The following is a 54,294-nucleotide window of genomic DNA, read 5'->3' as shown; positions in this document are numbered from 1 at the left end:
CCTCACCGACCAGAGCCTCGCGGTGCGGCTCGACGCCGCGGGAGACACCGCCGCGGCGGCGCAGGAGGTCGCGCCGGGTGCGTCGGTCACCGTGCGGGTGCCCGACGGGCTCCGGGTCCCCGCGGGCGGCGCCACGTGGACGGTCGCGACGACCCTCGGCGGCCAGACGTACCGGACCAGCGTGCCCGCCGGGACGCACGGTTCCGCGGAGTGCTACGACCCGAGCTGGGCCGTCTCGAAGACCGCCGAGACCGTGAACGTCGACGGCCGCCTGCAGGTGCGCGGCACGCTCACCAACACCAGCGACGAGGCGATGCGGGTCGCGATGACCGCCGCCGGGGTCAGCACCGAGCCGAAGCGGCTCGCGCCGGGCGAGAGCGCGACCTTCGTCGCCGCCACGGACCGCACGTCGCTCTCCGCGGGCGCCGCCGAGTTCCAGCTGTACCGCTGGGTGGCCGACCGCGACAACGACGAGCCCGCGCAGGGCGTGGTGCCCGCCGTCGCCCCGACGGCGTCGTACGACGCCGCGACGCTCGCGCCCGCCGTCGGCGGGCCGGTGACGCTCACCGCGGCCGAGTGCCGGTTCGACGCCTCCGCCGACAGGTCGTGGCGCACCGTCACCGTCCCCGTGGACAACGGCGGCTCCACGCACGCGGTGCGCTTCGCGGCGTCGGACGGTGCCGGGAACGGGGATGCCGCGACGGTCGCCGCCGGCGCCACCGGCACCCTCACGGTGTCCGTGCCGTGGGGCACCCGCAGCCTGGCGGTCACCGCCGACGGGCGCGACCTCGCCACCGTGGACGTGCCGGCCTTCGAGAGCTGCGCCACGGTGACCTGGCCCGGATCGGTGGACGTGTCCACCGTGACCCGGTGCGTCGACGACCGGGCGCGGGTGGAGGTCGACGTGCGCAACCGTGGCGACGTCGCGTGGACGGCGGCCCTCGGCGACGGGGACGGGACGTCGGTCGAGCCGGGCTCCACCGCCACGCTCCGCACCTCCCCGGGCGGGCTGACGGCGGACGCCGGCCACGTCACGGTGCGGCTCTCCCGCGAGATCGAGAAGCGCACGCGGTCGGTCGAGCGGACGTTCGACCACGACGCCGTGTCGTGCGTCGTCGTCGACCCGCAGGCGCGGCTGGACCCGGGCGCCGTGCAGGTGGAGAAGGGGCGGTGGCGCTCGACGTCCACCCGGGCGGTGTCCGTGGTGCTCGACAACACCGGGTCGTCGGTGCCGCAGGACTTCGCGGTGCGCGGCTCGAACGGCGCGTCCGTCGACGTGACCGTGCCCGCCCGCCAGAGCCTGACCGCCGACGGCGGCACCGTGCGGGGCCGCGACGGCGCCAGGTACACCGTGCGCGCCGGCGACTGGTCCGCCGACCTCGCCGTCGACCCCTTCACGGGCACGACCGGCTGGTGCGCCGACCGGGTCCGCTGGAGCGGTGGGTACGAGGTGGGCGACGTCGCGTCGTGGCGCGGCGCGAACTACCGCTACGTCGGCCGTAGCGAGGACGGCCCGGACAGCGCGCAGAAGCGTCAGGACGGGGACCACGCCCGGGGTCACGGCTGGGGCCGCACCTGGGAGCGCATCGGGGACTGCGAGTACCGGTGAGCCCTCCCGGGCCCGGACCGGTCAGACGATGCCGTACAGCCGGTCCCCGGCGTCGCCCAGGCCGGGCACGATGTACTTCTGGTCGTTGAGCCGCTCGTCGACGGCGGCCACGACGATCTGCACGTCGACGCGCGAGCCGATCGCGTCGTCGAGCACCTTCAGCCCCTCGGGGGTGGCGAGCAGGCACACGGCGGTGACGTCGCGGGCGCCGCGCTCCAGCACGTAGTCGATGGCCGCGACCAGCGTGCCGCCGGTGGCGAGCATCGGGTCGAGGAGGAACACCTGCCGGTCGGTGAGGTCGTCGGGCAGGCGGTTCGCGTACGTGACGGCCTCGTACGTGGACTCGTCGCGCTGCAGTCCGAGGAAGCCGACCTCCGCCGTCGGGATCATCCGCGTCATGCCCTCGAGCATTCCCAGCCCGGCCCGGAGGATCGGCACCACGATGGGGCTCGGGTCGCTGAGGCGCACGCCCGTGGTCGTGGTGACCGGGGTGCGGATCTCCTTCGGCTCCGTGCGCACGTGCCGCGTCGCCTCGTAGGCGAGCAGGGTCACGAGCTCGTCGACGAGGAGACGGAACGTCGCCGACGGGGTGTTCTCGTCGCGGAGGACGGTGAGCTTGTGGTCCACCAGCGGGTGGTCGGCGACGTGCAGGCGCATGGACCCACGGTACCGGCGGGAAGGGTCCGGGCACCTCTCCGCGGCTAGCCTGGTCCTGTGACGTCCGACGCCGCGCCCGGTCCCGTGCGCCCCGGCCTCGCGCTGCCCTGGGCGGACGGCGAGTTCCCGCCGGACACGGTCAGCCAGCGGCGCGCGGTGTGGGACGCGCTCATGGGGCTGGCGCTGCACGAGGCGTCGCACGCTCTCGCGTCCGACGACGTCCCCGTGGGCGCGCTCGTCGTCGACGCGGACGGCCGGCTCGTCGGGCTCGGTCGCAACCGCCGCGAGGAGACCGGGGACCCGACGGCGCACGCCGAGGTGCTCGCGCTGCGGCAGGCCGCCACCACGCGCGGCGAGTGGCGGCTCGAGGGCTGCACGCTCGTCGTCACGCTCGAGCCGTGCGTGATGTGCGCGGGTGCGCTCGTCGCGGCGCGCGTGCGGCGGCTCGTCCTCGGCGCCTGGGACCCCAAGGCCGGCGCCACGGGTTCCGTGTGGGACCTCGTGCGCGACCAGCGCGCCAACCACGCCGTCGAGGTGGTCGGCGGCGTGCGCGAGGACGAGTGCGGCGGAATCCTGCGAGACTTCTTCGAGTCCCGCCGCTGACGACGACGTCCGTGCGGGCCGATGAGTCCCCACGACGACGGAGGTCAGCACGGCATGGACACGACGGCACGCCCGGCGGCACCCACCCTGGCCGACTACGCCCGGCACAGCGCGTTCTCCGACCCCGGCGCGCACGCCGAGCTGCTCCGGGAGGTCGCCCCCGACCCGGCGTCGGTCGGCGCCGCGGCGTGCGCGACGATCGTGCACTACCGCGCCGGCGGGGTGCCGCTGCGGGACGAGCAGCGCGCGGACGTCGACCGCCGGTGGCTGGCGTCGCTGCTCGACGCCGCCGTCGAGCGCCGCCCCGGGCCGCTCGCCGCGGACCGCGAGCCCGCCCAGCTGGTCGCCGGGTGCTGCCGCGACCACACGCTGTTCTCCCTCGGGGTGCTGCGCCAGCACGGCGTGCCCGCCCGGTCGCGGATCGGGTTCGCCGGGTACTTCGAGCCGACGTTCTTCCACGACCACGTCGTCGTCGAGCACTGGGCGGACGACGGCGCGGGCGGGGGACGCTGGGTGCGCTGGGACCCCGAGCTGCCCGACGACGGCTCGTGGGGGTTCGACGTGCGCGACATGCCCACCGGGCCGGCGTCGCCGTTCCCCACCGCCGCCGAGGTGTGGCGCGCGATCCGCGCCGGGGAGGTGGACCCGGCGTCCTACGGCGTCGCGCCGGACCTGCCCGAGCTGGGGGGCAAGGACTTCGTGCGCGGCTACGTGCTGCTCGAGCTGGCGCACCGGATGCGCGACGAGGTGCTGCTGTGGGACGTGTGGGGCGCCCTGCCTCCCCACCGGGGCCTGGCGGCGCTCGCCGCCGCATCGCCGCCCGGGTACGTGCCCGCGGTGCCGCTGTCGGACGACGCGTGGGACGCCGTCACCGACGCCCTCGCCGCGCTGCTCGTGGCCGCCGACGCCGGCGACATCGACGCGGAGGCCACACTCGCGGAGCGCTACCGGTCGGGGCTGGGGCCGCAGGCGCGCGTGGCGACGCTCTCGCCGACGGGGCGCGTCGGCGTCACCGACCTGCGCGAGCGCACCACGAGCTGGGCCGCCGCCCCGGCCTGACCGGCTGTGGGCTAGAGCGCCGCGACGCGCACGCCGAAGACGTCGCGCAGCGCGCGCCGGGCGGCGTGCCACCCGCCCATGCCGTGCACGCCGGGGCCGGGCGGGGTCGACGCCGAGCAGAGGTAGACGCCCCCGGCCACGCGGTAGGGGTTCGCGCGCAGGGTCGGGCGGGAGACCATCTGCCACATCGTCGCGGCGCCGGCGGAGATGTCCCCGCCGACGTAGTTCTGGTTGTGCTCCGCCATGGCGGCGGCGGGGATCGCCCGGCTGGCCACGACGACGTCGCGGAACCTCGGCGCGAATCGCTCGACCTGCGCGGTGACGGTCTCCGTGACGTCCACGTCGGAGCCCGCGGGCACGTGCGTGTACGCCCACAGGGGCCGCAGCTCGCCCGTCCCGGAGACGACCCGGCGGGACGGGTCCGTGACCGTGGGATCGCTGACCAGGCACACGGGACGCTCGGCGTGCCGGCCCGCGGCGACCTCGTTCTCCGCCGCGGCCATCTCCGCCCGGGTGCCGCCCACGTGCACCGTGCCGGCGCGGCCCACCTCCGGGTCCGCCCACGGCACCGGGCCGGACAGCACGTAGTCCACCTTGGCGGCCGCGTTCCCGTGGCGGAACGCCCCCAGGGCGCGGCGCAGGCCCGGCGGGACGGCGGGGCCCAGCACGTCGAGCAGCGTGCGGGGCGTCGTGTCGAACAGGACGGCGCGCGCGGCGGGCAGGTCCGCCGGGGTGCGCACCCGGTGGCCCGTCACGACCGTGCCGCCGTGCGCCTCCAGGTCCGCGACGAGCGCCGCCACGATCGCCCCGGACCCGCCGCGGGGCACCGGCCAGCCGCCGTCGAACCCGCGAGGTCGAGGCGAGCGCCCGAGGTCGAGGTCGGGGGCATCGACCTCGAGCGCCCCGCCTCGACCTCGGCGCGCTGGGGTGGCGTGGGCGAGTGCGCCGAGCAGCAGCGAGGTGCCGGCGCCGGACAGCGACGGCAGCCGGGTGATGGTGTGCGCCGCCACGCCGGTGAGCAGCGCGGGTGCCGCCTCGCCGGAGAACCGGCCGTCCCAGGCCGCCGTGCCCTGCTCCGCGAGGCCGAGGCCGAACCGGGCGGCGGCGAGCGTCGCGCGCACGGGGTCGGCGCCGTCGAGCACCCCGGGCGGCACCGACCGGCGGTCGCCCAGCGCGACCGCGACCACGGCCTCCCACCGCGCTGCCAGCGGGCCGAGCAGGGAGCGCCACGCCGCGCCGTCGGGCCCGAGGCGCTCGGCCGTGCGCTCCAGGTCGCGGTACGCGACGGCGGCCCGCCCGCCGGGCAGCGGCTGCGCGTAGGAGACCTCGGGGGTGAGGAGCTCGACGCCGTGCGCCCGCAGGTCGAACGCGCGGAAGAACGGCGACGCCCACGCCATCGGGTGCACCGCCGAGCACAGGTCGTGCACGACGCCGGCGGGCAGGCCCGCGGACAGGTCGCCGTCGTCGCCGGGAGCGAGCGTCCGGGCGCCGCCGCCGACGGTCTCGTTCGCCTCCAGGACCGTCACCGACAGCCCTGCGCGGGCGAGCGTCACCGCGGCCGCGAGCCCGTTGGGCCCCGAGCCGACCACGACGGCGTCCAGCATGCTGCCTCCCCCGGCCGCCGCGGGCGCCCTCGGGATGGGATCTCCCTACCGTGACGACGTGGGTGCGCGCACTGTCCGGCCGATACGACGCAGCCTAGTCTCGGCGTCATGACCAGCACGGACGCCGGCCCGCCTCGTCGTCGGGATGCTCGCCGTGGCCCGGGGCACGATGTTCCTCGTGGCCCGCTGTTCCTCGTGGACCGTGCCGTCGCGAGCACGACGACGCAGCACGAGTCGTACGCGGCGGTCGGCACCGTCGAGCTGGTCGCGGACGGCGACGTCGTCGCGTCCGGCGTCACCGGGGAGCGGAGCTGCGGTCGAGCAACGGCGACGTCGCGTACCTGATGCGCTGATGCGGGGCCGGGGCTCCGCCGCGCGGCGGATATCGTCGTCTGCCATGGGGATCTTCTCGCGCCGGACGCCGGCCTCACCTGGCCCCGTGGAGCCGTTCGAGCTGCTGGTCGACACCGTCTTCGCCGTCCCGACGCGGGGCCACGTGCTCACCGGCACCGTGACGTCCGGGCGGGTGCGCACCGGTCAGCCCGCGGTGCTGCACCTGCCGACGGGTGAGCACGCCGTGACCGTCACCCGGATCGACGTGCGGCGCCGCAAGGCCGACGACGCCGAGGCCGGCACCGAGGCCGCCGTCTACCTCGGTGGGCTGGGGCGCGGCGCGCTGCCCGTCGTCCCCGGCGGTGACGGGAGCCTGATCGACGCCGAGAGCGTCCGGGGCTGCCGCCTCGTCTCGACGCCGTAGCCGCGCCCGACCCGTCAGAGCCGGTCGGCCAGCGCGACGAGGGTCTCGGTGACGCCGTCGTCCACCTTGAGCGTGGCGAGCGGGTCCCCGCGCGTCTCGCCGCGGTTGACGATGACCACCGGCTTGTCGGCCTTGGCCGCGTGCCGCACGAACCGCAGGCCGCTCATCACGGTGAGCGACGTGCCGGCCACGAGCAGGGCGTCGGCGTCGTCCACCAGGGCGTACGCGCGCTGCACCCGCTCGCGCGGCACGTTCTCGCCGAAGTACACGATCTCGGGCTTGAGCACGCCGCCGCAGAACTCGCAGGCCGCGGGCACGAAGTGGCTGGTCTGCTCGATGACGGCGTCCGCGTCGGGTGCGGTCTCGATGTCCGCGACCGTGGCGCCGTCGTCGAGGACCGACTCCACGAAGCCCGGGTTGAGCGCGTCGAGCCGCTCCGCGAGGTGCGCGCGGCTGATGACGCGCCCGCAGCTCAGGCAGATGACGCGGTCGTAGCGGCCGTGCAGGTCGATGACGTGGCGCGAGCCCGCGTCCTCGTGCAGCAGGTCCACGTTCTGCGTGATGACGCCGCGCACCAGCCCGCGCTCCTCCAGCCGCGCGAGCGCCCGGTGCCCCGCGTTCGGCTCCGTGCGGTGCACCACCTGCCAGCCCACGTGGTTGCGCGCCCAGTAGTGGCGGCGGAACGCCTCGTCGGCCACGAACTGCTGGTACGTCATCGGCGCGCGCTTCGGCGAGTCCGGGCTGCGGTAGTCCGGGATGCCCGAGTCCGTGGACACGCCCGCGCCCGTGAGCGCGGTGACCGTGCGGCCCTGGAGCAGGCGGACCGCGTCGTCGATCGTGCCGTGGTGCACGACGGCGTCGGGCGGGAGCTCCCACCGCCGGTCCTGGTACGTCGGGGCGAGCGGACGGGGCACGGGTTGCACGCCTTCGAGCGTACGTCGCGACGGCCGGCGCCACCGATCCCCGCGAGGTAGTACCCACCTCCGCGAGGTAGTACGCACCACCGCGAGGTAGTACGCACCACCGCGAGGTAGTACGAATCTCCGCGAGGTAGTACGAATCTCCGCGAGGTAGTACTACCTCGGCGAATCTTGTACTACCTCGCGGCAGCTCGTACTACCTCGGCGAGATGCGTACCACCTCGCGGTCAGCTGGTGGTGGTCGACGACGACTGGTCGGTCACGGTGTCCTGGTCGCCCTGGGTGCCGGTCGAGCCGTCCTGGTCCTGGCCCGGTCCGCCCTGGCCACCGGCGGGTCCGCCGCCCATGCCGCCCGCGGGGGCCTCGCCCGCGGTGGCGGTGCCGACCTCCGTGCCGTCGGCGGTGAGCGTGTACGTGTCGCCGTCCGTGATCTCCGGGCCGGTGTAGACGACCGACTGCGCCGTCTTCGACAGCGTGATCGCCGCGACCTCGGTCCCGTCGGCGTCCACGACCGCCACCTCGGTGCCGGCCTCGAGCGTGGCGTCGGCGGTCAGCGCCACCCAGCCCTGCGTCGAGCCCTCGTCGAAGGCCTCGGCCATGCCCGACGACCCGACCGCCAGCACCGTGCCGCCCGAGACCGTGCTGCCGCCCGCGGAGTCGAGCGCGCCGTTGCCGCCGTTCGTCGGACCCTCGACGACGACGTCGCCGCCGCTGACCACGGTGACGCCGTTGGAGTCCAGGCCGTCGCCCTCGGCGTCCACGTGCAGCGTGCCGCCCGTGATCGTCAGCGACGCACCGTCCTGGACCTCTCCCATGCCGCCGCCCCCGCCGCCCTGGGGCATCCCGCCGTCGGCGGGCGGCTCGCCGGTCGGCATCTCGCCGTCCGCCGGGGGCTCCGGCTGCGCCTGCTGGTCGTCCGTCGTCGTGCCGTCCGTCGTGCCGTCCGTGGTGTCGTCGGCCGAGGTGTCACCGGTGGTCGTGTCGTCCTCCGCCTCCTTGACGGTCGCGTTGAGCCCGTCGTCGGTGGACGTGATGTCGGTGTCGCCGCCGGAGACGGCGACGGTCGCGGCCTCGATGCCCTCCTCGGAGCCGGTCACGGTGAGCGTGCCGTCGGTGATCGCGACGTCGGTGAAGCCCTGCACGCCGTCGGACCCGGCCTGGACGGTGACGTCGCCGCCGGTGAGCGCGACGTACCCGGCGGTGGCGTCGTCGTCGGCGTCGGACTTCAGCCCGTCGCCGCCGGCGGTGACGTCGACCGTGCCGCCGGAGACGACGAGGTAGTCCTTGCCGCGGATCGCGTCGTCGGAGGCCTGGACGCTGATGTCGCCGGACGCGATCACGAGCCCGTCCTTGCCGGTGATGCCGTCGTTCGCGTTCCCGACGACGTCCAGCGCGCCGCCGCCGGAGATCGCCAGGTCCGCGGTGGAGTACAGCGCGGCGTTGGCCGCGTTGTCCGACGTCGTGTCGGCGTACTCCGCGGCGTCCTCGAGACGGTTCGTGGAGCCGTCGGCGAGGACGACCGACACCTGACCGGCGTCCTGCACGTCGATCGCCGCGCCGGTGGAGCTGGTGACGTCCGCGCCGTCGAGCACGAGGCGCACGACGCCGTCGGCCGACGAGTCGACCACGACCTGGCCGTCGTCGAGCGTGCCGGAGACGCGGTACGTGCCCGGCTCGGTGATGGTCACCGTCGACCCGTCGACGGTGACGCCGTCGCCGGAGGCCGACGCCGACACCGAGGCAGAGTCCCCGTCGAGCGTGACGGCGACCTCGTCGTCCGTGTCCCACGTCGCGTCGGCGAGGGTGGCGGTCTCCTCGGACGACAGGTTCTCCGCGAGGACGTCCTGAGCGGACCGGCCGGAGTTGTCCGTCGCGGAGACCTGGGCGGCGGTGGTGCCGGAGCCGTCCGACGCGGCGGACGTCGAGCCGGCGCTGCACGCGGCGAGCGCGCCGACGGTCAGCGTGCCGGCGGCGGCGAGCGCCACCGCTCGGGTCGAGAGAGCACGGTTCCACAGGGTCTTCTTCGGGCGGGGGAGATGCATGGTTCGGGTCCTCTTCGCTGGTGGGGAGCTGGGGGAGGCGGTGGGCGGAGCGGGGGCGGGGTCAGGCGACGCCGAGCCGCTCGCGCCGCAGGCGGCGCCAGGGGTGGTCGGGGAGGTCGGGCCGCAGAGTCGCGAGCCCGGTCGCGTACTTGGAGATGCGGTCAGGGCGGTGGCCGCCGCGCCAGAGGGCGCGGTCGGCGGACGACGGCGCGGTGCCGGCCTTGGTCTCGACGACGACGAGGTCTCCGACGTCGGCGGTGCCGCCTCGGTCGGCCCCGTCGGGCCCGGCGAGCCGCCATCGCAGGCCGGTGTCGAGGGTGACGCGGGCGTCGGGGAGCAGCACGGTGGTGCGCCGGTAGGCGGACCGCAGCACGGGGGCGAGCTGCGCCGACAGGGGCGCGGTGAGACGGGCGGCGGCGAGCCGGTCGTCGACGAAGTCGAGGCCCTCTCCGGCCAGCGGGGTCGCGGGCTCCCACGGGCGGCGCTCCTTCACCGTGACGCCGCGGGCCGCGCGCGTCTTGACCTCGAGGAACGTGGCGTTCCCCGTGTCGACGTAGGTGCGGGTGCGGACCTTGAACCGCCGGCGACGGCGGCGCGCGGCCAGCCGGAAGGTCAGCAGGTCGGCCGTGTCGTAGTACGTCGAGGCGTACGTGAACGACCGGTCGCCGTCGATCTCGAGCACGCGCGGGCCGTGCGCGGCCAGCGTGGAGAGCAGCGCCGCGACCTCGTCGGCGGTGAGCACGTACTTGCGGTCGACGCGGGTCTGGAGGGCGGCGGTGGCGTCGAGCTCCTCGAGGGTGACGGGCGCGGCGCCGGCCAGTCCGCGGGCGACGACGGTCTCGGCGGTCACCGGGTCACCTCCAGCGCGTCGTCCCGGACGGCGACCGAGCGGGCGGGCCGGCCGCCGTCGCGCGGCAGGTCGTACCGCACCTCCACGCGCGTCGTGTCGTCGGCGAGGTCGATCTCCTGCACGGACACGGACCGCACGCGGGCACCCAGCAGGGTCTCGAGGTGGGCGGTGAGCTCGGCGCGGTCGACCACGGCGCGGTCGAGGACGATCGTCTGCGAGCCGTGCCGCGCCAGGAGCCGCGGGTGGTCCGCGACGGCCATGACGACGAGGATCAGCGCGGACCCGGCGACGCCGAGCCAGCCGGCCGACGTGCCCAGCCCGCCCAGCAGGCCCAGCGCGAGCGCGGCGAAGTAGTACGCCACCTCGCGCTGCGACAGCTCGTCGGACCGCAGCCGGATGATCGACAGCACGCCGAACAGCCCGAGCCCGAGGCCCGCGGCGACCGAGGTCGACGCGAGCACGGCCGACACCGCGAGCACGCCGACGTTGACGCCGAGGTAGGCGACCACGAGGTCGCGGCGGCGGTGCCGGGGGAAGTAGAGGGCGAACGTCAGGATCGACACGGCGACGAGGTCGACGGCGTACAGGGCTGCGGGAGGCATGCGGGCTCCGGGAGGTCGGGGACCGGTCGTGGTCCGTCGGTGGGAAGGACACCCAGTGGACACCTCGCGCTCAGGTGGGCACTGAGGGCGTCCTGGGAACCCGCTGCGAGGGATGGACGGTCGCTGGGAACGCCGCTGAGCAGCCCCGACATGCGGGCATTCGCCCGGCGTGCTGATCATCAGGGCGTGACGCAGCAGACAGGACGACGCCGGCTCACGGCCGCCGGCCTCGCGCTCGTCGTCACGCTCGTGGCCCTGCTGGCCGGGACGGGGTGCGTCGCCAGCCGGCAGGAGCCCGGCCAGGCGACGGCGGCGGTGGCGGACGCGCTCGCGGAGGCCGGTTCCGCGGGGGAGACGGCGCGGATCGCCGTCGGCCTGCTCGACGAGGGCCGGGTCACCGGACCCGTCGCCGACACGGTGCTGCTGGACCAGCTGCGCGTGCTGGACGACGCCGAGTCGGCGCTCACGACCCTGGTGCCGCCCGACGCGGCGACGGCGGCGCGCCGGTCCACCGGGCTGGACGCCGTGGGCGACGTCTCGGACGCCGTCGTCGCGGCGCGCTCCTGGGTGGCCGTACGGTCCGGCGGAGGCCTCACCGGCGCCGACGGCGTCCCCTCGTCGTCCGACGACCTCCTCGTCGAGCTCGCGACCGCCCTCGACGCGACCGACGCCGCCCTGGCCGAGGCGGGCGGGCCGTGAAGAAGCTGCTCGCCGCCGCGCTCGGCATCCTCACCGCCATCGGCGGGTTCGTCGACATCGGGGACCTGGTGACCAACGCCGTCGTCGGGTCCCGGTTCGGCATGTCGCTCGCGTGGGTGGTGGTGCTCGGCGTGGTCGGCATCGTGCTGTTCGCGAGCATGTCCGGGCGGGTCGCGGCGGTGAGCGGTCGCGCCACTTTCGAGATCATCCGCGAGCGGCTCGGCCCGAGGGCCGCGGGCGCGAACCTCCTCGCGTCGTTCGCCATCAACCTGCTCACGCTCACCGCGGAGGTCGGGGGCATCGCGCTCGCCCTGCACCTGGCGAGCAGCGTGGAGCCGCGCCTGTGGATCCCGGTCGCGGCGCTCGCGGTGTGGCTCGTGCTGTGGCGCGTGAAGTTCCAGGTCATGGAGAACGTCGCCGGCCTCATGGGGCTGCTGCTCGTGGGGTTCGCGATCGCGCTGTTCCAGCTGGGTCCGGACTGGGGCGAGCTGCTGCGCCAGGCCGTGCCGCCATCGCCGCCGGGCATCGAGCACCCGGCGTCGTACTGGTACTACGCGGTCGCGCTGTTCGGCGCGGCGATGACGCCGTACGAGGTGTTCTTCTTCTCGTCCGGCGCCGTCGAGGAGCGGTGGACCGCCAAGGACCTCGGCACCAACCGGCTCAACGTGCTGCTGGGCTTCCCCCTGGGCGGCCTGCTGTCGCTCGCCATCGCGGCGTGCGCCGCCGTCGTGCTGCTGCCCGAGGGCATCGAGGTCTCGTCGCTGTCGCAGATCGTGCTGCCGGTCGCGCAGGCGGGCGGGGTGCTGCTGCTCGCCGTCGTCGTCCTGGGGATCGTGGCCGCCACGTTCGGCGCCGCCTTGGAGACTGCGTTGTCCAGCGGGTACACGCTGGCCCAGTACCTGGGCTGGTCGTGGGGCAAGTTCCGCCGGCCGGCACGGGCGGCGCGCTTCCACCTCACGATGATCGTGGCGCTGCTGCTCGCCGCCGGGATCCTCATGACGAGCGTGGACCCGGTGGCGGTGACCGAGATGTCGGTGGTGTTCTCCGCCGTCGCGCTGCCGCTCACGTACGTGCCGATCCTCGTCGTGGCCAACGACCCGGGGTACATGGGCGAGCACGTCAACGGCCGGGTGGTCAACGCGCTGGGCACGGTGTACCTGGTGATAGTGGTCGTCGCGGCGGTCGCGGCGATCCCCCTGATGATCGCGACGGGAGCGGGCTCATGACCGGCGACGCGCGGGAACGGATCGTCGACGCCCGCCTGCACCTGCTCGGCCGGCAGGTGCTGGACGCGGACGGCGAGCCCGTGGGGGCGGTGGACGACCTGGCCCTGGCGGGGCCGGACGGTGCCGGGGCCGAGGCCGGCCGGGAGGCGCACATCGACGCGATCCTCGTGGGCCCGGTGCTGGCGACACGGCTCTTCGGCGGCCGGGTACCCGACAGCCGGCTGCCGCGCATCGCGTGGGACGACGTCGGGCACGTCGGGACGGCGGTCGAGCTCACCGTGCCCTCGGACCGGCTCGACGCCGTCTGGGTGGAGCGCTGGGTCCGCGACCGGCTGATCGCGCGCATCCCCGGCGGCCGGCACGACCCGGAGGCCGAGGAATGAACGTCGGCGACCTCCTCGACGCGCGCGTGCTGGGGCCGGACGGCGCGGCCCTGGGCGTGGTCGTCGACGTCCGCCTGGCGCTCGAGGTCGTGGACGAGCCCGAGGGCGGACCGGGGGCGGGGGAGGACCGCGAGGAGGCCGGGCACGACGCCCCGCTGAGCGCGCACGCGCGTCGCGACGCCGTGGGCGGCGCCCGCCTGGTCGGGCTGCTGGTCGGGCTGCGCGGGGCCGGGTCGTTCCACGGGTACGAGCGCACGGACGTGCGGTCGCCGTGGCCGATCCCGCAGCTCGTGCGCCGCCGCCACCGCGGCACCTTCCTCGTGCGGTGGGAGGACGTCGCGGCCGTGGACGGCGGGGCGCCGGACGACGACGCGTGGCGCGTGCGCCTCGCGCAGGGTTACGCCGAGCTTCCGGCGGAGCTCCCGTCGGAGAGCCGATGACCGCAGGCGCGGTGCCGTGGTGGCGCGGTGCGCCCGCCGCCGTGCACCGCACCTGGGTGCGGCATCCCCGCTGGTCGCTGGCGGTCCGGGGAACGGTCGCCGCCGCGCTCGCCTGGTTGGTGGGGGTGGCCGCGCCTGCCCCCCTGTCCGAGTATCCGTACTACGCCCCGCTCGGTGCCGTCATCGCCACGACGAGCACGGTCGCCCGGTCGGTCCGGGAGTCGGCGCAGAGCGTGGGGGCGTTGCTGCTGGGGGCCGCGATCGCGATCACCGTCGACACCGTGCTCGCGCCGGGGGTGCTGTCGGTGGCCCTGGTCGTGGGGGTGGCGCTGTTGTGCGCCGGCTGGCGGGCGTTCGGGGGACAGGGGGCGTGGGTCGCGAACTCGGCCATCTTCGTGCTCGTCCTGGGGCGCGGGGAGGACGCGGAGTACGTGGGCGCGTTCGCGGGCCTGGTCCTGGTGGGGGCGGCCATCGGGACGGCGGTCAACCTCCTGCTGCCCTCGTTGCTGCTCACCCCGTCGGGGCTCGCGCTGGTCGGCCTGCGCGACGCCCTCGTGGAGCAGCTCGACGACCTGGCGGGCTGGCTCGACGAGCAGGGGCCGCTCGACCCGGAGGAGTGGGAGCGGCGTCGTCACGCGCTGTCCCCCATGATCGAGGGCGCACGGGCCGCGGTCGCGCACTCGCAGGAGGCGTCGCGCGGCAACCCGCGCGCTAGGCGGCACGCCGAGCGCGCCCGGTCGCAGGCCCGGGAGGCACACCTGCTCGGGACGACCGCGGAGGTGGTCGACCAGGTGGTGCGGCTCCTGGTCGGCTGGGAGGCGGCCGGGCGGGACGACGTCGCGTTCGGGCCCCGGCTGCGCCCTGAGCTCGCGGCGGCGTTGCGCGCCCTCGCCGACGTCCTGCGTCCGCCGGCGGAAGACGCGGCTCCCGACACCGCCGCGTCGGCAGCGGACGACCCCGGCACGAGGTTCGTCCGGGCGGTGGACCGCCTGCAGGTCGCGGTGCGGGAGTCACGACAGGGTTCCGACGACGACCACCTCGTCGCCGGCGCGCTCGTCGTCGTGCTGCGCCGCGCCGCCGACGTGCTCGCGGCCTGAGCGCTCACCTGCCACGACGCCGCTCGCCTGCGGGCACGGGCTGCCGGTGCCACGGTGTGCGGCATGCGGGTCGTCGTGGTGGGTCAGACCGGGAACGTCGGGACGGCGCTGCTGCGCGCCCTGGCGGACGAGCCGGAGGTGACGTCCCTGCTGGGCGTGGCGCGTCGGCTGCCGGACCGCACGGCCGAGCCGTACCGGCACGCGGAGTGGGCGGCCATGGACCTCGCGGGCGACGACGACGCGGTCGTCGCGCAGCTCACGGGGCTGTTCCGCGGCGCCGACGCCGTCGTGCACCTCGCCTGGCTGATCCAGCCGAACCGCGACCGGGACCTGCTGCGCACCGTCAATGTGGGGGGCACCCGCCGGGTGGCGCGCGCCGTCGTCGCCGCCGGCGTGCCGCACCTGGTCGTCGCGTCGTCCGTCGGCGTGTACTCGCCCGTGGACGACGACGAGCCGCGCTCCGAGGACTGGCCCGCCGACGGCGTCCCGACCTCGCACTACAGCGTCGACAAGGCCGCGCAGGAGGACGTGCTGGACGAGCTCGAGCGCGCGCACCCGGAGGTCACCGTCGCGCGGCTGCGCACCGCGCTCGTCTTCCAGGGCGACGCGGGCGCGGAGGTGACCCGGCTGTTCGTCGGGAGGGTCCTGCCCGTGGGCCTACTGCGCCTCGGCCGGCCGCCGCTGCTGCCGCTGCCCGCCGGGCTGCGGCTCCAGGCCGTGCACGGCGACGACGCCGCGGACGCCTACCGGCGCGTGCTGCTGCGTCGTGCGGGCGGCGCGTTCAACGTGGCCGCCGACGACCTGCTGCGCGGCGCCGACGTCGCGCGGCTCGTGGACCACGGGCGCCTGGTCGAGGTGCCGCCCGCTGCGGTGCGCGCGGCGGTGTCGCTCGGCCACGCGGCGCGTGTCGTCGCCGCCGACCCGGGCTGGGTGGACATGGCTATGGGCGCCCCCGTGATGGACACGACGAGGGTGGTCACGGAGCTCGGCTGGCGGGCGCGGACGTCGGCGGGCGACGCGCTCCAGGAGGTCGTGGCGGGGATGGCCGAGGGGCGGGGGCTGGGATCCGCGCCGCTGCGCCCGTCGGCCACCCGGCCCGCCGGCGCGTCCACGCTGCCGCTGCGCGGCCCGCACCCGGCGGTGCCGCCGCAGGTCGACCGGGAGCTCCTCGGCCTGTACCTGTCGGACCACCTCACCGGCGCCACGGCGGGCCTCGGCCGGATCGAGCGGATGGTGGGTGACTACGCCGACCTGCCGCTGCACGCCGAGCTGGTCGAGGTGGCGGAGCAGATCCGGGCCGAGCGCGAGCTGTACGTGCGGCTCCTGCAGGAGCTGGGTCTCCCGCGGCGGCGCCACCGCCAGCTCATGGCGGGCGTCGCCGAGCGGGTCGGCCGGCTCAAGCTCAACGGCCGGGTCGTAGAGCGGTCGCCGATGTCCGTGGTGCTGGAGACGGAGCTCATGCGGTCCGCCGTCGTGGGCAAGCTGGGCGGCTGGCAGACCCTGGAGGAGTACGCCGGCGAGCTCGGCCTCGACCCCGCCCAGTTCCGCGAGCTCGCCGAGCGCGCGCAGCGGCAGCTCGCCATCCTCGACCGCCTGCACGAGTACGCGCGCCGGCGCGCCTTCCGAAACGGCGAGGCCGCGTCGGTCTGATGCCTCCGCGCTGACGCCTACGCGCCGGTGGCCCAGGGGTCCAGCACGACCTTGATGCAGCCGTCCTCCTTGCGCTGGAAGGCGCGGTACCCCTCCGGCGCCTCCTCGAGCGGGAGGCGGTGCGTGCGCAGGTCGAGCACGCCGAGCGGGTCGGCAGGGTCGGCGACGAGGGGCAGCAGGTCGTCGGTCCATCGGCGCACGTTCGCCTGGCCTGTGCGGATCGTGAGCTGCTTGTCGAAGATCTGCATCAGCGGCAGCGGGTCCTTCGCGCCGCCGTAGACGCCCGACAGCGACACCGTGCCGCCGCGCCGCACCAGGGCGCACGCGGCGAGGAGCGCGGCCAGCCGGTCGGCGCCGCCCTTCTCCGTGAGCGGGGCGGCGAGGACGTCGGGCAGCAGGCCCACGAGCTTCTGCGTCGTCTCGGCCAGGGGCGAGCCGTGCGCCTCCATCCCGACGGCGTCGACCACCGCGTCGGGTCCCCGTCCGTCGGTGAGGTCGCGCACCGCCGTGCGCACGCCGCGCTCTCCCGGGTCGAACGTGATGACGCCGTGCCGCTGCGCCATGAGGCGCCGTGCGGGCACCGGGTCGACGCCGACCACCGTGCTCGCCCCGCGGTGCAGGGCGACGCGGGCCGCCATCTGGCCGATGGGCCCGAGCCCCAGCACGACGACGCTGCCGCCCTCCGGCACGTCCGCGTACTCCACCGCCTGCCACGCGGTGGGCAGGACGTCGGACAGGTAGAGCCAGCGCTCGTCGGGCGTGCCGTCGTCGGGCACCACGACCGGGCCGTAGTGGGCCTGCGGCACGCGCAGGTACTGCGCCTGTCCGCCCGGCACCTGCCCGTACAGCCGCGTGTACCCGAAGAGTGCCGCGCCCTTGCCATGGTCGCGGACCTGCGTCGTCTCGCACTGGCTCTGCAGGCCGCGCTCGCACATCCAGCAGCGCCCGCAGGCTATGCCGAACGGCACCACGACGCGGTCGCCGACGGCGAGGTGTCCGACGTCGTCCCCGACCTCCTCGACGACGCCCATCGCCTCGTGCCCCAGCACGTCACCGGCGTCGAGGAACATCCCGAGCACGCCGTACAAGTGCAGGTCGGAGCCGCAGATCGCGGTGGAGGTCACGCGGACGACGGCGTCCGTCGGCTCCTGGACGCGGGGGTCCGGGACGTCCTCGACGCTGACGTGCTCCTTGCCCTGCCAGGTCAGTGCGCGCACCGCTGCGTCCTTCCGCCGTCGGGGCCCGTGCCCCTCGGCCGGCGAGCTGCTGCACCGACGCCGCCAGTGAATCACCGGGGCGGGCTGCTCACCCGTCAGGGGGAACCGGGTGCCGCGCTGCTGGACATCCGGCCCGCGGCGACCGCGGACGGCCCCCGCACCGTCGATGGTGCACGCGCCTCGGTCATGGTCGCCACCGGGGCGTCGTCCGGAGCACCCGCGCTGTTCACCCGCTCGGAAGCGGGCTACGGTCGAGGGGAGTCATGAGGCGGCTCGATCTCCAGCGGAGCGATCCGCCACGACGAGAGGATCCACATGACCGACACGACTTCATGGGACATCGAGGGCACCCTGGCCCTCGGTACCAGCCATCCAGTCGGCCGGTACCGGCACGACCTGTCCACCGGCCTGTGGTGGTGGTCGGACGAGACCTACCGCATCCACGGCTTCGAGCCAGGGGAGATCGTCCCCACCACCGAGCTCATCCTGGCGCACAAGCACCCCGACGACCGGGCGCGGGTGAGCCAGGTCCTCCGTCACGCCTGCGCGACCGGCGAGCCGTTCAGCAGCGTGCACCGCATCATGGACGCGCACGGCGAGGAGCGGACCCTCGCGGTCGTGGGCGAGGGCCGCACCGACGCCGCGGGCGCGGTCTGCGAGCTGGTCGGCTACTTCACCGACGTCACCCCCGCGGTCGCGCGCATCGCCGACGTGCGGGCGACCGCGAGCATCCGGGCGTCCGCCGCCCACCGCGCGACGATCGAGCAGGCCAAGGGCGTCGTCATGTGCGCGCTCCGCACCGACCTCGAGGGCGCGTTCGACTGGCTCCGCGAGGCCTCCAACCACTCCAACCTGCCGCTGCGGGAGATCTCGGCGCGCATCGTGGCGCTCGCGGCCGGCGGCAACGGCGACATGCGCCAGGTCGCCGAGACGATGGCCGACCTGCTCCAGAACCGCTCCGAGCGCCGCACGCGATAGCCGCGCTCACCCGGCCCCGGGGACGTGCCGGGGCTCCCGCATCGCCTGCGCGACGTGGCCTCCGAGGTACCCGCCCGCGCCGACCGCGCCCATGCCGGCCAGGCTGAGCAGCGTGCCGAGCCCGGTGCGGCCCCGATGCCGGGCCCGCCACGAGGCGAGCGCCAGCAGGGTGCCGACGCCGTTGCACGTCGCGTGCACGGCGGCGACGCGCCGCGCGGGGACGCTGAGCGCGCGATAGTCCGCCAGCCCCGTCAGGGCCGTCGGCGGCGCGGCGAGCAACCCCAGGCCCACCAGACGGCGGGCGGCGTCCGCGTGCCCGTGCGGGCGGGTGAGGTCGAGAGCGACCGCGCTCGCCCACAGCCCGATCGGCAGGTCGGTGAGCACGCTGTGCACGGGATGGCCGACGGAGCGGCCGCGGAGCTCGTCGCGCGCCCGGCCCGGCGAGGGCACGACGGTGCGCGAGATCCGGTCGTACAGGTCCGCCAGAGGGTCGAGGCGCTCCGCGCTCTCGAGCTCGGCGGCGAGCCTCGGCAGGGGCTGGTCGGCGGGCGGCTCGGCGTGCCGGTGCGCGGGCATCGTGCCTCCTGGATCGCGAGCGTCCGTCGCGTGCGTCGGGCGAGGCGCCCCTCCTCGACGCCACCACTCGACCCTAGGGCGGGCGCCGGCTGCTCGCCGCCGCGGCCCCGGATGCGGGGAGCGCCGACCCGCCCGAGGGTGGGACGACGTGTCGAGACCGACCCGAGACCGAGCCCGAGGAGGACCAGGATGAGCGAGCACCCCACCGAGCGGGACCGCGCGGAGGAGGACGACCCGCGCCACCAGGCCGAGCGCGAGCGGGCGGCGCACGACCGCGGCGACGGCAAGGCCGCCGACGTCGGCGCCGTCCCCGGCGAGCAGCCCAAGGACGACCCCGACGAGGAGGGCGAGGACCGCTTCGACGCGGGGTGAGGTGGCCGTCCGCGCGCGGCGGCGCTAGCGTGGAGGCCCGGCGTCAGGAAGCGGCACCGACCCTCCCCACTCGGAGGTCACGATGACGACGACAACTCCCGCCGGCACCGACCACCTCGTCTCCGCGCTCGCGGTCGGCACCCACCTGCTCACCGGCTCCTACCGGGCCGAGGCGGGCACGGGACGCTGGTGGTGGTCCGACGAGGTCGACGCGATGCTCGGCCACGAGCCCGGCGCGCTCGAGCCCGGCCCGGAGACCCTCGAGGCCAAGCTGCACCCGGACGATCGCGATCGCGTGGTGCACGACGCCGCACGCGCGCTCGGCTCCGGCGGTCCGGTCGTGACGGCCCGGCGCGTCGTCGACGCCCACGGCCGCACGCGCACCCTGCTGGTCACGGCGCAGGCACGACGCCCCCGCGGCGACGGGCCGCCCGAGGTGGCGGGCTACGTCGTCGACGTCACGCCGGTGCAGCGCGAGGCGGTGCAGCGCGACGTGCGCCGCGCCCTCGACAGCGCCTTCGTCTCGGCCGCCTCGATCGAGCGCGCCAAGGGCGTCCTGATGGCCGTGCACGCCGTGGACGAGGACGCGGCGGAGAGCATGCTCACCGAGGCGGCGGGCGCGACGGGCGCCACGCTGCGCGAGGCCGCCACCCAGATGATGGCGCAGCTCGCCGCCGGCGAGGGCTTCGGCCGTCTCGCCAAGCAGGGCGTCAAGGACGCCCTCGCCGCCGTACAGCCTGCCAAGCGGCCGCACGTGCACGAGGCGCAACTCGCGCGCCGTCGTGCTGCGTGACGGCTGGCCGCGCGACCACGGACCCGACGACCGACCCACGACCCGAGGAGGACAGCATGGCCGACGACCAGCAGTCGTTCCCCGCCCAGCAGCAGGAGCCGCCGGGCCTCACCGGCGCGATGACGCCGGCACCGGACCACGGTGAGCAGAGCTACCGCGGCTCCGGCAAGCTCGACGGGCTCCGCGCCCTGGTGACCGGTGGGGACTCCGGGATCGGCCGGGCCGTGGCGATCGCGTTCGCGCGCGAGGGCGCGGACGTCGCGATCGGGTACCTGCCGGAGGAAGAGGAGGACGCGCAGGAGACGGCGCGCTGGGTGCGCGAGGCGGGTCGAAAGGCCGCGCTGCTGCCGGGCGACCTCACCGACGAGACGACGGCACGCGGCCTGCCCGACCGGGCGGTCGACGAGCTCGGCGGGCTCGACCTCCTCGTGAACAACGCCGGCTTCCAGATGGCGCGGCGCGACTCCGTCGAGGACATCACCACCGACGAGATCGACCGGGTGCTGAAGACCAACCTGTACGCGCTGCTGTGGGTCACGCAGGCGGCGCTGAAGCACCTGGGCGAGGGGTCGAGCATCATCAACAACTCGTCGATCCAGGCGTACGAGCCGTCGTCGTCGCTGCTCGACTACGCGTCGACCAAGGCGGCCATCAACAACATCACGGTGAACCTTGCGGGCGAGCTCGGGGCGCGCGGCATCCGCGTGAACGCCGTCGCCCCCGGCCCGATCTGGACCCCGCTGCAGCCGGCCACGCAGCCGGAGGAGAAGGTGCAGAAGTTCGGCCAGGACACGCCGCTCGGCCGCGCCGGGCAGCCTGCGGAGGTCGCGCCGGCGTTCGTGTTCCTCGCCTCGCCGCGCGACGCGAGCTACGTCTCGGCGACCGTCGTCGGCGTCACGGGCGGCAAGCCGGTGTTCTGAGCGGGACGTGTGACGGCGTGGCGCTGGACGTGCCGGACGGGCCGGTCACGCTCGACGACGTCCCCCGGCTGCGGTCGCTGGGGGACGTCGTCGAGCTGCTCGCCGTCGCGACGCCGCTGTACGTGCGGTTCAGCGCCGGGCCGGTGGCCGACGCCGCCGCCGAGAGCAGGGACCACGAGAGCGGGTGCCTGCTGCCGGGCCTGAGCGTGAACCCCCTGGACCCGGAGCCGTGGTGGGACCGCCCCGTGGAGCACTGGGTGGCGCGGCAGCTGTGCCAGTACGCGCACCTCATGACGCCGCAGCGGTTCCCGTGGGCGCTCACCGGCGAGGTCGCCGGGCGCGGGCCGGACTGCGAGCCGCTGCTGGTCGCCGCCGTGCCGGCCGCGTCGATCGACCGCGCCGTCGTGGACGAGGCGGCGGAGCTCTACGCCCGAGTCTTCGACCCGGGCAACGACGGCACCTGAGCCGTCCCACCGCGTCTGACCTGGGGACGAGCTGTGCACAGCCTGGCCACGCCGTGCCGTCCACGCTATTGTGCAGGAGCCCGAACAAATCCTGATCCGGGTGCGCCCGGAGGAAGCAACGAGGCTCCCGATGAGACACCGACCGTCCCCGCGCCGCCACGGCGCCCTCACGCTCGCCGCGGCCGCCGCCGTCGTCGGGCTGACCGCCGGCGGTGCCGCCGCCGCCCCCGCGCCGTCGACCCCGCCCCTGCCCGGCGCCGCGTCCGTGCACGACGCCGACGGCGTCAACGGCTTCAAGACGCCCGCCTACTTCCCGGGCTGGGGCCCGCAGGACGTCGGGTTCGAGGTCGCCGACCTCCAGCGCTCCGGGGCGGTCGAGGACCTGACCCACCTCAACTACGCCTTCGGCAACGTCACGACGGACCTCGTCTGCGACATCACCGACCGCGTCGACCCCGACGAGGGGGCGATCGACCCCGAGACCGGGCTGCCCGAGGGGCACATGGAGGGCGACCCGCTGAACGACTACGTGCAGCTCAAGGGCGCCGGCCAGGCCGTGGACGGCGTGGCCGACGACGCGGACCAGGCGCTGGCGGGCAACTTCAACCAGCTGAAGAAGCTCAAGGCGGCGAACCCCGGCCTCAAGGTGCTGATCTCCCTGGGCGGCTGGACCTGGTCGGACAACTTCTCCGAGGCGGTGAGCAGCCCGGAGAGCCGGCAGAGGCTCGTCGACTCGTGCATCGACCTGTACCTCGACGGGAACCTGCCCGTCGTCGACGACCCGGGGCACGGCACCAAGGGCGGCGACGGCGCCGCGGCCGGCATCTTCGACGGGTTCGACATCGACTGGGAGTGGCCGGTCGTGGGCGGGGAGCACCCGAGCGACCACCCGGAGGCGGACAAGGAGAACTTCCTGGCCTTCGCGGAGCTGCTGCGCGCCGAGCTCGACGCGCGCGGCGCCACCACCGGCGAGGACTACCTCATCACCGGCTTCGCCCCGGCGTCGTGGGCGGGCCGTACCGAGGGCGGGTGGGTCGACCCGCGGCTCGCCGCCGTCGTCGACTTCCTCAACATCCAGGGCTACGACTACGTGGGGCCGTGGCAGGCGGGCAGCACCGGCCACCAGGGCAACCTGCACGAGTACCCCTCGTACGGGGACCCGGACCAGTCGGCGAACTGGGGCCTCGCCGCCGACGGCCTGATGAACGCCTACAAGAACGCCGGGTACCGCGGCGACCAGCTCGTGCTCGGCCTGGCCGCGTACGGGTACGGGTGGAAGGGCGTCGACGACCCGACGCCCGGCGCGCCCGCCAGCGGCGGATCGCTGCCGTTCACGTACTACGCGCAGCTCCAGGACCGGTTCGCCGAGGGCGGCTTCACCGAGCACTACGACGAGCAGGCCGGGCAGAGCTACTACTCCAACGGCGACGAGTGGTGGACGCTCGACACCCCGCGCTCCGTGACGGCCAAGGCCGAGTGGCTCGCCGAGAACGGCTTCGGCGGCGCCTACCTGTGGGACATCGCCGGGGACGCCGACCGCGACCTCAGCTCCGCGCTGGTCCGCACCTTCCAGGCCGCGACGCCCGGCCCGCTCGTCGAGGGCGACGGCGCCGCCCCTTGGTACCCGACCGGCGTCTACCGGACCGGCGACGTCGTCTCGCACGACGGCGTCGAGTACGCCGCGAAGTGGTGGACGCGCGGCGTCGCCCCCGCGTCGGTCGCGGCCACGAAGGACCCGTGGAAGGTCGTCGGCCAGCACGGCGACCACCCCGTCGCCGCCGAGGACTGCGGCCCGGCGTTCGACGACGCCGCCACCTACACCTCGGGCGACGTCGTCTCCCGCGCCGGCGTGAACCACACCGCCCAGTGGTGGACCCGCGGCGAGCTGCCCGGCAGCGACGTCAAGGGTTCCTGGGATGCCGGCGCGCCCTGCGTCTGACGTCTCCGCCGCACGACGACGCCCGCCCCGGTACCCCGGCGGCGGGCGTCGTCGTCCGTGTCAGCCCTTCACCGGGTCGAGCTGGAGGTAGTCGAGGTTCCAGTTCTGGTAGGCGTCCCCGGGCAGGCTGATCCGGACGGTGTGGGTACCCCGGGTCAGGCGCTGCACGACGCCGCTGGGCTGCAGCGCCTGCTTGTTGTGGCTGGTGGTGCTGAGCACGGCGACGCGCTCGCTCTCCGCGCCGCCGTCGAACGACACGGTGTAGGCGCCCGCGGGCGTGTACGGGGACGAGACCCGTGCGGACAGTGCGTAGGTGCCGGTGCGGGGCACGTCGACCTCGTACGTCAGCCACTCGCCGCCGCGCATCCAGGAGACGCGCACGTTGCCGTCGGCGTCGGAGATGTCGACGTCGTCGCCCGGCCGCATGTCGAGGCCGCCACGGTTGCCGGCGTCGACGTCGTGGTACGCGACGCCCTCCCCGCCGGGCGCGTAGTCCTCTGCCTGGACGCGCACGCTGCCGCGGGGGACCGGGTCGCCCTCGCCCGTGCGGAGCCAGCGCTCGAGGGCCTGGACGTCGTCGGTCTGGATCATGGACGCGCGGTAGGTGGAGACGATCCGTTCCCAGCCGCGGCTCGGGTCGACCAGCGACGCCTCGTCGGTGAGGTGGTCGGCCAGGCCGTTCCACATCGAGTTGACCCACACCCGTGACTCCTTGGCCAGTCGCGCGAGGAACGGCGCCCGCGCGACGGCGTCCTGCTCGGTACCGAACACGACCTCGTATCCGAGGGGCTGGTCGTCGCCGAACTCGTCGAAGGACGCGAGGTTGTCGTCGCTGATCATGTGCAGGTACAGGGCGCCGGGGTGGGCGTCGCGGAACTGCTGGACCTCGCTGACCGGGGCGTTCGACTTGAACAGCCCGTTGCGGACCGTGCCCGTGTCGACGAGGACGTCCCAGATCTCCTCCCGCGCCGGCCAGCCCTTGTCGAGGTTGACCAGGCCGCGGTCGGCGGCGACCTTCATGGCCTCCGCGAGCGTCGGGATGCGTTCGTCGGTGAGGGAGGTCTGCGCGCCGCCGAGGTGTTCCTTCAGCCGCAGCTCGCGGATCTCCGCCAGCGTGAACGACGAGACCTTGCCGGTGCCGTTCGTCGTCCGGTCCACGGTCTCGTCGTGCATGAGCACGGGCACGCCGTCGGAGGTGAGGCGCACGTCCAGCTCGACGATCTCCGCGCCGTCGTCGAACGCCGCCTCGATCGCGGGCAGCGAGTTCTCCGGGGCGTCGCGCCACTGGCCGCGGTGCGCAGCGGTGAGGATCTTCGCGTCGTCGGAGTGGTCCAGCAGGTCGCGGTACGCCCGGTGGGCGTCGGTCCGGCCGCCGTGACCCTTGCCGCCGTAGGCGAGCGCGGGCGACGACGCGGCGGACGACGTCGCGGCGGTGTCGGCGCCGCTGGTCGAGGTGGCCGCCGTCGTTCCTCCGACCGCCGCGGCGGCGGTGAGCGCGACGGCGAGGGCGGATGTGGTGGTGCGTCGAAGTCGTGGGTTGGCCATGCGCGCGACGCTAGGTGCCCCGGGAAGCCGTGCGGTGGACCGCTCGGCGACGGCGGGATGAAGACTCGGCGAACGAGGTGGCAGCGCGACGATTTCGGGTCTGCCGGTTCGTTGGGTATCCTCGGTGGGCCGGTTCGTCCGGCGAGGTAGCGTGTCCGAGCGGCCTAAGGAGCACGCCTCGAAAGCGTGTGTGGGTGAAAGTCCACCGTGGGTTCAAATCCCACCGCTACCGCCACCCGAAGGGCCCCACCCGCGAGTTTCTGCGGCTGTGGGGTCCTTCGTCGTTCCCCGCACCTCGCCACGGCGCATGGACTCGCACTCAGTGCATGATGCGTCTCTTACCCGCGGCTCCGGCGATGGCGACCGCCGTCGCGAACAGGGTCACGACCATCGCCGTCGTCATGATGGACGCATCGAGGGGAAGCATCGGGCAAGCGGCAGGCACGTCGTCGTCGGGGCAGGTGCGCCACGGCTGCATGAAGAAGACGACGGACACGACGGCACCCAGTACGGCCAGCAAAATGCCGCCGACAAGCATGAAAGTCGACGCACGAGTCCTCATCCGGCGAGAGTAGGGAACGGCGGGCCTCGGACTCGGCGCCGGACAAGAACTTCACCCGGGACTACGCCTGGTCGAGCGCGTCCCAGTCCCTCCGGAGCAGCCCGAAGACCCACGAGTCGGAGACGTCGCCGTTGACGACGCAGTCTTCGCGCAGGGTTCCCTCGTGCACGAACCCCAGCTTCTCCAGGATGCGGGCGGACGCCGCGTTACGGGTGTCCGTCTCGGACTGGACGCGATTGAGGGGCAGCGTGTCGAAGGCCCACCCCAGCAGGGCGCGGGCTGCCTCGGTCGCGTAGCCGTGGCCCCACATCTGCTCGCCGAGGCAGTAACCCAGCGTCGCGCTGCGGAAGTCGGGGTTCCACTCGAAAAGGCCGCACCAGCCGACGAAGGCGCCGTCGGAGGCGCGGTCGATGGCCACCCGGGCGCCGGTCCCTTCCTCCTCGATCGTCCGGGACATGGCGACGAAGCGGTCGGCGCGCGCCCGGTCGGTCCACGGCGGGGAGTCCCAGTAACGCAGCACGTGGGCGTCGCTGTGCATCGCGAAGAGTGCATCGGCGTCGTCGTCGGCGACCGGCCGCAGCCGCAGACGGTCGGTGGTCAGCGTCGGGGTTGGGTGCGGCGGCATGCGCCCATCGTCAGCGTTCGCCGTGCGGCCGTCACGGCAAATACCCGCCCACCGTGCGGCGTCGAGCCGATGAGTCCGCCGCCGTCGCGCCGTCTGCAGAACGACCGTCGACCCGAGGGACACACGATGAAGCTGCTGCTGACATCCGCAGGCGTGCGGAACGCGGCGATCCGCGCCGCGCTGGAGGACCTGCTCCCGCGACCGGTCGCGGACTGCACCGCCCTCGCCATCCCCACCGCGCTGTACGGGCACCCGTGGGTGGGCCCGGGGCGGAACGCCTGGAACTTCATCGCCGGCACCACGGACCACATGACCGGCCTCGGCTGGAAGTCGGTCGGCGTGCTCGAGCTGACCGCGCTGCCGAGCATCCCCGAGGAGCGCTGGGTGCCGCTGGTGCGGGAGACCGACGTCCTGCTGGCCGCGGGCGGCGACGCCGGCTACCTCGCCTACTGGATGCGACGTTCCGGCCTGGCCGACCTGCTGCCCGAGCTCGACGACGCCGTGTGGGTCGGGATGAGCGGCGGGAGCATGGTGATGACGCCGGCCATCGGGGAGGAGTTCGTCGGCTGGCTGCCGCCCGACGGCGAGGACGCCGCCACGCTCGGCGTCGTCGACTTCTCGGTGTTCCCCCACCTCGGCCACCCCGACCTGCCCGACAACACGGAGGCCGCGGCCGAGCGCTGGGCGGCGGCACTCGGCGGCCCCGCCTACGCCGTCGACGACGAGACGGCGTTCGTGGTCGACGACGGCGCCGTCGAGGTCGTGTCCGAGGGGACGTGGCGGAAGCTGGCCTGACCGGCGGTCGCTGTACCTTGGCCTGCGGCGGCCGGGCACCGGCCGGCCCGCACCGATCGGCCCCTCACCAGGAGACCACCACCGCATGACGACGCACCACGACGGATACCCCGACGAGCAGGGCCCCAGCCCGCTCCGCGCAGCCGCGGTGGTCGGCGTCGCGCTCATCCAGGCGGGGCTCGCCGGGCTGTTCGTGACGACGTGGTGGCGGCACGTCCAGACGCTCGTCGAGTCGCCGGAGGTCGTGCCGGTGCTGTTCCGGCTGCTGTCGGCGGTGCTGTTCGTGTGGGTCGTCGCGGCGGAGGTCCGCGGGCTGCTGCGGGGCCGCCGGTCGCCGCTGCTGGTGGTGGCGGCCGCGGCGGTCGCGACCGTCGGGGTGCTCCTGCTCGAGGTCCTCGCGCCCCGCTGACCGGACCCGGTCAGGGGATGGGTTCCGCGGCGAGCTGGTTCATCGCCTCCTCGGAGCACTCCGCCCTCGTCGTGGGGAGCACCATGATCGCCTGCGGGTAGGTCGCGCGGTAGGAGTACGGGCCGACCTCGTAGGCGACCGTGCTGTACGGGAACGAGCCGCCGTCCCTGTCGACCTCCAGCACGTACGCGAGCCGCACCGTCTCGCCGGGCTTCAGCGTGATCCCCTCCGGGCCGACCACGGAGGTCTCCTCCCAGCCGGGGTCTTCCGGGTCGTACGCGGTGCCGAAGACGACGTCCGGCGAGGGGGGCACGACGCGCACCTCGTGCACGCGGAGGCCGGGTGTCGCGGCGGGCTCGATCTTGCTCACGTGCAGGGTGGCGCCGGTCGTGTTCGACAGCACCGGTGCATCGAGCACCTGCAGCGGCCCGTCCCACGGCATGCAGCCGATGCCGGCGGCCGTGCGGAGCTCGTCGCCGTAGACCAGCGAGGAACCGACGGCCCGGTAGTACGCCCACCCGCCGACCCCGCAGGCGAGGGCGACGACGACCGCGACGGCGATCGGCAGGCGATGGCGAGGAAAGGGACGGCCGGTGCGCGCCGTCGTGCGGGCCATGTCGACTCGGTCGTCCACGGCGAGATCATAGGGCGCGGCGGAAACACGGAGGGCGCGCTCGCCGCGCGCGTCACGCCGTTCGACCCGGCCTTCCGGAGGTTCGCGGACTCGTGCCTCGCCGGGCCGCCGAACCCGTTCCTGGTGCGGGTGGACGACGTCGTCCCGCTCCGCCACCCGACGTCGTCTCCCTGTGCCGCCGGATCGAGGACCTCCTCGCCGACTTCTCCCGCGCGGACCTCGAGGACTTCCTTCACACCCCCGCCTTCGTGCCCGGACCGGACACGGACGCGCTGCGCCGCGCCCTGGAAGGGCTGACGCTGGGAGACGATCAGCGCACGACGTCGTAGACCACGTGCACCGCCGTCGTCGACGGCGTCGCACTGCGCTGCACCAGGGTGTGGCCGTGGCCGCCCACGAAGAGCGGCGTCCCGTCGCCGAGGACGACGGGGGAGAGGTGCAGGACGAGCACGTCGAGCAGCCCGGCGTCCAGCGCGGAGCCGACGGTCGCGCCCCCGCCCATGAGGACGACGTCCCGGTCCCCGTCGCCGGCCTCCGCCGCCTCACGGGCCTGCGCGACGGCGTCGCGCAGGCCGGTGGTGACGAACGTCCAGAACGCGAGCCGCGTGCGTACGGGCGGGTCGCTCGTGACGACGAAGAACGGCGGCCGGCCGACCTCGCGGGCGCCGTATCCCACCTCGTCGTTCCAGCCCTGCGGCCCGTCGACGACGTCGAACAGGTTGCGCCCCAGCACGACGGCGCCGCTGCTCGCCGTGGCGGAGCGCAGCTGCTCCCGGTCCACCGGGTCGTCGCTGAACGCCCACGTGTGCAGGGCCTCGCCGCCGTCGCCGAGGCCGTTCTCGGGTCCCGGGTTCGGTCCGGTGACGAACCCGTCCAACGAGATCGAGATGTCGCCCACCACTCTGGTCATGGGTGGTGGACCGTCGCGGCGGCGAGGAGTCATCGCCCGCGACGTCAGCGGACGGCGGCGACGAACGCGTCGACCTCGTCGCGCGACCGCAACCGGTGAAACTCCACGTGCGAGTGCGCGGGGTCGGCCATCGCTGCGCCGTACCGTTCGGGGTACCGGTCCAGCTGCTCCCACGACCAGCGGACGATGGAGCTCTTGCGCCACGGCGCGAGGACGTCGCGCCAGCGCTGCCGATTTCCGGTGCCCGTCCACAGCTCCGTCCGGTCGAGGGCACGCAACAGCGTGCGCCGATACACCTGTGCCATGACGACCGACCGCGGCGGGTCGAGCCAGACGACGGCGTCGGCGCGCGCCCAGACCTCTGCCTGCAGGTGGGAGTAGTTCCCATCGATCACCCAGCTGTCCGCGGCGATCTCGGCACGTGCGTCGGCCTCGAAGTCGTCGCGGGGACGTGGCGTCCAGTCGGGACCCCAGAACAGGGCGTCCAGCTCGACGTGCCGCACCCCGAGCCCGGCCGCCAGGCGCCTCCCGACCGTGGACTTCCCCGACCCGGCCGCCCCGACCACCGACACCCTGCGCATCGCGGAAACCTAGCACCGGTCGCGGCGGCGTCGGCCGGCATGCCCGCCGCGGATCTAGGCTGCGAGCACGCGAGAGGCGCGGACAGGACGAAGGAGACCGATGAGCCCACGACCGTCGCCGGTCCTCGTCCCTGCACCGCGGTCGGACGACGCCGCCTGGACACGGTGGGGCAAGTGGTGGCTCCCGCTCGGCCCGGCAGTGGTGGCGTGCTACGCGACGGTGATGGTGCTGACGATCCTGGTGCTGGAGCCGTTGGCGGCGATGCCCGGCATGACTCAGGCGGAGATCTACGGGGCCTTGGCGGCGGCGGGGTGGACGGTGGCCGGCAGCGTGCCGTTCCTGGTGGCGTGGGCCGCGTTCGGGGTCGGGCTGTCGGTCGCGGGGTGCGCCGTCGCGCTCCGGCGGCGGGTGGCCCCCGACACCGCTGTGGCGTGGCAGCTCGCCGTGCTCGCGCTGGGCGCGCCGGCGTACTTCTGGGGCGGCTTCGGCATGGGCATGGACCTCGCCGACACCTTCATGATCACCGGCGGCGACCACTCCGCCGTCCCGTCGGTCCTGTACGCCGTCAGCGGCGGGGCGCTCGCGGCGCTGGTCGCGCTGCAGGTGCCGCGCGCGGTGCGGTGGGTGCGCGCCCGGCGCGGCTGACCGCGCTCAGCGACGGGCGAGGAGTCTGGCGATCCGGGCGTGCGTCATGAACGACTGGTTCATGCGCCGGTAGGCGTGGAAGTTCAGCACCACGTGGGCGTCCTGCCGCGGGTAGAAGAACAGGTGGGTGGCGAAGTGCCCGAGGCCGCCGACGGGCTCGGGCAGCCCCCGGAGGAACGGCGGTGTGAACTCGCCGAACCGGATGGTGACGGTGCCCGCCCCGTAGTGGATCCCGCGGCGCAGGCGGTGCCGCGGCCGGTTCATCCAGGCCAGGGTCGCGGGGGAGACGAGGCGGCCGCCGTGCAGGGCGCGCTGGAAGGCGACGAGGTCCGACGGCGGGGAGACGATGCCGCCCCCGGCCCAGTCGAGGCTCATGCTCAGGGCGCGGCTGAGCTCGTGGTCGCCGATCCAGAACGGCGCGACGTCGAGGCCTGCAAGGTCGTCGGGTGTGCGCGCGTCGGTGTACGGGGTGGAGCTGCGCTCCATCCCGGCGGGGGCGAGGACCCGCTCGCGCAGGACGTCGTTGAACCGGCCCCCGGTGACCTCCTCGACGATCCGGCCGAGCAGGACGAAGCCCGGGTCGCCGTAGCGGAACCGCTCGCCCGGACGCCCGACGGCGGCGTGGCCGCGCACCTCGTCGAGCAGCGTCGTGGGGGTCCACCGCCGGTCGGGACGCCCCGCCGTGACCTCGACGGAGTATGCCGTCTCGCGGACGCCCGACGGCTCGAACAGGTCGGGCAGCCCGCTGGTGTGGGTGAGCAGGTGCTCCACGGTGACGTCGGCGCCGACGTCGACGCCGGGGGCGGCAGGGAGGTCGTCGAGGTCGCTCCCCGGGAGCACCTTCCCCACCGGGGTGTCGAACCCGAGCCGGCCCTGCTCGACGAGCAGCGCGACGAGCGTGGCGGTCATGACTTTGCCGATGCTGGCCGCGTGGAACGGCTGCGACCCGCCCGACTCGAGCTCGAGCCCCGGCGCGACGACCAGCACCTGGGGCGCCGGCATCGACGGGCGCCGTCGGGCGATCCGGTCCAGCCTCGCCCTCAGGCGGTCGATCTCGCGTGACGTGCTCATGGCCTCTCCTCCGTCGATAAGTCTCATAGACATGTCTACTAGACAGGTCTATGAGGGTCAACGGTCTAGGGTCGAACCATGGCGCACGTGATCCTCGGGCTGCTCCTGCTGCGGCCGGCCAGCCTGTACGACCTGGTGAAGCACTTCGAGGCGTCGGTCTCGCTGTTCTACAGCGCCAGCTCAGGCAGCATCCGGCGCGCCCTGGAGACGCTGCTGACCGGGGGTCTCATCGAGGTCGCCGACGTCGCTCCGGGGGCGCGGGGCCGCAAGACCTACCGCGTCACGGACGCCGGCAGCGCGGACTTCCGCGCCTGGCTGACCGGCCCGGTGAGCGGGCCCGACACGGAGGCCGCCGTCCTGCCGCGCCTGTTCTTCCTCGGCCTGCTCGAGCCGGACGAGCGAGCCGCCGTGCTGCCTCTGCTCACGGCGCGGGTCGAGCAGGACGTCGCGCGGCTGGAGGCGCTCGAGGAGCAGCTCGCCGGGCAGGAGGTCCCCGACGAGCTCGCCGACGTGTTCGCGTTCCAGCGCGCCACCCTCGATTACGGCCTCGCCTCGGGCCGGTTCGCGCGCGACTGGTTCCGCCGCTACGCGCAGGAGCGCGACGCGCTCACGCCGTGAGCGGGGGGTGGTCCACTTGCTACAGTCGTGCCGCCGGTCAAGCCGTGGCCGGTCCGCTCTGAGCAGTGTCGGAGGCGACCGTGCCCGTAGACACCACCGTGACCGGTGAGCCCTCGGGCCTCCGTGCCCCACGCCTGGTGGGCTCCTTCCGTCTCGACCTGTCCTCCGACCGTTGGACCTGGTCGGAGGCGGTCTTCCGCCTGCACGGCTTCGAGCCGCACGAGGTGGTGCCCACCACCGGCCTCGTCCTCGCTCACACCCACCCGGAGGACCGCGACGACGTCCGCGCCGCCCTCGGGACGGCGCGCGCGACGGGGGCGTTCTCGAGCGTGCACCGGATCGTGACGGCCCGGCGCCGCGAGCTCACGGTCGCCGTCGTGGGCAGCGCGGCGGACGACGAGCGCCGCGACGAGGCGGCGGGCTACTTCCTCGACCTGACCTCCGACGTCGCGGAGCGGGCCGGCGCGCGGGCCTCCGAGGACATCCGGGCGGCCGCGACGACCCGCGGCGTCATCGAGCAGGCGAAGGGCGTGCTCGCCGTCGTCTACGACGTCGAGATCGACCGCGCCTTCGACCTGATGCGCAGGGCCTCCAACGACCACAACGTGGCGGTGCGGGACCTGGCGCGGGCCGTCGTCGACGTCGCCCACCGCCGCGACGTCGACCGCCGCGCGGCGCTCGACCGCGTGCTGCGCCGCGACTGACCTCCCGCGCCGGTCGGCTCTCGGGCCGGCTCAGTCGTCGGTGCGGCGCGTCTCGACGGGCCCGGCCTCGTCGGCGAAGCTGAGCCGCCGCGCCACGACGTCCTCCGCGACGTCCTCGAGCGTGCTGCCCCGCCCGAACGCGTGCGCCCGCAGGACGGCGAGGGCGTCGTGCGGCTGGACGCGGAGCTGCGCGGACACCATGCCCGTGGCCTGGTCGACCCTCGCTCGCGCGGCCCAGCCGACCTGGTCGATCTCGCCGAGCACGGCCGTGCCGATGGCGTCCGCGAGGAACTGCGCGTCCTCGGTGTCCCGGGCCAGCGCGTGGCCCGGCCCGACGACGAGCCCCAGCACGCCGACCGGCTGTCCGCCGACCCGCATGGGGATGCCGAACCACGTGCCGTCGACGGACGCCTCGCCGGCGAGCTGCGAGAACACGGGGAACGAGCCGTCGTCCGGCGCACCGCCGAGGGAGGCCGAGACGATCGCGTCGTCCTCGAAGGCTCGCCGCCCGGGCCCCTCGCCGAGCACCTCCTGGATGCTCTCGACCCGCGCCGCGACGGCGTCCGTGGTGGTCACCGTGACCTGTTCGCCGGCGAGGGTGGCGAGCGTGAGGCTGCCGCCCTGCGCGCCGAGGATCGTGGTGCACGCCTGGCACATCCGCGCCGCGACCGTGGATTCGGGGTCGAGGCCGGCCAGGGTCCGCGCGAGCAGACCCAGCAGCTCGGAGGTGTTCACCGATCGCTCCGTCCTGTCGCCTCCCGGCCAGTGTGGCACCGATTGCCGATGCACACGGAGCGCGACGCCCGGCTCAGCGGTCGAGGCCGCCGATGGTGTCGCCCTCGCCGCCGAGGACCAGGGTCCGCACGATCGCCTCGGCGACCTCCCGTTCGCTGAGCCTGCGGCGGTCCGCCGCCGCCCGCAGCGTGATGCGTGCCTCGTCCTCGGGGCAGTCGTTCGACGCCATGATCGCGCCTACCGCCTGCTCGACCGTCGCCCGGTCGGACAGGGTGCGGTACAGGCCCGCGACGGCGTCGCCGAGGTCGGCGAACTGGAGCTGGAGGCGCACGGCGTCGGCCGCGAGCGCGGCATGCCCCACGGCGGCGTCGACCAGGCCGGCGGGCCAGTCCCCGGGCGTGCGGCTGTACACGTTGATCGCCACCCGGACGCCGGGCCCCACCTCGGCCGGGACGGCGAGCGCCTGGACGAAGCCCTCGGCGTCAGCGGCCGCCTGCCAGGCCTCCCAGCCGGGCACCATGTCGGCGAGCCTCGTGGTCAGCACCGTGCCCCGCCGCATCGCGTCGATGCAGGGCCCGGTGTCGGCGCGCGCCTCGGCCTGGTCGCAGCGGCCCGCGCCGGGGGTGCTGCTTCCGGCGCGCAGAGAGATGCCGTGCTCGCGCAGGCTGATGCTCGCCTCGACGCCGTGGCCGAGCACGGCCGCGGCGCGGATCGCGCACTCGTCGAGGTAGCGGGACAGGGTCATGGCGTCACGGTACCCGCGCTCCCGGACCCCGTCCCGCGGTCTCCCCGGCGACACCCTCAGCGGCGGCCGACGAGCCGGTCCACCTGGAAGAGCGTCGTCGTGCCGGACACCTCGTTCGCCACGGCGAGCAGCGGCCGGTGCGTGGGGGAGTCGGACGCCGGGACGAACGTGAGCCCCTCGGGGCCGAGGTCGCCGGCACCGGCGAGCGCGGCGGCCGGGTCGGCGCCGTCGTCGATCGCGTCCTCGACGGACACGGCGTAGTCGCGGTTCGAGACGTAGGTGACGAACGCGGTCCGCTCGGGGCGCGTGATGTCGTAGACCATGACGCCGCCCGCGCGCTCCAGGCCGACGAAGGCGTACGTGCGGCCCGCCACCTCGCCGATGGCGAGGTTCTCCGGCTCGGGGCCCTTGTCGTCGCTGCGGCCGTCGCCCTTCGTCTCGGTGTGGTTGGTGTTGAAGGCGTCGCCGAGCGCGTCGGCGGTGACCCGCTCGAACTCGTCGCCCGAGTCGAAGACGAGCTCGCCGTCGGTGCTCCAGACCGAGAACGACCGGCCGCCGAAGGCGTACAGCTCCTCGTAGCAGGAGCCGTCGGCGCGCAGGCCGGAGGCCGTGGTGACGTTGAGGCGCCCGAGGTCGGCGTCGCCGAGCAGGCCGGCGGCGGGGGAGTCCTCGCACACCGGGGCGAGGCCGTCGTCGCCCAGGTCCTTGACCCGCGCGGGCTCGACGTAGTCGCCCCACTCGCGGGCGTCGCCCTCGTTCGCGGTGACGAGGTACGTCTGGCCGCGCGAGGTGTACGACGCGATCCCGTCGGGCATGTACAGCCCCCGGACGGGGACCTCGCGCGCGGCGGCGACGCCGTCCTTGTCCGACGGGTCGATGCCCTGGCCGGGCAGCGAGTGGTCCTTGCTGCCGAGCGACCACAGGTCGGTGGTGCGGGCGCTGCGCAGGTCGACCTCCGCGACGGCGTTCGCCTCCTGCAGCGCGACGTACGCGGTGCGGGAGTCCTTCGACACGGTCACGTACTCCGGCTCGAGGTTGCGCGAGACGCGGTGGGCGAGCGACCCGTCGAGGCCGGCGACGTCGGGCCCGAAGACGCGCACGCCGTCCGGCAGCGCGTCGCCCTCGAAGGCGTGGAACGTCGCCGTGCGCACGGCGGACTGCGCGACGGGGCCCGCGTGCTTGCCGGTGAACCGGCGGGGGAGGTCGACGACGGACACCGAACCCTCGGGGTCCACGCTGAAGTCGTCGGCGGGCTCGCCCTCGTTCGCGACGACGGCGCTGCGGCCGTCGGGCGTGATCGTCACCATGTCGGGCAGCGCGCCCACGCGCCACGCGCCGAGCGCCTCGCCGTCGCCGGCGGCGTCGAACAGCACCAGCCAGCCGTCGGAGACCTTGTCGGGCGACTCGACCGCGACGACGCCGAGCCCGTCCGGGCGCACGGCGACCGAGTTCGCGACCGCGCCGTCCGGCACGGTCGAGCCGTCCGCAGCGCGCACATCCGTCGTCTCGAGCGCGAAGAGCTTGCGGGGCGACGACGGGCGCGCGACGTCGAGCACGGTCACCTCGCCCGCCTGCGCGTTCACCGAGAAGAGGCGCTCCGAGCGGGCGTGGTACGCGACGATCTCCGCCGCCGACTCGTCGAACACGCCCGTGGCGTAGGAGCCGAGGGGGGACAGGGCGAGGCGGGCGTCGTCGGCCGACAGCACGGCAGGGTCGGCGACGACGCCGGCGGCCGGCGTCGCGTCGCCGCTCCCTGTGCCGCCGCTTCCCGTGCCGCCCAGTGCCGACGCGGTGAGCGCGACGGGCGCGGCCAGCGCGCAGGCGAGGGCGGTGGCGCAGCCGGCGACGACGGCGCGACGCGGGGCGGGTGCGAGTCGCGGGGTGCGGGGGAGCGGTGTGCGCAAGGGGTCCTCCGGGGCCGGGGGCGCGCGGAGCGCGCCGTCGGGGTGACCGTAGGGAGGACGGATGGCCGTCGGGGGAGCCGGGGGTGAACGGGTGCCGGCCCGCCGGTGAACGCCTCGCTCAGGCGGGCGCGTCGTGGTCGGCGCCGCTCTGCACGCCGTCCCGCACGCCGTCGAGCCCGAGCTGCACGATCCGCCACACCGCGCCGACGAGCAGCACGACGAGCGCGAGGTTCCGCAGTCCTTCGACGACGACCATCGCGGGCTGCCCGCCGAGGAACTCGCCGTACGCCACCGGGTAGACGATCTGCGTGCCCAGCGCGGCCAGGAGCACGCCGACGGCGGGCGGCCCCCACAGCCGCCGCGTACCGGGCCCGGCCAGGGCGATCGCGGCGGCCAGCGGCGGCCCGATCCACGCCACGAACTGGGGCGAGCCCACCTTGTTGAACACGATGAGCGACAGGAGCAGGGCGGCGGTGCTGAGCAGCAGGACGTCGGCCGCGTGGTCGGGGCGGCGACGCGCCGTCCACCACGTGAGCGCGGCGATCAGCAGCACCGCGACGGGCAGCAGCCAGTCGAGCAGGGACGCGACCTGGCGGGCGGCGTCGCCCTGCACCTCGTAGGTGAAGATCACGTCGTTGTAGTCGATCCGCACCGACGGGTCCCACAGCCGCGCCACGCTGAACCAGGTGGCGAAGACCGACTCCGCCTGGAGCGTGCGCGCCTCCTGCTGGCCGAACACGCTGAACGCGCGCTCCCCGGCCCCGCCCGCGAGGGCGAGCCCGACGACGACGAGGCTCACCGCGGCGCCCGGCACCACCACCTGCCGCAGCAGGTCGCTCCAGCGGGCGCGGGTCGCGGCCAGCGCCACGACCACGGCCCCCGGGGCGATCTTGATCCACGCGCCCACCGTGGCGACCGCCGTCGCGAGCGTCGGGCGGCGTGCCGCGACCGCCAGGGAGATCAGGATGAGCGGCGCGACGACGCCGTCCAGCCGGCCCAGGAAGATCGGGCCGAGGGCGAGCAGGAACGCGAGCCACCACCAGGCGCCCAGCACCCCGCGCGGCGCGCAGCGCACCAGCACCACCGTGGCGACGGCGTTCAGCGCCACGACCATCGCCGTCCAGACGATCTCGTAGCCCAGCAGGCCGTCGGTCACGAGCGCGGGCAGCGTGACCGGCACGAGCGCCCCCGCGGGGTACACCCAGTCGTAGTCGAGGACCGGCCACTGCCCGGCGTCGAGCCCGTGGCGGGCCCACCACTCGTACAGCGTGACGTCGCCGTAGATCGTGTAGCCCCAGGTGATGGCCTGCCCGATCACCCAGGCGTGCACGGCCACGAAGCCGAGCGCCAGCAGCCACCGGGACCTCAGCACGGCGCCGAGGGGACCGGGGGTGTTCCGCGCGGCAGCGGTCTGCGTGGATGGCACGCCCGACATGGTGGCAGACCGGGCTCGTCGCCGCCCGGAGCCGCCTGGGGGATGCGTGATGCGGCTCCGGACGTCTAAGGTTTCGGATACCCGAAAACTTCGACGCCTGGCCCACGGAGGACCGCATGAGCCGACCGACCCTCGACCGACCCGCCCAGGGGGTGCGTCCCGCGCGCCTGGTGACCCTGCTCGGGCCGGCGTTCGTCGCGGCGATCGCGTACGTCGACCCGGGGAACGTCGCGGCGAACCTCACGGCGGGGGCGCGGTTCGGGTACCTGCTGGTGTGGGTGCTGGTCGTCGCCAACGTCATGGCGGTGCTGGTGCAGTACCTGTCGGCCAAGCTCGGCGTGGTCACCGGGCGCTCGCTGCCCGAGGTGCTGGGCGAGCGCCTCTCCCGGCGCGGCCGGATCGCCTACTGGGCGCAGGCGGAGGTGGTCGCGATGGCCACCGACGTCGCCGAGGTGATCGGCGGCGCCATCGCCCTGCACCTGCTCTTCGGCGTACCGCTGGTGCTGGGCGGGATCATCACCGGGGTCGTGTCGATGCTGGTGCTCACCGTGCAGCAGCGCCGCGGCCAGCGCGTCTTCGAGACGGTCGTGACGTCGATGCTCGCGGTCCTCACCGTCGGGTTCTGCGCGGGCCTGTTCTTCTCGCCGCCGGACCTGGGCGCGGTGCTCGGCGGGCTGGTGCCGCGCCTCGACGGCCCGGAGTCGGTGCTGCTCGCCGCGTCGATGCTCGGCGCCACCGTGATGCCGCACGCGATCTACCTGCACTCCTCCCTCGCCCGCGACCGGGTGCGGCACGACGCCCGGGTGCAGCGGCGGCACGCCCTCGCCGCCGGGGCCGAGGGACGCGACGACCTGGGGGACGGCGGGGTCGGGGACGACGACGTCACCGTGCCCCGCCCGCCGTCGCCGTCGGCGGTCCGCCGCCTGCTCACCGCCACGCGCTGGGACGTCGTCGCCGCGCTGGTGCTCGCCGGCAGCGTGAACATCGCGATGCTCCTCCTCGCGGCGGCCAACCTGCCCGGCCGCACGGGGACCGACTCGATCGAGGGCGCGCACGCCGCCATCGAGTCGTCGCTGGGCCCCGCGGTCGCGGTGCTGTTCGGGGTGGGGCTGCTCGCGTCGGGGCTGGCGTCCACGTCGGTGGGCGCCTACGCCGGCGCCGAGATCATGTCCGGACTCCTGCATGTGCGCGTCTCGCTGCTCGCCCGGCGGCTGGTCACCCTCGTGCCCGCGATCGTGCTGCTCGCGACGGGGGTGTCGCCCACGTGGCTGCTGGTCGTGAGCCAGGTGGTGCTCAGCTTCGGCATCCCGTTCGCGATGATCCCGCTGGTGCGGATCACGCGCGACGCCGGCCTGCTCGGCGGGTTCCGCAACGGCCTCGCCACCCAGGTCGCGGCGTGGGCCGTGGCCGCGGTCATCGTGGCGCTGAACGTCGCGCTGCTCTGGCTGACGTTCACCGGCTGACCGTCGCGACAGAACGGAACCGGCGAGGTAGTACCGGATCTCGCGAGGTAGTGCCGGGTCCCGCGAGGTAGTACCGGGCCCCGCGAGGTAGTACGGGTCAGCGGCCGAGCGCGGACTCCAGCCGGTCGACGAGCGCGGCCTGCGCGCTGACGACGAGGCGGCGGGCGTCGTCGGGGGAGAGCCAGGCGACCCGGTCGATCTCCGGCACCTCGATCCGCTTCCCCGACCGCGGGGGCCACTCGATCTCGACGGTGTTGCTGCGGACCTGGTCCAGGTCCGGCCCCGGCGGAGGCCACTCGCGCGCCCAGGCGAGGACGCGCTTGCCGGACCGCTGCCGTACCTCGCCGAGGTCGACGTCGGAGGACGACGGCGCGGGGAGCGGCAGCCCGAGCTCCTCCGCCGCCTCGCGCAGCGCGGCGGCGTGCGGCTCCTCGTCCGGCTCGAGCTCGCCCTTGAGCACCGTCCACGCGCCCTCGTCCTTGCGCGCCCAGAACGGGCCGCCCATGTGCCCGAGCAGCACCTCGAGGCCGCCGTCGTCCGAGGTGCGATAGAGCAGAAGGCCTGCGCTGGTCGTCGCCATGGTCACAGTGTGACCCGGGCGGTTCCCTCGCGGAGCAGTGGACTACCTCGCCCGGTCCGGTACTACCTCGGCAGGTCACTGACTACCCCGCCGGGGGCTGTACTACCTCGGCAAAGGCGGTGAGACGGAGTATCGCTTGACGTGAGACCCGGTCGCGGGTGACGATGGAGGAGGACCGGCGCCGGCCACCACCAGCCTCGGACGGCGCCGGTCCGCACTCCTCACCGGGCCCGGAACGGACCCCCGCGCAGAGAGAGGTCGTCGATGACCCGCAACGCCCCCGTCATGCCCGGCGTGACCGCCCCCGACTACGACGTCTCGCAGCCGCTGGACCTCGACTACGTGGGCGCCTTCGCCGACGTGACGCCCGAGGAGCGCGCCCACCAGCTCGCCGTCCGCGAGTTCGTGCAGGAGGACGTGCTGCCCGTCATCGACGGCTACTGGGAGCGCGCCGAGGTGCCGTTCGACCTGGTGAAGAAGCTCGCCGAGCGCGACTTCCTGCGCGACGGCGTCGACGTCCCCGGCCGCCCGTCGGTCTCGTTCATGGCCGAGGGCCTGGCCAGCATGGAGATGTCGCGCGGCGACGGCTCCGTCGCCACGATCTGCGGCGTCCAGGGCGGCCTCGCGCTGCGGTCGATCGTCATGCACGGCTCGCCCGAGCAGATCGAGCAGTACGCCGAGCCGATGGCGCGCGGGGAGATCCTCGGCGCGTTCGCGCTCACCGAGCCCACGCACGGCTCGGACTCCGTCTCGCTCGAGACCACCGCCCGCAGGGAGACCCGCGACGGCGTCGAGGGATACGTCCTGGACGGCGAGAAGAAGTGGATCGGCTTCGGCTCGTGCGGCGACATCACCGTCGTCTGGGCCCGCCTCGTCGGCGACGACGGCGACAACCAGGTGCACGGCTTCATCGTCCCGCAGGACGCGCCCGGCTACACCGCCACCACGATCGAGGGCAAGGTCTCGCTGCGCGCCATCTGGCAGGCGCACATCGTGCTCGACGACGTCTTCGTCCCCGCGAGCGCGGTGCTGCCCGGCGCGACGTCGTTCAAGGCGACCGCCGCCGTCCTCTTCGCCACCCGCCTGGCCGTCGCCTGGTCCGCCGTGGGGCACGCCGTCGCCTGCTACGAGGCGGCCGCCGCGTACTCGACCCAGCGCATCCAGTTCGGCCGACCGCTGGCCAAGAACCAGATGGTGCAGGAGCGGCTCACCCGCATGCTCTCGCTCGTCACGCAGATGCAGCTGCTCGTCGCGCAGATCACGCGCCTGGCGGACGCCGGCACGCTCACCGGCGAGCAGGCCTCGCTCGCGAAGTACACGACGACGCGGCAGGCCCGCGAGGTCGCCTCCATCGCCCGCGACATGCTCGGCGGCAACGGCATCCTCCTCGGCAACCGCGTCGCGCGGCACTTCGCCGACCTCGAGGCCCTGCACACCTACGAGGGCACCGAGTCGATGCAGGCGCTCATCGTCGGTCGTGACATCACCGGGGTCTCGGCCTTCGCCTGAGCCCTGCAGCCTTCGCACGACGGGGACCCGCGCAGCCGCGCGGGTCCCCGTCGTCGTCCCCGGCCAGGTCCACGGTGACGACGTCGGGGAGGCGCAGCCCGAGCCAGAACGCCCCTGCCGATGGACCAGGGGCGACGTGGCCGGTCGCGACCAGCCATGCCGTGAGCACCATGCCGTGCGTCCCGACCACCAGGTCGCCGCGGCCGGCGTGGTCGCGCACGGCGTCGTCGAACCGGCGGGCCGCGTCCGCCGCGGACTCCCACCCGTCGCGCCGCGTGTCGGGCGCGCCCTCGACCCAGGCGCGCCGCGCCTCCCGGAACTCCGGGGAGACGGGCTCGGGCGGTCGCCGGATCTCCCCGAACCGCGGGTCCGTGGGGACGTCGGCGACGCCGAGCGCGAGGGAGAGCGTCTCCACCGCCTTGCGCTCGTCGCTCGCGACGGCACGTGCGCCCTCCGGGAGGCGGAGCCCGCGGGCCGCGACACGGCCGGCACGGGACAGCGGCCAGACGTGCGGAGGGACGTCATCGGTCACGTGCGGGGCTGCATGACGGACGACGGTGACGCGCACGGGGCCAGTCTGCCCGCGCCTCGCGGACCGACGACCTTGAGTCCAGGGATGGCCGACGGCAGCTCGAGCTGCCGCGCCGAGCCCGAACTGCCGCGGTGAGCGCCGTCAGGGCGCGACCGCGGGCGTCGTCGCCCCCGCCTGGGCCTGCTCACGCCGGTGCACGCGCCACCACACGAAGAACCCGGTCAGGGTGAAGACGCCGTAGAACACGTACATCAGCGCCGTGGCGTAGTAGCCGGCCGACCAGAGCAGGGGCACTCCCACGACGTCCACTGCCACCCAGACCAGCCAGAACTCGACCCAGCCCTTCGCCATGCCGTACGTGGCGACCAGCGAGCCCATGAAGATCCACGCGTCCGACCACACCGGCTCGTAGGAGCCGAGGGCGCGGAACAGCGGGGTGAGCAGCAGGGTGCCGCCGACCATCACGACGACGATGCCGACGCGCTCCCGCCAGGTCGCCCAGTGGGGGTGCACCGCGGCGCCGCCGTCGGCGGGGATCCTGCCGTCGGCGCGGACCTCCAGGGCGGCACGCTCGGTGCGCCGCCACTGCACCCAGCCGTAGATCGACACGATCAGGAACATCACCTGCCGGCCCGCCTGGCCGAGCATGTCGGCGCGGCTCGAGTCGCCGAACCACGAGCCCATGAAGACCGTGAACAGCACCAGGTTGCCGACGATGCCGACGGGCCACGCCCACACCTTGCGGCGCATGCCGCCGAGCGCGGAGGCGAGGCCGAACAGGTTGCCGACGATCTCGCGCCACGACATGTGCTGGTCGCCGATGGTCAGCGTGGCGTTGAAGAACGCGTCGATCGCGTCCATCGTTCACTCTCCCGGTCCGAGGTGCGGCGTCCGGGGTGAGGGGTCGGCGCTCGCCGCGTCGGGCCCGGTAGGGCCGTCGTCGGCGGCACGACACCCGGCGGCACCCACCCTGACGGGTGCGTGCCGCACGTGCTTCCTCCCATCCGGACTTTGACCGTCGGCCCTGGAATCTCACCAGGTCAGCCGGCCTCTCCCCGCGTCTGCGGGTGGAGGCCGGGTCGCGGGCTGTCACCGCCGGCTCGGAATTTCACCGACCCCGGAGCACGTACGTGCGTGTCTTTCCACCGCCGGAGGTCCCGGCGGCGTCCTGCACAACTCAGGATGCCACAGCGGCATTCCCGGCGGCAGCGTCGTGTCCGGCCGTCTCGACCGGCGGTCAGGCCAGCGCGTCGCGGACGGCGCGCGCGACGTCGTCCGGCCCCGCCCCGGGCTCCAGCACCGTGACCACGACGCGCTTCCCGTCGCCGCCCGTCGCGACCGTCCGGGCCTCGCCGGCGGAGGCGACGTCGGTGTCGACGGCAGGGGCGGACGACGGCGCAGAGTCGTCGTCGTGCGGGAACGGGGAGACGGCGGCGCGCCGCAGGTCGGCGAACGCCTCCTCCAGCTCCGGCCGCAGGTCGAGGTGGGGGTTGCGCAGCCAGCGCCGCAGGATCGCGTTGTGCACCGCGACGACGGACGCCGCGAACGCGATCGACATCGTCGTGGTGGACCGGTCGGGCGGCAGCGTGTCGCGCAGGTAGGCGGTGAACGCGCGCTCGTAGCGGTGCGTCGTGACCAGCTCGCGGTCGCGCAGCGCGGGCACCTGCTGCAGCAGCTGGTGCCGGGCGATCGACGTCTCGCGCTGGCCCACGTGGTGGTCGAAGACGAGCCGCGCCGCGCGGCAGACCTCGAGGTACGGGTCGGTGGTCGGGTCCCACGCCCGCTCGGGCGCGCGGCCCGACTCCTCGCTGGCCCGCGCCTCGGGCCGGGTCTCCGCGAGCATGACGACGACCTCCTCCAGGAGCAGCTCGTGGTCCGCGAAGACCACGTCCTCCTTGGAGCGGAAGCGGCGGAAGAACGTCGCACGGCTGACGCGGGCGGCGTCGGCGATCTCCTCGACGGTGGTCTGCTCGTAGCCCTGCCGGGAGAAGAGGTCGATCGCGGCGTCGACGGCCTGGGCGTGGGTGTGCGTCCGGACGGCGGTCATGCCTGGGAGATTACTCCGGCACCGCCGGTCGTCCTTCCGGCGTCCGCTCGTCCGTGGACCCCAGCTGCAGCCGGTAGAACCGGAAGAAGCCGAAGTCGTCGACCGGCAGCACCTCGACGCCGGAGTAGCCCGCCGCACGCGCGTAGCGCCGCAGCGTGGCCGGGCGCATCACGGTGCCCGTGCCGGCCGACGGGCTCGTGGACAGGCCGTCCGGCAGGCACACGAACAGGCTGTAGCCGTACATGATCCGGTCGACGTCGTCGGCCGGGGCGCGGAACTCGTCGGCGACGGCCTCGTCCATGACCACCACGACGCCGTCGGGCCGCATCGCGCGGCGCACGCCCTCGAGCACGGCGACCGGGCGCGGCATGTCGTGCACGCACTCGAAGGCGAACGCCGCGTCGTAGGGCTGGGCGACGGCGAGCTCTGCGGCGTCTGCGAGGTGGAAGAAGGCTCGCCGTTCGAGGCCCGCCTCCGCGGCGGCCGCCCGTGCGGCGGCCACGGACGGACGGTCGACGTCGATGCCGTGGACCTCGGCGAGCGGGTACGCCTCGGCGAGCGCGAGCGTCGACCAGCCGAAGCCGCAGCCGACGTCGACGACGCGGGCCCCGGGCCGGGAGAGCGCCTCGTGGACGGCGGGCAGCGCCGCGAGCGTCGGTGCCAGGCGGCGCTCGAACCACGGGCGGTTGACGTCGGACTGCGCCTGGCGGGCGTCGTCGCCGAGCTGGTCCCACGACACCCCGCCGCCGTCCCGGTACGACTCGAGCAGACGGGGCAGCTGCGGCCCGATCGCGCCGACGAACCGGGCCAGGGGCGCCAGGTACGACAGCGAGGACGTGTCGGTCAGCACCTCCGCGTGCGCCGCGGGCAGCGCGTAGAGGCGGGTCCGGGCGACGGCCTGCGGGTCCGCGTCGAGCGCGGGTGCCGCGCCGGCGTCCTCCGCGACGAGGACACCGGAGGCCGCCTGCTGCTCCAGCCACTCGCGCGCGTACCGCTCGGCCGTGCCGGTGGCCTCCGCGAGCCCCGTGGACGTCAGGGGGCCGGACGACGCGAGCGCCTGGTACCAGCCGAGCCGGTCGCCCACGTGCACGGCCAGGACGTCCATGGCGCCGAGCGTGGCGGCGAACAGCCGGTCGGCGAACGCGTCGGCGGTGTCGGTCGGGTCGGTCATGGCGGCACCTCCGTGCCGTGGCCCGGACGTGCGGGCCCCGCGGCGTCGTCGGGAGGCGGCGCCCGTCTCGACGCTAGCTCGCGGGAGTCCGGCGCGTCGACCGCCCGGGCGGGTGATCCGCGTCAGCCGCGACGGCGCCTGCGGTCGTCGTCCGGCTCCCCGCGACGACGCTCGTCGAAGCCCGCCTCGGCGGGGCGCCGGGCGCGCTGCAGGTACCGGATCTCCCGCACCGCGACACCTGCGGCGAGGAAGAACGGGATCCACGCCCAGACCCTGCCGCGCAGCACGACCCACAGCATCGCGAGCGCGACGGCGCACGCCCCGACCACGGTCCACACGCTCGCCCACCGCACCTTGCGCACGGGCCGAGGCTACCGCTGCCCCTCCCGCGGAACACGTGCCCCCGGCATGGGTAGGGTGGCGGTCGTGACTTCCGGGACCACGACCGTGCCTGAGACCACCACCGCCCCCACCGCCACCGTCCCCGTCGTGGACGTCTACGTCGACCCGCTGTGTCCGTTCGCATGGATCACGTCCCGCTGGGCCCTCGAGGTGGCGGAGCACCGGGACGTGGAGCTCACGTTCCGGTTGATGAGCCTGTACCTGCTGAACAAGGACCGGGACATCCCGGCGGACTACCGGGCGAAGATCGAGGCGTCGCGCGGCATCGGCCGCGTCGCCGCGGCGGTGCAGACCGAGCACGGCCCCGAGGCGTTCAGCGCCTTCTACACCGCGGCCGGCACGCGCATCCACCCGGGCGGCCGCCGGGACGACCTCGACGCCGTCGCCGTGGAGGCCCTGGCCGAGGCCGGCCTGCCCGCGTCGCTGGCCTCCGCCGCGTCGTCGGACGCCTACGACGCCGCCCTCGCCGTCTCGCACGAGGAGGGCATGAAGCCGGTGGGCGAGGACGTCGGCACGCCGACGATCCACGTCGACGGCGTCGCGTTCTTCGGTCCGGTCCTCACGCGCATCCCGCGCGGCGAGGACGCGGTGCGGATCTTCGACGGCGCCGTCGCGCTCGCGTCGTTCCCGGACTTCTTCGAGCTGAAGCGGTCGCGGACCAGCTCGCCGTCCTTCGACTGATCCCCGCACCACATCCCCGCACCACACCCCCCGCACCCCGAGAGGCGAACCATGACCCTCGACCTGCGTGTCTTCACCGAGCCCCAGCAGGGTGCGTCGTACGACGACCTGCTCGCCGTCGCGAAGGCGACCGAGGACCTCGGCTACAGCGCGTTCTTCCGCTCCGACCACTACCTGACGATGGGCGGCGACGGCCTGCCGGGCCCCACCGACGCCTGGACGACGCTGGCCGGCCTGGCCCGCGACACCTCCACCGTGCGCCTCGGCACCCTCGTCACGTCGGCCACGTTCCGCCACCCCGGCGTGCTGGCGATCCAGGTGGCGCAGGTGGACCAGATGTCCGGCGGCCGTGTCGAGATCGGGCTCGGCGCCGGCTGGTTCGCGCGCGAGCACGAGGCGTACGGGATCCCGTTCCCGGCCAAGCGGTTCGGGCTCCTCGAGGAGCAGCTGGAGATCCTCACCGGGCTGTGGGGCACGCCCGTCGGCGGGTCGTACTCGTTCGACGGCGAGCACTACACGCTCGTCGACTCCCCGGCCCTGCCCAAGCCTGCCCAGGCGAAGATCCCCGTCATCGTGGGCGGAGGCGGGCCGAAGCGCACGCCGGCGCTGGCCGCCCGGTTCGGCGACGAGTACAACCAGGCGTTCCCCGAGCTGGACACGGTCGCGCCGCGCATCGGCGTGATCAACGAGGCGCTGGAGGCGGCGGGGCGCACGCCGGACTCCATCGTGCAGTCCGTCGCCCTGGTGCTCGCGGTCGGCAAGGACGAGGCGGAGTTCACCCGGCGCGCGGCGGCGATCGGCCGCGAGCCGGCCGAGCTGCGCGAGCACGGCGTCGCGGGCACCGTCTCCGAGGCCGTCGACCTGCTCGGCTCGTTGCGCGACCAGGGGATCCAGCGCGTGTACCTGCAGGCGCTCGACCTGCACGACCTCGACCACCTGGACCTGGTGGCGCGCGAGGTCGCGACGCAGCTCTGAGGCGAGCCGCAGGCCTGTGACCTGCGGCGACAGTCGGCCAGGGCGACGGTCTCGCCTGCTGAACTCACCCCGCCGAACTCGTGACACGGGGGCACGGCGGGGCTAGGTTCGCGACAGACGACGAGGTGGCCCGCTCTCCGGAGCGGGTCACCTCGACCCGTTCAGGGCGGAGGTCGCGCCCGCCGCAGGCCCGCAGCACCGTCACGACGCTGCCGTCGCCCGGACGACGTGGTCCACGCTCCCCGCCGCACGACCGCGCCCATGCCCGGAGGACACGCCATGTCCGTCTCCGAGTTCGACCGTCTTGTCGTCACCCCGCGCCGCACCGAGCACGTCCGGTCGCGCCCCCACGGCCCGCTCGGCGCGGAGCCGCCGCGCCCCACCGCCCCGCCGAGGGACGAGAACGCCGCCTCGCGGTCGCCGTCCCTCGCCCTGATCATGCTGCTCGCGACGCTCGGCGTCGTGGCCTACGCCGTCTTCCTGCTCAACCCCGCCAACCGCGGGGACGCGCTGCCGTACGTCATGGTGATCACGGCCGAGACCATCCTCGTCGTGCAGGCGCTCCTCGCGATGTGGACCGTGCTCTCCAGCGGCTACGACCCGCGCGGCTTTTCCTTCCACCACGCGCAGGACCGTCTGTTCGACCTGCCCGAGATCGTGCGGGACGAGGCCGAGGACGACCCCACGCGCTGGACCCTGTACCTGCACGACAGACCCGTGACCGTCGACGTCTTCATCACGACGTACGGCGAGAGCCTCGACACGATCGCGCGCACGGTGCGCGCCGCCGTCGCCCTGCGCGGCCGCCACCGGACCTGGGTGCTCGACGACGGCCGCTCGGACGACGTGCGCGACCTCGCCGCCACGCTCGGTGCCCGCTACGTGCGCCGGCTGTCGAGCCACGGCGCCAAGGCCGGCAACGTCAACCACGCGCTGACGATCGCGAAGGGGGACTACTTCGTCATCCTCGACGCAGACTTCGTCGCCCGGCCGGAGCTCCTGGTCGAGACGGTCCCGTTCTTCGTGTCCGACGACGTCGCCTTCGTGCAGACCCCGCAGACGTACGGCAACCTCGACACCCTCATCTCCCGCGGCGCCGGCTACATGCAGGCCGTGTTCTACCGCTTCGTGCAGCCCGGCCGGAACCGTTTCAACGCGGCGTTCTGCGTCGGCACCAACGTGATCTTCCGCCGGGCGGCGGTCGACGACATCGGCGGCATGTACACGGACTCCAAGTCGGAGGACGTGTGGACGTCGCTCCTGCTGCACGAGCGCGGCTGGCGCACCGTCTACATCCCGACCGTCCTCGCGGTGGGCGACACCCCCGAGACCGTCGAGGCGTACACCAAGCAGCAGCTGCGCTGGGCCACCGGCGGCTTCGAGATCATGCTCCAGCACAACCCGCTGAGCCCCAGGCGACGGCTCACCCTCGACCAGCGCCTGCAGTACACGGTCACGGCCACGCACTACCTCTCGGGCATCGCGCCCCTCGTGCTGCTCCTGGTCCCGCCGCTGCAGATCTACCTGGACCTCACGCCGATGGACCTGACGATCTCGCCGAGCACCTGGTTGCTGTACTACCTGGGCTTCTACGGGATGCAGATCGCGATCGCGTTCTTCACCCTCGGGTCGTTCCGGTGGGAGGTGCTGATGCTCGCGTCGGTGTCGTTCCCGATCTACACGAAGGCACTGTGGAACGCCCTCACCGGCAAGGAGCAGGCCTGGCACGTCACGGGTCGTGCCGGCCGGGCCGAGTCGCCGTTCAACTTCATGCTGCCGCAGGTGCTCTGCTTCGCCTTCCTGCTGCTGACGTCCGCCGTCGGCGTCTGGAAGGAGTGGGGCGACGACCCGCTGCCGAGCCTGGCGCTGGCCTGGAACCTCACCAACACGTTCATCCTCGGCGCGTTCGTCGTCACCGCGCTGCGCGAGTCGCGCCGCGCCCGCGCCGCCGTCCCGTCCGCCGGAGGTGCCGCATGACCTGGACCAACCGCCTGCGCCTCGTGGGAGGCCTGCTCGGCGTGGTGCTGCTGTGCGTCGCGCTCACCCTGGTCATGAACCGTCGCGAGTCGCAGGCCACGTCGTCGGCCGCGACCATCTCCGCCGAGACGCTCGACGTCGGCACCGACTACGCCGGGACGGTCGCCGAGGCGCTCGTCGAGGAGGGCGACGAGGTGCGTGCCGGCGACCCCCTGCTGGTGCTGCGCAGCCTCACGCTGCAGCACGACCTCGCCGTCGGCCTCGTCAGCCGGGAGGGCGGCGCCCATGAGGTGGCCGAGGACGGCACGATGACCGTGGTCGCCCCCGCCGACGGCGTCGTCACGGACGTGGCCGTGGACCAGGGGGCGTTCGCCCGGTCGGGGGAGGTGCTCGCCACCGTCGAGCGCCAGGGCTCGCTGTTCGTCGACGCGAGGCTCGTGCTCGACCCGGCGGACTTCGCCCGCATCCGCGACGGCGCCACGGTCACGGTGGTGCTGCCCAACCAGGCCGAGGTGGACGGCGTCGTGGACGCGGTGGCCGTGCAGAACACGAAGAACCAGGCGGAGGCGACGGTGCGCGTCTCCAGCGCAGGCCTGGTGCGCGGCGCCGAGCACGGGCTCGTCATGGCCGGAACCCCGGTCACCGCGGTGATCGACCTGCACGATGACGGCCCGCTCGCCGGCGTGGACGCCGCGTTCAGCCAGTTCCTGCGCCGGGTGGGCCTGTGACGACGCCCGTGCGGCGCGGCGCCGAGGCGCGGACGAGGAGCGTGCCGCCGCCCGTCGCCGGTGCGCTGGCGGCGGTCCTGGCCGTGGTCCTGGCGTCGTCGGGCTGCGGCGTCCTCCGCGGGACGGCACCCGCCGAGGAGGACGCTCCGGGCGCCGTCGACGCCCCGGCGCCGGAGGAGAGCCTCGCGGCGCCCGACGTCGACGTGTCGCTGCTGCCCCGGGAGCAGGTCGCGGCCACGCCGACGACGCGACTCGCCGACGGCCTGGCGCCGCCCACGAACCGGTGGTTCTCCAGCCTGGCGCTCGGCGACGCGCCGCAGCCCGTGTTCCCGGTGCCGCTCGCGGTCGCGCTGACCGGGGGCGGGTTCGCCTACGGGCTGCCGCAGGTGCAGGTGACCGAGACCTCGATCCTGGGTCCGTTCGACCCGCAGGTGGGCGCGGACGTCGGCGCCGCGTCGGCGGTGGTGTCGGAGTACGACGTCGCGTCCGTGACGGTCGAGCTGCGCGACGGCGCCGGGGCGGCGCTCGGGCACCTGCGGATCGTGGAGGGGTCTCCCGTGCTGCGGTACGTCGCGGCGACCGACCAGGACGTGGCGATGACCTCGGCGTTCACCGTCGCCGGCGGCCGAGCGTCGACCGAGGTGCTCGACCGTGAGCACGTCCTCGTGGGTCCGGGCGGCATCGACGGCCCCGGTGCCGGGCTCTCCGACGACGGGCGGGTGCTCACGCTCGCCGCGGGCGAGTCCGTCGCCTGGTTCCCGGTGCCGGACGGGGCGTCGGGCGCGTCGGTCGACACCCTCGTCGAGGCTGCCTCGCGCCCGGTGGCCGCGGTGACCGCGTCGTACGGCGCCGGCGACGACGGCGTGAGCACCGCGCTGACCTACGCGACCGCGGACGGGGGCCCCACGGCCGTCGTGCGCATGCCCCACCAGGCGGACTCCACGGGGGCCACCTGCGGCCTCGGCTCGTACGCGACCGCGCACGGGACGGTCGACGTCTGCACGGCGTCGACCCTGGGGTGGTCGAGCCCCGCGGTGGAGCCGGCCGGCGGGCTCGACCTGTCGGGCCTGGACGACGACGCGCGCGCGGAGCTCGCCGACCAGGTGCGTGCCGACGCGGCCGCTGTGGGGACGGGGGCCCTGGAGGCGCCGTCCGACACGTACTTCGGGGGCAAGGCCCTGGCCCGGGACGCCAACCTGCTCGGCCTGGCGGAGGGGCTCGGGCTGGACGGTGTGGCCGAGCCGCTGCGGTCGGGACTCGAGGAACGACTTCGGGAGTGGGCCGAGCCCGACGGCTGCGAGCACCGCGCGGAGCGCTGTTTCGTGCACGACCCGGTGCTGGCGACCGTGGTCGGGAAGGTGCCGGGCTTCGGTTCGGAGGAGGCCAACGACCACCACTTCCACTACGGGTACTTCTTGTACGCGGCGGGCGTCGTGGCGGCCGACGACCCGGCGCTCGCCGCCGACCTCGCGCCCGTGCTGGACCTGCTCGCCGCGGACGTCGCCTCGGGCACGGGGGTGGGCGGCATGCCCGCGCTGCGCGTGTTCGACGTCTACGCCGGGCACTCGTGGGCGTCCGGGTACGCGCCGTTCGCCGACGGCAACAACCAGGAGTCGGCGTCCGAGGCCGTCTCGGCCTGGAACGGGCTGGCCCTGTGGGCGCAGGCGAGGGGGGATGCCGAGCTCGAGGAGCAGGCCCGCTGGATGCTCGGCGCGGAGGCCGCGTCGGCGCGCGCCTACTGGACCGACGCCGACCGGGACGACCCCGCCGTGGAGGGCTTCGGCCACCAGGTGACGTCGCTCGTGTGGGGCGGCAAGCGGGACTGGGCCACGTGGTTCAGCGCCGAGCCGAGCGCGATGCTCGGGATCCTCGTGCTGCCGGCACAACCGGTCGCGACGTACCTCGGCGGGGACCCGGACCGCATCCGTGCCAACCTCGACGAGGCGCTCTCCGGACCGCGCGACGAGCCCGCGTCGTGGGACGTGATGTTCGGCGACCAGCTGCTCATGTACGCCGCGCTGGCCGGGCCGGAGGACGCCGCCGCGGCGCTCGGCGTCGCCCGCGACCTGCCCGAGGAGCGCATCGACGACGGGAACACCCGCGCATACCTCCTGGCCTGGCTCCTGGAGCACGCGTCCCGACCGCCGAGGTAGTGCGAACCTCCGCGAGGTCGTCCTGGTGCCCGCGAGGTGGTCGGATCCTTCGCGAGGGAGTTCCGGCCGAGACGACCTCGAGGTCTCTTGCTCCCTCGGCGAGTTCTGGGCTACCTCGGCGCGATCGTGACCTCAACGTTGCAGACGCATGTTGACGGGTGAAGTCCCGGCCCCTACGGTGAATCCATTCAACGCGGGGAATCGCTTTCCCGCAGCGGGTCGGCGACGTCGCCGTCCCGGAGGCTGACCGGGCCGACGACGGCCCGGGCATCGACGGAGATGGGACCGGGCCATGGCACACGAGGGCGCGCGCGCGGAGGTGGCGGCGGCACGCACGGCGGCCCCCGCCGACGGCGGCGCCCGGCTCGAGCGATGGTTCGGCTGGGTCGACACGCTGGCGTTCCTGGGCCTGCTCAACCTCCTCGTCCTCGCGGGCACGCTGGCCGGGGGAGTGGTGCTCGGCGTCGCGCCCGCGCTCGCCGCGGCGACCGTCGTCAGCCGCACGCGGCTGCGGGGCGACACCCAGCGCGCCGTGCGCGTCTTCGTCCGCGCCTGGGCCTCCGGATTCGCCCGCGCCAACCTCCTCGCCGCGCCGGGCCTGCTGGCACTCGCCCTCACCGGGACGAGCCTGCTCCTGCTCGACGACGCGCCCGCGGTGCTCCGCGTCGCGCTCGCCGTCGTCGCGGGCCTCGGCGTCGTGCACCTGCTGCTCGCCCTGACGATGGACGCCCACTACGACCTGCGTCGCGGCGACGTGCCGCGCCTGGCCTGGACGTTCCTGCTGCGCGCCCCCGGGGCGCCCCTCCTGCTCGCGGCGACGACGGCGCTGGTCGGCGTCGTCACCGCGTTCGTGCCCGGACTCCTGCCCGTCGTCTCGATCGGCGCGTGGGCGTACCTGTGCACGGCCCTCTGCCTGTCCTTCTACGCCGCCAACGACCGCCGGTTCGGCGACCGGGCGGCGACCGACCCCCTCGACGAGTGAACGACGACGTGCACTCCGACGAAAGGAACAGCATGCGCACACGACGGCTGGCCCCCCTGGCCCTCCTCGCGGTCGGGAGCCTCGCGCTCGCGGCCTGCGGCAGCGGCGGTGGCGACGGCGGCGACGGCGGTGGCGGTGGCGAGGCGCTCGACTCGCTCTCGATCATGGCGCCGTACTTCTCCGCGACGCCGCCGGAGGACGACGACCCGGTGGGCGCGAAGCTGTCCGAGCTGGCGGGGCTGGACCTCGACATGCAGTGGGTGCCCAACGCGGAGTACGGCGACCGGACCAACGTGGTGCTGGCCGGCGACGAGATCCCCGACGTCATGGTCATCCAGCAGAAGAGCCAGGGCTTCGTGCAGACGGCGGAGGCCGGCGGCTTCTGGGACCTCACCGAGTACCTGGCCTCGGGCGACTACCCGAACCTCGTCACGGAGAACCCCGACGTCCAGCAGGCCTCGAGCGTCAACGGCAAGGTCTACGGCGTGTACCGGGCCCGCGACGTCGTGCGCACGTCCATCACCATCCGCAAGGACTGGCTGAAGAACCTCGGCCTCGAGGAGCCCACGAACACCGACGAGCTCATGGCGCTCGCCAAGGCGTTCACCGAGGACGACCCCGACGGCAACGGCAAGGACGACACCTACGGGATGATCATCCCCGCCTGGGGTGCGTCGATCGGCACGGGCAGCCCCTACGACGCCATCGAGACCTGGTTCGGCGCGGGCAACGTGTGGAAGGACGAGGGCGGCCAGCTGATCCCGTCGTTCACGACCCCGGAGTGGAAGCAGGCGCTCGACTACGAGAAGCAGCTCATCGAGAACGGCTACGTCAACAAGGACTACGCCACGATGGACGGCTCCACCCAGTGGAACGAGCCGTTCCTCAACGGCAAGGGCGGCATCATCATCGACGTCCAGTCGCGCGCGTCGCAGCTGGCGGGCCTGTTCAAGGAGAAGGACCCCAAGACGTACGACCAGTTCGTCGCGCTCCAGGGCAACATCGCCGGGCCGAACGGTGACTTCGCGCTCCCGACGCCGGGCTACAGCGGCTTCCTCGCCGTGCCGAAGGCGTCGGTGCAGACGGAGGAGCAGCTCAAGCAGGTGCTCACCGCGCTGAACGAGCTGAGCAGCACCGAGGGCCAGGTGCTGGAGAACAACGGCATCGAGGGCGACAACTTCACGGTCGAGGACGGCTTCGCGGTCAACGACGAGTCGAAGCAGGACTACACCGACCTGGTCAGCGGCTCGTGGGCCCAGATCGGCACCAACGTGGCCGGCTACGAGGCCTACAAGCCGAAGCCGGAGACGGAGTACGACGCCGAGCTCGAGCAGGAGCGCGTGGACCTGCAGGCCAAGGACCTCGAGAAGGCGGTCTTCAACCCCGGGGCGGCGCTCGTCTCCGAGACCTACATGACCAACGGCGTCCAGCTCGACCAGGTCATCGCCGACGCCCGCATCCAGTACATCAGCGGGCAGATCGACGAGGCGGGGCTCGACGCGGCGATCGCGCAGTGGAAGTCCAGCGGCGGTGACGCGGTCACGGCCGAGATGAACGAGCTCTACGCACAGCTCGGCTGATCCCCTCCGGTGCGGGGGCGGGGATCCGGGGCCCGACCCCCCCCCCCCCCGCAAAAGAGGGGGGGGGGGCCCCCCCCCCCCCCCCCCCACCCCCCCCCCCCCCCCCCCCCTCCCCCCCCCCCCCCCCCCCCCCCACCC

Annotated in this window: 56 protein-coding genes, 1 tRNA gene and 1 riboswitch (1 of these 58 only partly in view); of the genes, 32 read left to right on the top strand and 25 right to left on the bottom strand. The window is 74.4% G+C overall.

Features of this window, described 5'->3' with window-relative positions; genetic code table 11:
- On the top strand, positions 1–1,609 hold the 3' portion of the coding sequence (locus tag ACFCZN_RS15675) for a hypothetical protein (protein WP_430557351.1). Its footprint begins 1,100 nt before the window's first position; the window shows 1,609 of its 2,709 coding nt (coding positions 1,101–2,709); the start codon falls outside the window, past its left edge; it ends in the stop codon at positions 1,607–1,609.
- Between the two features lie 21 nt (positions 1,610–1,630).
- On the opposite strand, the gene upp is transcribed toward ACFCZN_RS15675, so the two are convergent.
- The gene (upp, locus tag ACFCZN_RS15670; protein ID WP_429766460.1) at positions 1,631–2,266 is read right to left on the bottom strand and encodes a uracil phosphoribosyltransferase; all 636 of its coding nucleotides are present in this window, start codon (positions 2,264–2,266) and stop codon (positions 1,631–1,633) included.
- Positions 2,267–2,437: 171 nt separating this feature from the next.
- On the opposite strand from upp, the gene ACFCZN_RS15665 reads away from it, so the two are divergent.
- Positions 2,438–2,869: a nucleoside deaminase gene (locus ACFCZN_RS15665; protein ID WP_429766818.1), complete on the top strand. Its 432-nt coding sequence runs from the start codon at positions 2,438–2,440 to the stop codon at positions 2,867–2,869.
- Between the two features lie 54 nt (positions 2,870–2,923).
- Entirely contained in the window at positions 2,924–3,928 is a 1,005-nt protein-coding gene (locus ACFCZN_RS15660; protein WP_430557350.1) for a transglutaminase domain-containing protein, read from the top strand.
- Between the two features lie 11 nt (positions 3,929–3,939).
- On the opposite strand, the gene ACFCZN_RS15655 is transcribed toward ACFCZN_RS15660, so the two are convergent.
- Positions 3,940–5,532, bottom strand: coding sequence for a phytoene desaturase family protein (locus ACFCZN_RS15655; protein WP_430557349.1), 1,593 nt, complete (start codon positions 5,530–5,532; stop codon positions 3,940–3,942).
- 108 nt (positions 5,533–5,640) lie between these two features.
- Between ACFCZN_RS15655 and ACFCZN_RS15650 the strand changes: the two genes are divergently transcribed.
- Positions 5,641–5,877, top strand: a complete 237-nt coding sequence (locus ACFCZN_RS15650; RefSeq protein WP_430557348.1) for a hypothetical protein — start codon at positions 5,641–5,643, stop codon at positions 5,875–5,877.
- A gap of 52 nt (positions 5,878–5,929) precedes the next feature.
- Positions 5,930–6,289: a hypothetical protein gene (locus ACFCZN_RS15645; RefSeq protein WP_429766467.1), complete on the top strand. Its 360-nt coding sequence runs from the start codon at positions 5,930–5,932 to the stop codon at positions 6,287–6,289.
- 14 nt (positions 6,290–6,303) lie between these two features.
- Here ACFCZN_RS15645 and ACFCZN_RS15640 read toward each other — a convergent pair whose 3' ends face one another.
- From ACFCZN_RS15640 to ACFCZN_RS15625, 4 genes are all read right to left on the bottom strand, one after another.
- Positions 6,304–7,212, bottom strand: coding sequence for an NAD-dependent protein deacetylase (locus tag ACFCZN_RS15640; RefSeq protein WP_429766468.1), 909 nt, complete (start codon positions 7,210–7,212; stop codon positions 6,304–6,306).
- 224 nt (positions 7,213–7,436) lie between these two features.
- On the bottom strand, positions 7,437–9,251 hold the full coding sequence (locus ACFCZN_RS15635) for a carbohydrate-binding domain-containing protein (RefSeq protein WP_430557347.1): 1,815 nt from the start codon (positions 9,249–9,251) through the stop codon (positions 7,437–7,439).
- Positions 9,252–9,312: 61 nt separating this feature from the next.
- Positions 9,313–10,101 carry a polyphosphate polymerase domain-containing protein gene (locus ACFCZN_RS15630; protein WP_430557346.1) on the bottom strand — a complete coding sequence of 263 codons (789 nt, stop codon included), beginning with the start codon at positions 10,099–10,101 and terminating at the stop codon, positions 9,313–9,315.
- The gene (locus ACFCZN_RS15625) at positions 10,098–10,703 is read right to left on the bottom strand and encodes a DUF4956 domain-containing protein (protein WP_430557345.1); all 606 of its coding nucleotides are present in this window, start codon (positions 10,701–10,703) and stop codon (positions 10,098–10,100) included. Before ACFCZN_RS15625 ends, ACFCZN_RS15630 begins: the two co-directional genes overlap by 4 nt.
- Before the next feature lie 186 nt (positions 10,704–10,889).
- Between ACFCZN_RS15625 and ACFCZN_RS15620 the strand changes: the two genes are divergently transcribed.
- The 6 genes from ACFCZN_RS15620 to ACFCZN_RS15595 all read left to right on the top strand — a co-directional run bounded on the left by ACFCZN_RS15620 (position 10,890) and on the right by ACFCZN_RS15595 (position 16,198).
- Positions 10,890–11,402, top strand: coding sequence for a hypothetical protein (locus ACFCZN_RS15620; protein WP_430557344.1), 513 nt, complete (start codon positions 10,890–10,892; stop codon positions 11,400–11,402).
- On the top strand, positions 11,399–12,628 hold the full coding sequence (locus tag ACFCZN_RS15615) for an NRAMP family divalent metal transporter (protein WP_430557343.1): 1,230 nt from the start codon (positions 11,399–11,401) through the stop codon (positions 12,626–12,628). The genes ACFCZN_RS15620 and ACFCZN_RS15615 overlap by 4 nt, the downstream gene beginning before the upstream one ends.
- Complete coding sequence (locus ACFCZN_RS15610) at positions 12,625–13,011, top strand: hypothetical protein (protein WP_430557342.1); 387 nt, start codon at positions 12,625–12,627, stop codon at positions 13,009–13,011. The genes ACFCZN_RS15615 and ACFCZN_RS15610 overlap by 4 nt, the downstream gene beginning before the upstream one ends.
- Positions 13,008–13,451 (top strand): hypothetical protein, encoded by a 444-nt coding sequence (locus tag ACFCZN_RS15605; RefSeq protein WP_430557341.1) that lies wholly within the window; start codon positions 13,008–13,010, stop codon positions 13,449–13,451. Before ACFCZN_RS15610 ends, ACFCZN_RS15605 begins: the two co-directional genes overlap by 4 nt.
- Positions 13,448–14,548 (top strand): aromatic acid exporter family protein, encoded by a 1,101-nt coding sequence (locus ACFCZN_RS15600; RefSeq protein WP_430557340.1) that lies wholly within the window; start codon positions 13,448–13,450, stop codon positions 14,546–14,548. The genes ACFCZN_RS15605 and ACFCZN_RS15600 overlap by 4 nt, the downstream gene beginning before the upstream one ends.
- A 63-nt stretch (positions 14,549–14,611) precedes the next feature.
- Complete coding sequence (locus tag ACFCZN_RS15595; RefSeq protein ID WP_430557339.1) at positions 14,612–16,198, top strand: NAD-dependent epimerase/dehydratase family protein; 1,587 nt, start codon at positions 14,612–14,614, stop codon at positions 16,196–16,198.
- Between the two features lie 17 nt (positions 16,199–16,215).
- On the opposite strand, the gene ACFCZN_RS15590 is transcribed toward ACFCZN_RS15595, so the two are convergent.
- On the bottom strand, positions 16,216–17,415 hold the full coding sequence (locus tag ACFCZN_RS15590) for an alcohol dehydrogenase catalytic domain-containing protein (protein WP_430557338.1): 1,200 nt from the start codon (positions 17,413–17,415) through the stop codon (positions 16,216–16,218).
- Between the two features lie 315 nt (positions 17,416–17,730).
- Here ACFCZN_RS15590 and ACFCZN_RS15585 point away from each other — a divergent pair, with 315 nt between their 5' ends.
- Positions 17,731–18,393 carry a PAS and ANTAR domain-containing protein gene (locus ACFCZN_RS15585; RefSeq protein WP_430557337.1) on the top strand — a complete coding sequence of 221 codons (663 nt, stop codon included), beginning with the start codon at positions 17,731–17,733 and terminating at the stop codon, positions 18,391–18,393.
- A 6-nt stretch (positions 18,394–18,399) separates the two neighbouring features.
- Here the strand turns inward: ACFCZN_RS15585 and ACFCZN_RS15580 are convergent, their stop codons facing one another.
- Positions 18,400–18,969: a DUF2231 domain-containing protein gene (locus tag ACFCZN_RS15580; protein ID WP_430557336.1), complete on the bottom strand. Its 570-nt coding sequence runs from the start codon at positions 18,967–18,969 to the stop codon at positions 18,400–18,402.
- Positions 18,970–19,158: 189 nt separating this feature from the next.
- Here ACFCZN_RS15580 and ACFCZN_RS15575 point away from each other — a divergent pair, with 189 nt between their 5' ends.
- The 5 genes from ACFCZN_RS15575 to ACFCZN_RS15555 all read left to right on the top strand — a co-directional run bounded on the left by ACFCZN_RS15575 (position 19,159) and on the right by ACFCZN_RS15555 (position 23,457).
- Positions 19,159–19,341, top strand: coding sequence for a hypothetical protein (locus ACFCZN_RS15575; protein WP_429766494.1), 183 nt, complete (start codon positions 19,159–19,161; stop codon positions 19,339–19,341).
- Positions 19,342–19,423: 82 nt separating this feature from the next.
- On the top strand, positions 19,424–20,134 hold the full coding sequence (locus ACFCZN_RS15570; RefSeq protein WP_430557335.1) for a PAS and ANTAR domain-containing protein: 711 nt from the start codon (positions 19,424–19,426) through the stop codon (positions 20,132–20,134).
- 56 nt (positions 20,135–20,190) lie between these two features.
- A complete protein-coding gene (locus ACFCZN_RS15565; RefSeq protein WP_430557334.1) occupies positions 20,191–21,054 on the top strand; it encodes an SDR family oxidoreductase in 864 nt (287 codons plus the stop codon).
- 17 nt (positions 21,055–21,071) lie between these two features.
- On the top strand, positions 21,072–21,518 hold the full coding sequence (locus ACFCZN_RS15560) for a DUF6098 family protein (RefSeq protein WP_429766499.1): 447 nt from the start codon (positions 21,072–21,074) through the stop codon (positions 21,516–21,518).
- 130 nt (positions 21,519–21,648) lie between these two features.
- On the top strand, positions 21,649–23,457 hold the full coding sequence (locus ACFCZN_RS15555) for a glycosyl hydrolase family 18 protein (protein WP_430557333.1): 1,809 nt from the start codon (positions 21,649–21,651) through the stop codon (positions 23,455–23,457).
- A 60-nt stretch (positions 23,458–23,517) separates the two neighbouring features.
- Here the strand turns inward: ACFCZN_RS15555 and ACFCZN_RS15550 are convergent, their stop codons facing one another.
- Entirely contained in the window at positions 23,518–25,002 is a 1,485-nt protein-coding gene (locus ACFCZN_RS15550; protein ID WP_430557332.1) for a glycerophosphodiester phosphodiesterase family protein, read from the bottom strand.
- A 145-nt stretch (positions 25,003–25,147) separates the two neighbouring features.
- Here ACFCZN_RS15550 and ACFCZN_RS15545 point away from each other — a divergent pair.
- Positions 25,148–25,237: transfer RNA gene (locus ACFCZN_RS15545), tRNA-Ser, on the top strand.
- Between the two features lie 84 nt (positions 25,238–25,321).
- On the opposite strand, the gene ACFCZN_RS15540 is transcribed toward ACFCZN_RS15545, so the two are convergent.
- Together ACFCZN_RS15540 and ACFCZN_RS15535 are read right to left on the bottom strand one after the other, a co-directional pair.
- On the bottom strand, positions 25,322–25,564 hold the full coding sequence (locus ACFCZN_RS15540; RefSeq protein WP_430557331.1) for a hypothetical protein: 243 nt from the start codon (positions 25,562–25,564) through the stop codon (positions 25,322–25,324).
- Positions 25,565–25,625: 61 nt separating this feature from the next.
- Positions 25,626–26,189, bottom strand: a complete 564-nt coding sequence (locus tag ACFCZN_RS15535; protein WP_430557330.1) for a GNAT family N-acetyltransferase — start codon at positions 26,187–26,189, stop codon at positions 25,626–25,628.
- A gap of 126 nt (positions 26,190–26,315) precedes the next feature.
- Here ACFCZN_RS15535 and ACFCZN_RS15530 point away from each other — a divergent pair, with 126 nt between their 5' ends.
- Positions 26,316–26,984, top strand: a complete 669-nt coding sequence (locus tag ACFCZN_RS15530) for a Type 1 glutamine amidotransferase-like domain-containing protein (RefSeq protein ID WP_430557329.1) — start codon at positions 26,316–26,318, stop codon at positions 26,982–26,984.
- 85 nt (positions 26,985–27,069) lie between these two features.
- Positions 27,070–27,393 carry a hypothetical protein gene (locus ACFCZN_RS15525; RefSeq protein WP_430557328.1) on the top strand — a complete coding sequence of 108 codons (324 nt, stop codon included), beginning with the start codon at positions 27,070–27,072 and terminating at the stop codon, positions 27,391–27,393.
- Positions 27,394–27,403: 10 nt separating this feature from the next.
- Here ACFCZN_RS15525 and ACFCZN_RS15520 read toward each other — a convergent pair whose 3' ends face one another.
- The 3 genes from ACFCZN_RS15520 to ACFCZN_RS15510 form a co-directional block, all read right to left on the bottom strand.
- Positions 27,404–28,027: a hypothetical protein gene (locus ACFCZN_RS15520; protein ID WP_430557327.1), complete on the bottom strand. Its 624-nt coding sequence runs from the start codon at positions 28,025–28,027 to the stop codon at positions 27,404–27,406.
- 310 nt (positions 28,028–28,337) lie between these two features.
- Positions 28,338–28,937, bottom strand: coding sequence for a dihydrofolate reductase family protein (locus tag ACFCZN_RS15515; protein WP_429766529.1), 600 nt, complete (start codon positions 28,935–28,937; stop codon positions 28,338–28,340).
- Positions 28,938–28,981: 44 nt separating this feature from the next.
- Positions 28,982–29,518, bottom strand: a complete 537-nt coding sequence (locus ACFCZN_RS15510; protein ID WP_430557326.1) for a toxin — start codon at positions 29,516–29,518, stop codon at positions 28,982–28,984.
- Between the two features lie 100 nt (positions 29,519–29,618).
- Here ACFCZN_RS15510 and ACFCZN_RS15505 point away from each other — a divergent pair, with 100 nt between their 5' ends.
- On the top strand, positions 29,619–30,164 hold the full coding sequence (locus ACFCZN_RS15505; protein WP_430557325.1) for a hypothetical protein: 546 nt from the start codon (positions 29,619–29,621) through the stop codon (positions 30,162–30,164).
- Between the two features lie 6 nt (positions 30,165–30,170).
- Here the strand turns inward: ACFCZN_RS15505 and ACFCZN_RS15500 are convergent, their stop codons facing one another.
- On the bottom strand, positions 30,171–31,235 hold the full coding sequence (locus ACFCZN_RS15500; protein WP_430557324.1) for a serine hydrolase domain-containing protein: 1,065 nt from the start codon (positions 31,233–31,235) through the stop codon (positions 30,171–30,173).
- Between the two features lie 78 nt (positions 31,236–31,313).
- Between ACFCZN_RS15500 and ACFCZN_RS15495 the strand changes: the two genes are divergently transcribed.
- On the top strand, positions 31,314–31,853 hold the full coding sequence (locus ACFCZN_RS15495) for a helix-turn-helix transcriptional regulator (protein WP_430557323.1): 540 nt from the start codon (positions 31,314–31,316) through the stop codon (positions 31,851–31,853).
- Positions 31,854–31,933: 80 nt separating this feature from the next.
- A complete protein-coding gene (locus ACFCZN_RS15490; protein WP_430557322.1) occupies positions 31,934–32,557 on the top strand; it encodes a PAS and ANTAR domain-containing protein in 624 nt (207 codons plus the stop codon).
- Positions 32,558–32,587: 30 nt separating this feature from the next.
- Here ACFCZN_RS15490 and ACFCZN_RS15485 read toward each other — a convergent pair whose 3' ends face one another.
- The 4 genes from ACFCZN_RS15485 to ACFCZN_RS15470 form a co-directional block, all read right to left on the bottom strand.
- Positions 32,588–33,292, bottom strand: coding sequence for an ANTAR domain-containing protein (locus ACFCZN_RS15485; RefSeq protein ID WP_429766540.1), 705 nt, complete (start codon positions 33,290–33,292; stop codon positions 32,588–32,590).
- A gap of 73 nt (positions 33,293–33,365) precedes the next feature.
- On the bottom strand, positions 33,366–34,037 hold the full coding sequence (locus ACFCZN_RS15480) for an ANTAR domain-containing protein (RefSeq protein ID WP_429766542.1): 672 nt from the start codon (positions 34,035–34,037) through the stop codon (positions 33,366–33,368).
- A 56-nt stretch (positions 34,038–34,093) separates the two neighbouring features.
- The gene (locus ACFCZN_RS15475) at positions 34,094–35,941 is read right to left on the bottom strand and encodes a choice-of-anchor I family protein (protein WP_430557321.1); all 1,848 of its coding nucleotides are present in this window, start codon (positions 35,939–35,941) and stop codon (positions 34,094–34,096) included.
- Between the two features lie 118 nt (positions 35,942–36,059).
- Positions 36,060–37,367 (bottom strand): glycosyltransferase 87 family protein, encoded by a 1,308-nt coding sequence (locus tag ACFCZN_RS15470; RefSeq protein WP_429766545.1) that lies wholly within the window; start codon positions 37,365–37,367, stop codon positions 36,060–36,062.
- 125 nt (positions 37,368–37,492) lie between these two features.
- Here ACFCZN_RS15470 and ACFCZN_RS15465 point away from each other — a divergent pair, with 125 nt between their 5' ends.
- Positions 37,493–38,839, top strand: a complete 1,347-nt coding sequence (locus ACFCZN_RS15465; RefSeq protein ID WP_430557320.1) for an Nramp family divalent metal transporter — start codon at positions 37,493–37,495, stop codon at positions 38,837–38,839.
- Between the two features lie 97 nt (positions 38,840–38,936).
- Here the strand turns inward: ACFCZN_RS15465 and ACFCZN_RS15460 are convergent, their stop codons facing one another.
- On the bottom strand, positions 38,937–39,419 hold the full coding sequence (locus tag ACFCZN_RS15460) for an NUDIX domain-containing protein (RefSeq protein WP_430557319.1): 483 nt from the start codon (positions 39,417–39,419) through the stop codon (positions 38,937–38,939).
- A 264-nt stretch (positions 39,420–39,683) separates the two neighbouring features.
- Here ACFCZN_RS15460 and ACFCZN_RS15455 point away from each other — a divergent pair, with 264 nt between their 5' ends.
- Entirely contained in the window at positions 39,684–40,928 is a 1,245-nt protein-coding gene (locus ACFCZN_RS15455; protein ID WP_430557318.1) for an acyl-CoA dehydrogenase family protein, read from the top strand.
- On the opposite strand, the gene ACFCZN_RS15450 is transcribed toward ACFCZN_RS15455, so the two are convergent.
- From ACFCZN_RS15450 to ACFCZN_RS15430, 5 genes are all read right to left on the bottom strand, one after another.
- Positions 40,903–41,496, bottom strand: coding sequence for a histidine phosphatase family protein (locus tag ACFCZN_RS15450; protein WP_430557317.1), 594 nt, complete (start codon positions 41,494–41,496; stop codon positions 40,903–40,905). The genes ACFCZN_RS15455 and ACFCZN_RS15450 overlap by 26 nt on opposite strands.
- Positions 41,497–41,601: 105 nt before the next feature.
- Positions 41,602–42,321 (bottom strand): nicotinamide riboside transporter PnuC, encoded by a 720-nt coding sequence (pnuC, locus tag ACFCZN_RS15445; RefSeq protein ID WP_429766555.1) that lies wholly within the window; start codon positions 42,319–42,321, stop codon positions 41,602–41,604.
- Between the two features lie 125 nt (positions 42,322–42,446).
- Positions 42,447–42,590: riboswitch (FMN riboswitch) on the bottom strand.
- A gap of 107 nt (positions 42,591–42,697) precedes the next feature.
- Positions 42,698–43,507 carry a TetR family transcriptional regulator gene (locus tag ACFCZN_RS15440; RefSeq protein WP_430557316.1) on the bottom strand — a complete coding sequence of 270 codons (810 nt, stop codon included), beginning with the start codon at positions 43,505–43,507 and terminating at the stop codon, positions 42,698–42,700.
- Between the two features lie 10 nt (positions 43,508–43,517).
- A complete protein-coding gene (locus ACFCZN_RS15435; protein WP_430557315.1) occupies positions 43,518–44,678 on the bottom strand; it encodes a class I SAM-dependent methyltransferase in 1,161 nt (386 codons plus the stop codon).
- A gap of 122 nt (positions 44,679–44,800) precedes the next feature.
- Positions 44,801–45,040, bottom strand: coding sequence for a hypothetical protein (locus ACFCZN_RS15430; protein ID WP_429766560.1), 240 nt, complete (start codon positions 45,038–45,040; stop codon positions 44,801–44,803).
- A 64-nt stretch (positions 45,041–45,104) separates the two neighbouring features.
- On the opposite strand from ACFCZN_RS15430, the gene ACFCZN_RS15425 reads away from it, so the two are divergent.
- The 7 genes from ACFCZN_RS15425 to ACFCZN_RS15395 all read left to right on the top strand — a co-directional run bounded on the left by ACFCZN_RS15425 (position 45,105) and on the right by ACFCZN_RS15395 (position 54,156).
- Positions 45,105–45,761 carry a DsbA family protein gene (locus tag ACFCZN_RS15425; protein ID WP_430557314.1) on the top strand — a complete coding sequence of 219 codons (657 nt, stop codon included), beginning with the start codon at positions 45,105–45,107 and terminating at the stop codon, positions 45,759–45,761.
- Positions 45,762–45,812: 51 nt separating this feature from the next.
- Positions 45,813–46,736 (top strand): LLM class F420-dependent oxidoreductase, encoded by a 924-nt coding sequence (locus ACFCZN_RS15420; RefSeq protein ID WP_429766563.1) that lies wholly within the window; start codon positions 45,813–45,815, stop codon positions 46,734–46,736.
- Positions 46,737–47,015: 279 nt separating this feature from the next.
- On the top strand, positions 47,016–48,713 hold the full coding sequence (locus tag ACFCZN_RS15415) for a glycosyltransferase (RefSeq protein ID WP_430557313.1): 1,698 nt from the start codon (positions 47,016–47,018) through the stop codon (positions 48,711–48,713).
- Positions 48,710–49,441, top strand: coding sequence for an HlyD family efflux transporter periplasmic adaptor subunit (locus ACFCZN_RS15410; RefSeq protein ID WP_430557312.1), 732 nt, complete (start codon positions 48,710–48,712; stop codon positions 49,439–49,441). The genes ACFCZN_RS15415 and ACFCZN_RS15410 overlap by 4 nt, the downstream gene beginning before the upstream one ends.
- Positions 49,438–51,594: a glycosyl hydrolase gene (locus tag ACFCZN_RS15405; RefSeq protein WP_430557311.1), complete on the top strand. Its 2,157-nt coding sequence runs from the start codon at positions 49,438–49,440 to the stop codon at positions 51,592–51,594. The genes ACFCZN_RS15410 and ACFCZN_RS15405 overlap by 4 nt, the downstream gene beginning before the upstream one ends.
- Before the next feature lie 292 nt (positions 51,595–51,886).
- Positions 51,887–52,576, top strand: coding sequence for a DUF624 domain-containing protein (locus tag ACFCZN_RS15400; protein WP_430557310.1), 690 nt, complete (start codon positions 51,887–51,889; stop codon positions 52,574–52,576).
- Between the two features lie 32 nt (positions 52,577–52,608).
- The gene (locus tag ACFCZN_RS15395) at positions 52,609–54,156 is read left to right on the top strand and encodes an extracellular solute-binding protein (RefSeq protein ID WP_430557309.1); all 1,548 of its coding nucleotides are present in this window, start codon (positions 52,609–52,611) and stop codon (positions 54,154–54,156) included.
- Positions 54,157–54,294 lie beyond the last annotated feature (138 nt).

The sequence above is a fragment of the Isoptericola sp. NPDC056134 genome (assembly GCF_042264825.1).
Taxonomy (GTDB): Bacteria; Actinomycetota; Actinomycetes; order Actinomycetales; family Cellulomonadaceae; genus Isoptericola; species Isoptericola nanjingensis.
The sequence above is the reverse complement of the archived record's forward strand: the minus strand, read 5'-3'. Positions and strand labels throughout refer to the sequence as shown.

What these genes read in the sequence shown, in the direction of transcription:
- upp (WP_429766460.1), bottom strand. Translation starts at nt 2,266, where the DNA reads ATGCGCCTGCACGTCGCCGACCACCCGCTGGTGGACCACAAGCTCACC.
- ACFCZN_RS15665 (WP_429766818.1), top strand. Translation starts at nt 2,438, where the DNA reads ATGGGGCTGGCGCTGCACGAGGCGTCGCACGCTCTCGCGTCCGACGAC.
- ACFCZN_RS15660 (WP_430557350.1), top strand. Translation starts at nt 2,924, where the DNA reads ATGGACACGACGGCACGCCCGGCGGCACCCACCCTGGCCGACTACGCC.
- ACFCZN_RS15655 (WP_430557349.1), bottom strand. Translation starts at nt 5,532, where the DNA reads ATGCTGGACGCCGTCGTGGTCGGCTCGGGGCCCAACGGGCTCGCGGCC.
- ACFCZN_RS15650 (WP_430557348.1), top strand. Translation starts at nt 5,641, where the DNA reads ATGACCAGCACGGACGCCGGCCCGCCTCGTCGTCGGGATGCTCGCCGT.
- ACFCZN_RS15645 (WP_429766467.1), top strand. Translation starts at nt 5,930, where the DNA reads ATGGGGATCTTCTCGCGCCGGACGCCGGCCTCACCTGGCCCCGTGGAG.
- ACFCZN_RS15635 (WP_430557347.1), bottom strand. Translation starts at nt 9,251, where the DNA reads ATGCATCTCCCCCGCCCGAAGAAGACCCTGTGGAACCGTGCTCTCTCG.
- ACFCZN_RS15625 (WP_430557345.1), bottom strand. Translation starts at nt 10,703, where the DNA reads ATGCCTCCCGCAGCCCTGTACGCCGTCGACCTCGTCGCCGTGTCGATC.
- ACFCZN_RS15610 (WP_430557342.1), top strand. Translation starts at nt 12,625, where the DNA reads ATGACCGGCGACGCGCGGGAACGGATCGTCGACGCCCGCCTGCACCTG.
- ACFCZN_RS15605 (WP_430557341.1), top strand. Translation starts at nt 13,008, where the DNA reads ATGAACGTCGGCGACCTCCTCGACGCGCGCGTGCTGGGGCCGGACGGC.
- ACFCZN_RS15600 (WP_430557340.1), top strand. Translation starts at nt 13,448, where the DNA reads ATGACCGCAGGCGCGGTGCCGTGGTGGCGCGGTGCGCCCGCCGCCGTG.
- ACFCZN_RS15595 (WP_430557339.1), top strand. Translation starts at nt 14,612, where the DNA reads ATGCGGGTCGTCGTGGTGGGTCAGACCGGGAACGTCGGGACGGCGCTG.
- ACFCZN_RS15585 (WP_430557337.1), top strand. Translation starts at nt 17,731, where the DNA reads ATGACCGACACGACTTCATGGGACATCGAGGGCACCCTGGCCCTCGGT.
- ACFCZN_RS15580 (WP_430557336.1), bottom strand. Translation starts at nt 18,969, where the DNA reads ATGCCCGCGCACCGGCACGCCGAGCCGCCCGCCGACCAGCCCCTGCCG.
- ACFCZN_RS15575 (WP_429766494.1), top strand. Translation starts at nt 19,159, where the DNA reads ATGAGCGAGCACCCCACCGAGCGGGACCGCGCGGAGGAGGACGACCCG.
- ACFCZN_RS15570 (WP_430557335.1), top strand. Translation starts at nt 19,424, where the DNA reads ATGACGACGACAACTCCCGCCGGCACCGACCACCTCGTCTCCGCGCTC.
- ACFCZN_RS15565 (WP_430557334.1), top strand. Translation starts at nt 20,191, where the DNA reads ATGGCCGACGACCAGCAGTCGTTCCCCGCCCAGCAGCAGGAGCCGCCG.
- ACFCZN_RS15555 (WP_430557333.1), top strand. Translation starts at nt 21,649, where the DNA reads ATGAGACACCGACCGTCCCCGCGCCGCCACGGCGCCCTCACGCTCGCC.
- ACFCZN_RS15550 (WP_430557332.1), bottom strand. Translation starts at nt 25,002, where the DNA reads ATGGCCAACCCACGACTTCGACGCACCACCACATCCGCCCTCGCCGTC.
- ACFCZN_RS15540 (WP_430557331.1), bottom strand. Translation starts at nt 25,564, where the DNA reads ATGAGGACTCGTGCGTCGACTTTCATGCTTGTCGGCGGCATTTTGCTG.
- ACFCZN_RS15535 (WP_430557330.1), bottom strand. Translation starts at nt 26,189, where the DNA reads ATGCCGCCGCACCCAACCCCGACGCTGACCACCGACCGTCTGCGGCTG.
- ACFCZN_RS15530 (WP_430557329.1), top strand. Translation starts at nt 26,316, where the DNA reads ATGAAGCTGCTGCTGACATCCGCAGGCGTGCGGAACGCGGCGATCCGC.
- ACFCZN_RS15525 (WP_430557328.1), top strand. Translation starts at nt 27,070, where the DNA reads ATGACGACGCACCACGACGGATACCCCGACGAGCAGGGCCCCAGCCCG.
- ACFCZN_RS15515 (WP_429766529.1), bottom strand. Translation starts at nt 28,937, where the DNA reads ATGACCAGAGTGGTGGGCGACATCTCGATCTCGTTGGACGGGTTCGTC.
- ACFCZN_RS15510 (WP_430557326.1), bottom strand. Translation starts at nt 29,518, where the DNA reads ATGCGCAGGGTGTCGGTGGTCGGGGCGGCCGGGTCGGGGAAGTCCACG.
- ACFCZN_RS15505 (WP_430557325.1), top strand. Translation starts at nt 29,619, where the DNA reads ATGAGCCCACGACCGTCGCCGGTCCTCGTCCCTGCACCGCGGTCGGAC.
- ACFCZN_RS15500 (WP_430557324.1), bottom strand. Translation starts at nt 31,235, where the DNA reads ATGAGCACGTCACGCGAGATCGACCGCCTGAGGGCGAGGCTGGACCGG.
- ACFCZN_RS15495 (WP_430557323.1), top strand. Translation starts at nt 31,314, where the DNA reads ATGGCGCACGTGATCCTCGGGCTGCTCCTGCTGCGGCCGGCCAGCCTG.
- ACFCZN_RS15480 (WP_429766542.1), bottom strand. Translation starts at nt 34,037, where the DNA reads ATGACCCTGTCCCGCTACCTCGACGAGTGCGCGATCCGCGCCGCGGCC.
- ACFCZN_RS15465 (WP_430557320.1), top strand. Translation starts at nt 37,493, where the DNA reads ATGAGCCGACCGACCCTCGACCGACCCGCCCAGGGGGTGCGTCCCGCG.
- ACFCZN_RS15460 (WP_430557319.1), bottom strand. Translation starts at nt 39,419, where the DNA reads ATGGCGACGACCAGCGCAGGCCTTCTGCTCTATCGCACCTCGGACGAC.
- ACFCZN_RS15455 (WP_430557318.1), top strand. Translation starts at nt 39,684, where the DNA reads ATGACCCGCAACGCCCCCGTCATGCCCGGCGTGACCGCCCCCGACTAC.
- pnuC (WP_429766555.1), bottom strand. Translation starts at nt 42,321, where the DNA reads ATGGACGCGATCGACGCGTTCTTCAACGCCACGCTGACCATCGGCGAC.
- ACFCZN_RS15440 (WP_430557316.1), bottom strand. Translation starts at nt 43,507, where the DNA reads ATGACCGCCGTCCGGACGCACACCCACGCCCAGGCCGTCGACGCCGCG.
- ACFCZN_RS15435 (WP_430557315.1), bottom strand. Translation starts at nt 44,678, where the DNA reads ATGACCGACCCGACCGACACCGCCGACGCGTTCGCCGACCGGCTGTTC.
- ACFCZN_RS15420 (WP_429766563.1), top strand. Translation starts at nt 45,813, where the DNA reads ATGACCCTCGACCTGCGTGTCTTCACCGAGCCCCAGCAGGGTGCGTCG.
- ACFCZN_RS15415 (WP_430557313.1), top strand. Translation starts at nt 47,016, where the DNA reads ATGTCCGTCTCCGAGTTCGACCGTCTTGTCGTCACCCCGCGCCGCACC.
- ACFCZN_RS15410 (WP_430557312.1), top strand. Translation starts at nt 48,710, where the DNA reads ATGACCTGGACCAACCGCCTGCGCCTCGTGGGAGGCCTGCTCGGCGTG.
- ACFCZN_RS15400 (WP_430557310.1), top strand. Translation starts at nt 51,887, where the DNA reads ATGGCACACGAGGGCGCGCGCGCGGAGGTGGCGGCGGCACGCACGGCG.
- ACFCZN_RS15395 (WP_430557309.1), top strand. Translation starts at nt 52,609, where the DNA reads ATGCGCACACGACGGCTGGCCCCCCTGGCCCTCCTCGCGGTCGGGAGC.